Here is a 57,671-nt window from a genome sequence, read left to right as displayed (position 1 = left end):
TTCATCGGGTGAGATCGTGCTGGATGACGTCGCCGAGAAGCTGCATATCAGCTCAAGGCAGCTGCAGCGCATATTTAAGGAACAGTCGGACGGACATTCGTTCAGTGAAATCCTTGAGCATGTGCGACTTGAAGCGGTCTGCCGGAAACTGCTCGAGACCACATGGTCGATCGATAAAATCGCCATGCATGAGGGATTCTCAAGCGGCAGTTATCTGCATACTGTATTTCGTAAACGATATGGATATACACCATCAACATATCGTGCAAAGAATGTGAAAGTGTAGGGGGAGTATCAGCCATGGGCAAAACCATTCGAATTGGAATCATTGGAAGTGGCGGCATTGCGGGGGAACACGCTAAATATTACAAAAAGATTGAAGATGTACAGATCGTCGCCGTGGCTGATATTTTACCTGGTAGAGCCGATCAATTTATTGAGCGTTGGGGTTTGCAGGGAGCGATCGGGTTTGATGATCATCGCCGATTGTTGGATCTCGACCTGGATGGCGTCAGTATTTGTACACCAAACGTCGCTCACTACAGAACAACCATCGATGCGCTGTCGGCAGGTAAACACGTCATGCTTGAGAAACCGATGTCGGTCACTTTGGATGAAGCGATCGAGATGGTCAGGCTCTCAAAGAAGACCGGGAATATGCTCAATGTGGGCTTCCAGCCGCGTTATGACCCCAATATGGGCATCATTAGAGATTTCGTTCAGAACGGTGAGCTTGGCAAAGTCTATTATGTTGAAACCGGTGGCGGACGTCGGCGGGGAATGCCGGGCGGCACATTTATCCGACAAGAAATTTCCGGGGCCGGGGCTATGGCGGATATCGGATGTTATTCCCTGGATATGGCACTTAGTGCCCTAGGATATCCCAAACCTCTAACGGTATCGGCCTATACTTCGAACTATTTCGGTACAAATCCCAAATATCATGCGGAGCACGCATCATTTAATGTGGAGGATTTCGGCGTAGCCATCGTTCGGTTTGAAGGTGATCTTGTCTTGAACTTCAAAACATCCTGGGCTATGCATATGGATACCTTAGGTGCGACGATGTTCCTCGGGACCGATGCAGGCTTGAAAATTACGCCGGCAGGTTCGGGCCCTTGGAGCGGCGTTTGGGATGGACAGGTAGGATCCATCTCTTTATTCCACGATATACAAGGACATCATACGGAGAGTTCTATCCCGCTGATTAACCATCAGCTTAACGTATTTGAGGAGAAAATCAAGGATTTCGTCCGCGCAGTGCGTGAAGGCAAGCCCGCTCCCATTCCGGGTGAAGAGGTGCTTCGAAATCAAGCGATTTTGGACGGAATCCTCCGTTCTTCACAAAGCAAAAGGGAAGTGGAAATCCATATTCCAGATCTATAGAATAGATACGAAAGCCGCGCATACCAGCGCGGCTTTTTTTCTGATAATATAACCTTGACCGACAAGAAAAAGATTCCATTTATTTGAGGGATATGATAGTATAAGCGCGAACAATTGTTCTTCGTGTGAAGGTGACTGGAGCCATGCCCATGGTGCATGCAATTGATGTTTGATAGATCATGTTGCTGATATGAGCACGAGTGGCTTGGGCAGTCCCTCCGTAAGAACAAATAGATATGAGGTGGCATCTTTGATTGTTGTAAGTGCTTGTTTAGCTGGTTTAAAGGTTCGTTATAATGGTACAGATTGCCTGGACAAGAATATCGAACAGCTTGTAAGAGCTCAGAAGGCAGTAACCGTATGCCCTGAGCTCCTTGGTGGATTTTCGATTCCGCGTGAGCCTGCCGAGATTGTTGGTGGAACTGGAGATGATGTTCTATCCGGGCATGCCAGAGTGGTTGAATTGTCAGGAAGAGACGTGACTGAGAGATATATAGAAGGTGCACAGCAGGCGCTCAGGACGGCACGCGATCTTGGAGCCATACTGATCGTATTGAAAGAGGACAGTCCATCTTGTGGCAGTTCAAAGATATACAACGGTGAATTCGATAATAAAAAGATGGCCGGCTCGGGCGTAACAACGGCTCTTTTGCGCAGGGAAGGTTACACGGTGATCTCTGAACATGAGCTCAGTGCCTATGCAGCCCAGCCGGAATACGCATCCCTTTTTTCTGCGTAAGTTGTAGTATCATTAATGTAATAATATGCAGTTTCGTCCTGATCCTATAAATATGATAGAATTATCATATCAACTTCTTATAGTGTTGAGATTCTTTACATTGGAGGGAATTATGGAGCTTATTAATCAAACAGAAGTACAGCAAATGATTGATAAATTGAAGGATCAGGATTTATATATTCATCTTGAGATGACGACAGGTGCCTATGCAGCACATTATGACAGCACCAAGCATCCTGCTGCTAACTTTATAACGAATGCCATTATTCGTTACAGCCATGGTTCCATATCTGGTAATGGACCTTATCGGGTGGGCTTGAAGATGAACCATGGATGGGTGTACACAGAAGGGCTTACCCATTTTGAACAGGCCGATACGGACCGTCTAATCATGGCGGGTCATGACAATCAGGGCAAGCTGGTCGTTGCATTACAGCTGAGCCGGGAGCCTTTTTAATAAGTGGGAGGAGACGAGAATATGGAGCAAAACATACTGGTTATATTGCCGCATCCGGATGACGAAGCATTTGGTTTATCCGGCACGTTGGCTAAATATATTGTTGAAGGCGCGCATGTCACTTATGCTTGTTTAACACTTGGAGAGATGGGCCGTAACATGGGTATTCCTCCATTTGCGAACCGAATTACACTGCCGACCATTCGTAAAGCGGAGCTGGAGGAATCTTGTAAATCTATCGGTATACAGGACTTAAGATTGCTTGGATTTCATGATAAAACGATTGAATTTGAGGATCAAGATAGGCTGGATAGCGTAATTGCATCGTTAATTGAGGAAGTAAAACCGTCTTTGGTGTTCACGTTCTATCCAGGATACAGCGTTCATCCGGATCATGATGCCACAGGTGCAGCTGTCGTTCGAACTATACAGAAGATGCCCGCAGCGGACAGACCGTTAGTCCAATGCTTGGCGTTCTCGAACAATTGTGAGCAGGAGCTTGGCAAACCGGATGTTTACCAAGATGTGTCCATGTTTATGGTACAGAAGCTGAACTCCATTCAAGCTCATCGCTCTCAGTTCCAAGCAGCCGAGTTGATGGGCAAGAAACAGATGAAAGCCAAGGAAGTTGAGCAGCGCTTCGGAACCGAGCGTTTCTGGACGTATACATTTTCATAAATGCCATCTTGTGATGGACAATGAAAAAGAGCCACAGGAATCTGTGGCTCTTTTTGTTTGGTCTGTTGTGTTATGGCTTGGTGGGTCCTTCTAAGCAAGCAACGTCTAAATCCAGGTTCAGGCACTATGGACTGCTGATGGATAGAGGGTAAAGAGTCCCTTTCAGACAGAAGGAAGTTTTTCCGGTCTCTTCTGAAACAACGAGTACCAAGGCATCGCACATTTCGGATAGTCCAATGGCTGCACGATGACGCGTTCCGAGCTTCCGGTCACCGTAGGTTTTAGATGTTAAGGGCAGCACGTTTGCGGCAGAAATAATCATATCTTTACGTACAAGCACGGCCCCATCGTGCAGGGGACTGCCGGGAACGAATATGGATTCAAGCAGGGGACTTGTAATTTCGGCGGATAAAGGGATACCTGGCGTCATTAACGAGTCCAGATGATCTTCCCGTTGAATGACAATGAGTGCGCCCCGCTTTTTTTGAGCGAGATGATATATGGATCTGGCGATTTCTTGATATTTGCTTGTGAAGGGGAAGAGAAAACAATTGAGATAATACGTAGATGATATGGATTCAGCTTCCATAAATTTCGTTCTTACGAGATGGAGCTCGCCCAGCAGGCAAGAGCTGTCATCGTCCAAATGAACAATCATCTTAGTTAAATGTCCTGTAATGTCCGTGAGCTGTTCCTTCAATTTGTGTTTAAGCGGTGTAAAATTGCAATTCTGATCTAGCATCCGTTATCTTCCTCCTTATCATGTTTATGATGACCATTTCCCCATATCGATATTCTATATTGCGGGCCATTTTCCACATCTAGTCAAACATGATTCGTCAATTTATCAATAAAACTGATAAATGCTATAAGAAGATTGGAATTGACCCTTCCATCAAGCTGTGATAGGTTCAGAGGAGAAATAAATTAATTGTATCGTAATAGTAGGAATTAATAATGGGCGCTTTTGAGAGGTGGATATAGTTTGGAACTCCAAGTAACGAACAGTCCTTTTAATCAGGAACAAGTGGAATTGCTAAACCGCTTGCTGCCGACTTTGACGGAATCGCAAGCGACCTGGCTCAGCGGTTTTATCGCTGCGCTGCAGACAACGGCTTCGAGTGCAGCCATTGCAGCCGCACCACAGCCTAACGCGGTGGGAACGGTGACAGCACAAGTGACAGCCGAACCTAAAGAAGTTACGATCTTATACGGATCGCAGACAGGAAATGGGCACGGATTATCAAAGAAATTGTCTAAGAAGCTTGAAGAGACAGGACTTACGGTCACTTTGTCTTCAATGAGCGATTTTAAGCCGAATAATCTGAAGAAGCTGCAGAATCTTCTTATCATTGTGAGTACGCATGGAGAGGGCGAGCCGCCAGATAATGCGATTCCGTTCTACGAATTTCTCCATAGCAAGCGTGCACCTCAAGTAGAACAGCTGCAATATTCGGTATTGGCACTGGGGGATACCTCTTATGAATTCTTCTGTCAGACAGGTAAGGATTTTGACAAGCGACTAGAGGAATTAGGCGGCAAACGTCTGACGGCGAGAGTGGATTGTGACGTGGATTTCGATGAGTCTGCCGCAGAATGGATGAACCAAGTATTGTCGTCGTTGAATGAGGCTGGTGCCGGGTCTAACCAAACATTCAATGTGAGTGCTATAGCCTTGAGCGAGGATACGGAGTCGGAATATTCGAGAAGCAATCCGTTTCAAGCCGAGATCCTGGAGAATTTGAATCTGAACGGAAGAGGATCTGACCGGGAAACACGCCATCTTGAAATTTCTCTTGAAGGATCGAATTTACAATATGAACCGGGCGACAGCATTGGAATCTACCCGGAGAATCATCCTCAGCTGGTAGATGACCTTATCTCAGTCATGAACTGGAATGCAGATGAAGTGGTCGTTGTTCATAAGAATGGGGAAGCACGAAAGCTTCGGGATGCCTTGCTGCGCCATTATGAAATTACGGTTCTTACGAAACCCCTAATCGAGCAAGCGGCCAAACTCTCAGGGAATGAGGGGCTGAGCAAACTGCTTGAGCCTGGTCATGAACAGGAATTACGGACTTACATCAATGAGCGGGATTTGCTTGATCTGGTTCAGGATTATGGTCTTCAGCAATTACCTGCAAGTGATTTTGTATCCATATTACGAAAAATTCCTGCTCGCCTGTATTCCATTTCCAGCAGCTCGAAAGCATTCCCGGATGAAGTCCACATTACCGTTCGGAGTGTTCGTTATGAGGCTCATGGCCGACAACGATACGGAGTATGTTCGGTTCAAATGGCAGAACGACTGGAAGCTGGAGACTCGCTTCCTGTGTATATTCAGCACAATCCGAATTTTAAGCTGCCTGAGAATCCGGACACGCCGATTATTATGATCGGACCTGGTACAGGCGTTGCTCCATTCCGAGCGTTTCTTGGGGAGCGGGAAGAAACGGGTGCAGAAGGAAAGTCATGGCTGTTCTACGGAGATCAGCATTTCGCGACCGACTTCTTATACCAGATTGAGTGGCAGCGCTGGTTAAAGGATGGGGTACTGACACGCATGGATGTGGCCTTCTCACGGGATACGGATAAGAAAGTATATGTTCAGCACCGGATGCTGGAGAAGAGCAAGGAGCTGTATCAGTGGTTGCAAGAAGGAGCATGCGTATATGTCTGCGGCGATGAGAAGAAGATGGCTCATGATGTGCATTCCGCCCTGGGCACTATACTTGAACAAGAAGGCAGTATGAGCCCTGAAGAAGCTGCGGAATATCTGGCGCTGATGCAGCAGCAGAAACGTTATCAACGGGATGTATATTGAGGTGCATACCGTGATTGCGAGAGGAGATAAGAAACATGTCTGATAATAATCTGGTATCACCGAATAGTGCACCCCATAGTGATGTGGAAGATATAAAGCGTCGCAGTAACTATTTGCGCGGCAGCCTCGTAGAAACTTTAGAGGATCGTATCACGGGATCCATTCCGGAAGATGATAACCGGCTGATGAAGTTTCACGGAAGTTACATGCAGGATGACCGGGATTTGCGTAACGAACGACATAAGCAGAAGCTGGAGCCCGCTTATCAGTTCATGCTGCGGGTTCGCGCTGCCGGCGGGGTTGTAACACCTGAGCAGTGGCTGATGATGGATCGCGTTGCCCAGAAATATGCGAACGGGACGATTCGGTTAACAACGCGCCAATCTTTCCAGCTGCACGGTGTGCTGAAGTGGAATATGAAGAGCACGATCCAAGAAGTCAATGAATCGATGCTTAGTACACTGGCTGCTTGCGGTGACGTCAATCGTAACGTGATGTGTAATCCAAACCCTTATCAATCTGAAATTCACTCCGAGGTGTATGAGTGGGCCCGCAAAGTCAGCAGTCATCTTGACCCTCGCTCACGTGCATATCATGAGATTTGGCTTGATGGGGAGAAGGTTGTAGACAGCCTTGAGGATGGAGCAGAACAGGAACCGATCTACGGTCCGGTATATCTGCCGCGGAAATTCAAGATTGGAATGGCTGTTCCACCTTCCAATGATGTTGATGTGTACTCGCAAGACCTTGGCTTCATTGCAATCGTGGAAGACGGGAAATTGATTGGCTTCAACGTTTCGGTTGGTGGCGGTATGGGAATGACGCACGGTGACCCATTAACCTACCCTCAAGTGGCAAAAGTCATCGGTTTCTGCAAACCGGAACAGATCATTGATTTGGCTGAGAAGACGGTCATGATCCAGCGAGATTATGGAGACCGCGCGGTGCGTAAGCATGCTCGTTTCAAATATACGATTGATGACCGTGGGATCGACTGGTTTGTCAACGAGCTCAGCAATCGTCTGGGATGGAAGCTGGAGGAGGCAAAGCCGTTCCATTTCGACCATAACGGAGATCGTTACGGCTGGGTAAAAGGCAGCAACGGCAAATGGCATTTCACGCTGTTCATCCAGAACGGACGTGTGAAAGACGATGCCGATTACCTTCTGATGACGGGGCTTCGCGAAATTGCCCAAATCCATAACGGAGACTTCCGTTTAACGGCAAATCAGAATTTGATTATTGCCAACGTCAGCAGTCATAAGAAGAAAAAGATTGAAGAACTCATTCAACGTTTTGGGCTCACGGATGGTCATCATTACTCTGCACTTAGAAGAAATGCTATGGCGTGCGTATCATTGCCAACCTGTGGTTTGGCAATGGCCGAATCCGAGCGCTATCTCCCGACGCTATTGGACAAAATTGATCCGATACTGGAAGAGAACGGACTGAGCGAAGAGGATATCGTCATCCGAATGACAGGATGCCCGAATGGCTGTGCCAGACCGATGCTGGCCGAAATCGCGTTTATCGGTAAGGCGCCGGGCAAATACAATATGTACCTGGGCGGCGGATTTTCCGGACACCGGCTGAACAAGCTATATAAAGAGAACATCGGGGAGACTGAGATTCTGGACTCCCTTCGCCAGATCATGAAGCAGTATGCACAAGAACGCGAGATCGGCGAGCGCTTCGGCGATTATGTCATTCGTGCCGGTTACGTCAAGGAAGTATTGGACGGTCAACAATTTCACGCGTAATTATACTAAGTTATTAACAACCCGGAGCTCTTCTTCAAGAAGAGCTCCGGGTTGTTATGTTCATCTCACCTCTTTGTCCGTCTCGCCCCATATTTCAAACCAAAGAGCCGCCTCTTGAAATGGGAGGCGGCTCTTGTTTGCTAGTCATTGCTCCAATACGGAGGCGGTGCTCGTTTTCTTTTTAAACAATGGGATCAGCAGTGCTGAACCTATGAGGAGCAAGAGTGCGCTTGCTGCGTAGACGAAGAACAGGGACAGCTGGTTTTTGAGCAATCCGCCCAGCGACATGCCCAGCACCATCATGCCCATAAAGATCGGGGTGAGGGCGCCGCCTACCCGACCAATATATGGCCCTTCCGTATTGTTTAGGATCAGGGTGTTGATTCCAATGTGGATGGTGGGGTAAAAGAATCCGTTAAGCACTAGAAGCAGCAGCGTAAACATGATGCTTGTTGACCAGCCGATACCGAGGTTTCCGACAGCACTAACGGTCAGGCCAAGAGCTAACAAGGTTTGAGGGGGGATTTTCTTGGCAAATGCCATGACGAAGCCACCTCCAACTAGCATCGCCACCCCATTGACCATTAACAGCCATTGCAAGAATGACTTATCCTGACCGAGATTCTCCATCGTCACAAATATCGCGAGCGGCTGAATAAGTCCCGATGCCAAGCCAGCGGCGGCAAAGGCAGCACCTAGTGTTCGGAGCGTTTGATTACTCCATACATAACGAAGGCCTTCGATAAGTTCTTGCTGCAGGTTCTGTCGCTTGGATGATGTCTCTTCCAGCATATCACGAGGCAGCAAAGCCAGAATCAAGCCAGAGCCCAGGAATAGCGTGCCTGTGGCGATCAGCGATATTTCAATGCCGTACTTTTGGTATACAAATGCGCCTGCAATCGGGCCGATAACCATAAAGAAGGCAACCATGGATTGAAACATAGCCATTACGGACTGCAGCTGTTCAGCGGGCACATGCTGTTTGAACAGCTTCATCGCCGAGGGCTGGGAGAATTGTGACACGGTGGCAGAGAAGAACGTGAGTACCAGCAATGCCAGCCACGACCCATTATGAACGGCGATCAGCACGACAAATACCGATAACGCCGACAAAACATCCGAACAGACCATGGTACGTTTAGGACGCCAGCGGTCCGCGAAAGTACCGCCGATGAAGGCAAACAAGAAAATGGGGGCGAATTCGGCTACAGATATGAGAGATACATACACTGGATTATTGTCTGTCATGTCCGTAACGTATAACAGAATGGCGAAGTTGCGAACCCAAATGCCGAGGTTCAAGAGTACGCGTGAGAATACAACCGTTCGGACATACGGGTTGTTAAGCATAATGAATGACACTCCTTTCGTGGCCTGCATATTGCAGGCCGGACATTATGAAAAACAAGCGAATGCGCATTTCGTTTGTTTATACATAGACATAATAATATTTTGTCTATAATTAATCAATATTAATTTTGTGTTGCCTATATATCGCTCGCCAAAAAGGCACTTCCCGCATCGGTTCATGCGCTTGAAGTACCTTCGAATTTGATTGATTATTACGGGCATGTGTCTATTTTCCGGATCTGCGCTCTTAATCTTGTTCATAGGACTTAATAGAGATATAATGGACAAGGGTATTTATCGAATACCAGTTACAGATTCAACAATGAAAGTGAGCGAAATATATGGGTCGTAAATGGAATAATATTAAAGAAAAGAAAGCATCCAAGGATGCTAATACAAGTCGCGTCTATGCGAAATTCGGTGTGGAAATTTATGTTGCCGCCAAAAAAGGCGAGCCGGATCCTGAATCCAACCGCGCCCTAAAGGTCGTTCTTGAGCGTGCTAAAACGTATAATGTGCCAAAAGCTATTATTGACCGCGCCTTGGATAAAGCCAAAGGCAGCGGTGATGAGAATTATGAAGAGCTGCGATATGAAGGGTTCGGTCCGAATGGTTCCATGATCATTGTGGACGCATTAACCAACAATGTGAATCGTACGGCGCCAGCTGTTCGTTCTGCTTTTAACAAGAACGGCGGTAATATGGGTGTTAGTGGATCGGTATCTTATATGTTTGATCAAACGGCAGTCATTGGCGTGGAAGGCAAGACAGCCGAGGAAGTTATGGATCTCTTGCTTGAAGCCGATTTGGATGTTCGTGATATTCTTGAAGAGGATGAAGCAGTGATCGTTTACGCTGAACCAGATCAGTTCCATGCGGTTCAAGAGGCGTTCAAAGCTGCTGGCATTTCTGACTTCACCGTAGCCGAGCTTACGATGCTGGCACAGAATTTTGTCTCCCTTCCTGAAGATGGACAGGCACAGTTTGAGAAGCTGATTGATGCACTTGAAGATCTTGAGGATGTTCAGCAGGTTTATCACAACGTGGAGTTCGAGGAGTAATAGGAACAAATCCTTTGATTCGTATTTCACCTAATCTCTCGCTCAGAGATGGTAGTGAGTTCGAAGAGTGGCTGACCAAGTAGAATCTGTGCAAGAAATAGGGCACCACTTTTTTAGGATAGACCGTTTCTCGATACTCAATCGAGGAACGGTTATTTATTTTGTTTTCGTTCCGAAGATTTGACCGTTAGGGTTGACCTTTTCTTATCCCATTTAATTTCAGCTCCGAACAATGAAGATATATCGCGCGCCTTAATGTAAGTGATACCTGAAAAATTATAAAAATGAGTCACAGGTTTACCATCTATTATTGGAGCTTTTTGGGCCGCGTCATAGCCTAAGTTGGCTTCCAATAATTCACTGACAGACCGCAAAGGAACGTACACGGTACCATCAAAAAGTCGTCCTTGTTTCGCAGTTTTGCCATTCACACTTACTTGAACGACCGTAGCGGCAGCGAAACTTTTCTCATTTGGGATTCTTCTTACGATGACATAGGCGATTTGTTCTTCGATTAATTCAGGGGCGTTCGCCGGGTAAACCGTCACTTCGTGTTTTCCAGTCACTGAACCGAAAGTAGCTATGACAGATGCGCTTCCTAATCCGACGGCTTGGATATTTCCCTGTGCTGGAGTCGTTATAACTCCTGAGTCGGTAGTCTTCCAGGAAGACAGCTCGGTTACATAGGCCGTGTCTCCATTATCGAAAACAGCCAGGGCATTTAATTCCAGTCCGCTGTTTAAGCTTAGTTTATATGGTTCGGAAGTGGGAGGGAGAATCCCGCGAACAATTTCAATTTTTTTGGGAACACCAACAAATAAGTGCGCAGAGGTTGTATCATAATCAAGAATTGCGGTTCCTGAGACCCCCTCCAGTCTAGTTTCATCAGACAGAATATTGATTGAAGTACCCTGTGTCTTGATCTCTCCCTTTACGGTAAGATAAAAGGATACGAATGCTTCATTGGCCGTGGAGCCGATCGTTTTATTATTTTGGTTGAGTATAGACAACACTACTTCACGTCTGCCATCATCAGGGTTGAGATCTAATGGATACGGATTTTCGATCTTATAATCAGAAGTCTCATAGGCTTTGGAAGGAATGAAAAAGGTATCGTCTCTCCATATGTACTTTCCAAGATCATCGTCAAAGCGAATGTTGCCCTCTGTCGTAAACACATTTTCATCATAGCTCAAAACAATCTTGGCGGAACGAGGCCCTTTGCTTTCGGAAGGCACATCGGATATTTTTACGCTCACCAAGACGCTCTTTCCGGGAACCAGGGTCGTATAATTACTTGTAACTTCAACAGATATCTTCTTTGCTTCTGCTGCCCAAGATAAGTCTGAAAAGCACGAAATCAATAGGAGCAAAGAAAGCAGCGCCATTGTTGTTTTTCTTAAGAGATGCATATGAATAACAACCTCCAATCATAAAATAGCAGTCTATGTTTATATCGGCTACTTGAGGAGGACCATACAATTAATTTGATTCATTTAAAAAAACCATCGTACTCAGTAATGCTGAATACGATGGTTTTTGCTGTTACACGATGGGTTCTCATTCCGCCAACAGGGATACTAGTCTATTCGTCAGCTTTAACCAGAATCACTTCGGCTGAGGTTATGGCTGGAATAGATTTTGTCATCATCGGGGAGTGGTATGCCACGATTTTCGTACCTGGTTTAAGGTCTGATTCTATACCAAGAGCCGTAATCACTTGTGTATCTTCCGTAATGTTGAGGATGATGTCATTGTCTGTAGATTGGTCAGAACCTACATTAATGTAGAGCTGGTCTTTCGACGTACGATCTGAAGCTGCAATGGTGCCTTCGATTTTGGGAGCCGAAATTTCCGAAACCACGATCTTGTCTGCATGCGTGCGGGCCGGATAAATCGCCAGCATGACTTGGCTGTAATAGGCTTCTACCCGGAGATCCGCCTTCAAAGCTTCAGCCGTCAACGGAGCACCATTCGCGTCCACAATTTCAGTCTCTTTATCGACGGTTAGAATTACATAATTAACACCGCCTGTTTCCCTTGCCTGACCGATCACGGTGATACTGTTATCGGCCGTGGCTGTAATGATACCATTCGTTCCAGCTGGCTCTTCTTGTACAGGTGCTTCCGCGTCAGCTTGAACTTGAATATAGTTGGTGGTTGATTGAGGCGGCAAGCTTAATGCAACCGCAGGTCCATAGAAGGAACGGATGCTCATACCTGTTTTAAGGTCGCTGGCTTGCAGCGTGCTGCCATCAGGAGCGATGATCTTTGCTTTTGGATCCAGATGAAGCAGAATGGTCTCTTCGCCATCGCGATACAAATTCGTACCCTCAACAAGAATTGCTTTGTCGTTTACCTCGGTGATCGTTCCATCAATAGCAGAAAAGTCTTGCTCCTGAACGATGATGGTCAGTGCCGACCCTTGAGCCGGGAGGCTCTTCGTCAATTTTGGACTATAGAACGCTTTAACCGCTTTGTTCTGATCCACGATGGATTGCAATTGGACTTTCTTGCCTTTAGCATCTACGATCTTCGTATTTTTGGATATGGAAAGTTTGATTTCTGATTGATTGGCTGTTCCCAAGCCGCGGCCCGTTACAGTAATCCATTTGCCTGTTTCGTCATTAACGTAGTCTGTTATGTATCCCATAGTTCCAGGTACCATTTTCTTCTCCTGGTTTACGATGTTCCCTTGTCCTGCATGTATAGAAGCGGGAGGGACGGCCTGTGCATTTGCTGCTGCCGGCAGAGCCGCCATAGCGAGAATTGCAGTGGTTGCCAGTACTTTGTAGATGTTGTTCATGATAGATTCCTCCAATTATCGATGATCTGTAAGTTAGGATACAGCCAAGTCAAGTCGTGCTGGAAAAATGTACTGGCTGTTATATAACCATAGACGGAGAAAGTTTACGAATGTTGCACAGACGATCGAAATTGTTCAACAGAAGAATTTATAGATAGGGTTCTCTACGCATGGTCGTCCTGCAAATTTTGTAAAACAAAGTCGAATTATGAGGTATACTTATCGATGTAATTGACATAGAGGGGACAGAAGATACCTTGAGAACACGAATTGTTCATTGGTTTCGAAACCAGCGTATCCAAACAAAAATTATTGCGATATACCTCCCGCTGGTCTTTATACCATTACTGACCTTGGGGATATTCTCTTATCAGATCAATACGGCGTCATCCATAAATAAAACGAAGAAGAATGTTCAGGATGAATCCAGGTTGATCACCACCAGGATTGATACGATATTGTCCAATGCGGAAAGCTTTGCGAATGTCTCGATGCTGGAGCTGAACAAGGAAGAGAAGCTGAAGCTGAAGCAAAAGGGGGATCAGCTGAATAGTGATTCTGTCGACTATGAGCTTCTCAGAGCGATCGAGAATAGACTGGATTTTGCGAAGATGATCTTTCCGGAGGTAGAATCGGCTCTTTTCATTGACAGAGCTGAAAACGTATACAGTACGAACTCCGACATGCAGTACGGTACCGAGAAGGGTCTGCGGAGTGAGATATACCGAGATGTGAACAAGAGTAACGGTAAACCTATATGGTTTCCGATGGAAAATCGGGATTACTGGGTGACGCATACCGAAGAACCTATTCTTACGATCGGTAAAAAAATACTGGACACCGAGACGCTTGAACCGCTCGGCATTTTATTGGTCAATATCAAAGAAGAGACATTAGCCTCCGTATACCGGAGCATCGGGCCTCTGCAGCCGAACGGTTACTATATCATCGATGAGAAAGGAACCATTATATCATCCCAGGACAAAAGCGAAATGCTGCAGCCGATGGAAGAAATCAGCAGGGTAGATGTGATGAGCCAGGAGGCCATGATGGAAGAAATACCGGGATCAGATGGCCATAACATCTTATTGTCCTCCGTGGGCTTTAGCAAGATGAACTGGAAGCTTATCAATGAGATTTCGGTCCGGGAACTGACTCGGGACACGAGGCAGGTATCTCAGGTTATCCTCATGATCGGAGGCATCTGTTTAATACTGGCTGTTCTTGGAGCCATCATGCTGTCGCGATCTATCGGCAATCCCATCATGCAGTTGAGTAAACAAATGAAGCGAATCCGGGAGGAGAATATTGATCAGCCGATTGATGTGCGGACGAATGATGAGATTGGCATCCTGGGCTCAGGCCTAAACGTTATGTTGGGCCGGATTAATGATCTGCTAGTCAAAGTAAAGGACGAGCAGAAGAAGAAGCGGGAGTATGAGCTGGCACTCATTCAGAATCAGATTAAACCCCATTTTTTCTACAATACCTTGGACTTGATTTATGTGTTATGTAAATCCGGTGAGAGCGAAACGGCAGGCAAGGCAACGAAATCTCTGGCCGATTTCTACCGGGTTGCGCTTAGCAACGGCCAGGAGATCATCACCATTCGCGAAGAGATCAGAAATGTGAACAGCTATTTATCGATACAGCGTACACGCTATTCCGATTTATTCGATTTTCAGATTAAGATCCAGGATGACATGATGGATTATGCCATACCCAAGTTGACACTTCAGCCGCTTGTGGAGAACTCAATTTACCACGGACTCAAAGAGAAGGGAAGCTTCGGACATATACAGATAGAAGGTGTGAAAAAAGACGATGTTCTGGAGCTGATCGTCAGAGATGACGGTATCGGCTTCTCACCGAATATGCTGAAGCAGATGGATCACAAGCGAAGCGAGGAACGCGGTTCTTTTGGACTTAGCAGTGTGGATGAACGAATAAAGCTGTATTACGGGGAACGTTATGGAACCCGCATTCACAGCGAACCGGGTGAAGGCAGCGAGGTCATTGTTGTCATCCCTTTTACAACGAGAGGAGATTCGCAAGATGTATAAAGTTGTGATCGCAGACGATGAAGCAGTATTTCGCAAGTATCTTCGTGGAGTGGTGGATTGGGAAGCGGAGGGCTTTGAATACTGCGGGGAAGCGAAGAATGGCATGGAAGCCTGGGAGCTTGTACAGAGAGAGAAGCCGCATCTGGCGCTGATCGACATTAATATGCCCTACATGAACGGGATGGATTTAGCACAGAAGCTGAAAGAGTTCAACCCGGATATGGTTGTCATACTAGTCACGGGTCACAGTGAGTTTGAGTACGCACGTAAAGCGATCAAAATCGGGATTGAGGATTACATATTGAAGCCTTTTGATGAGGAGGAGCTGCTATCGGCTCTTCATCAGGTGAAGAACAATCTGCAAAAGACCATAATCGGACAACACCAGGAACAGGAGGAACGTCAATTATGGCGGGAAAGCTTCCTGAATCTCCTAATCAGCGGTGAATACCGGGATGACGACGAATATATCCTGCACCAGATGACCAAGTTTGATTTTGCTGAGTATCCCGCCGTGTTCCAGGTGATATCGGTCGAAATTGATGATTTATTGCATGAATGGGAGCAGTTAAACGATATCCGCTTCAAGAAATATATTATTTCCAACTTGCTGATGGATTTGGTGAAGCCAGAGGGCCGGCAGTTTATTTTCAATGGACCGGAGAACCGAATCGTATCATTGCTCCAGTTTGCCGCTGACGAAGACCATGAACAGTTCAGCTTAAAGGGATACAATCAATTATTTATGCTGATTCGCGATCGTTTCGGGTTTAGTATATCGATCGGGATCGGAAATGCAGGACAAGGAATTTCATCGATTCGAAAGTCTTACATGGAGTCTGTCATCGCACTCAAAAACCGAATTTCGACGGAAGAAACAAACATCGTTCATTATCGGGATACGGCAACACGCACATCGAATGTTGGATTCTATCCAAGTGAGATGAATGAGAATCTGCTGATTTCACTCCGCCTTCATGATGAAGAAGAAATCCGTAAACAACTTGCGGCCATCGAGCATTATATACGTGATCGGCAGCTGTCCGGAGATTATATCCATATGATCCTTGCCGGGCTTGTTTCGTTATGTCTTACCTACATCTACGAGATTGGCAAAACCGTTGAGGAAATATTCACACCAGAATTTTCGCCTTTTCAGGAAATCACCAATCAACCCACGTTAAAAGAGGCTTTTGAATGGATTACGAATCTATACACGACGGCTATGAAGTATTCCAAGAGCGTGAAACACTCCAAATCAGCAAAAATACTAGCGGCCGCATGTGAATATATCCAGAACCATTACCAGGACAGCCAGTTAAAAGTCGAGGAGGTCTCCCGCAGCCTGTATATCCAGTCCAGATACTTAAGGAGGATATTCAAGCAGGAGCTAGGCATAGGTGTTAGTGACTATATTACAGATGTCCGTATGCAGAAAGCAAAGGAGCTTCTACTGGCTGGACATAATTTGAAATTATCCGAAATCTCAGAGATGGTTGGGTACGGCGACCCGTCTCATTTTAGTAAAAGCTTCAAGAAATATACAGGATTACCGCCAAGTGAGTATGAGGTACTTCATAAAAAGTAGGTCGAAATATACAAATGTGTTCCGTTTTGTCCCTCACGGCACTTGTCCGATATTAGGTAGAATGAACCCATCAAGAGAATTAAGGGGGAACAATAGGCAATGAAGAAGAGAAGAATATTTCTGCCGATTCTGTTGGCCACCGCAATGTTAGCGCTTTCCGCATGCGGCGCGAAGGATGATGGCACAAGCGGTTCCGCTGGAGAAGCATCGAGCGGAAATCAACAAGTGAAATTGAAGTTCTATGCACAATACAGCGGAGAGAACACTGCCGTATACGATGCAGCCAAAGAAGAAATGAAGAAGCTCATGCCTGAAGTAGACGTGGAATTCGAAGTCGCTGCACAGGACGACGAGCAGAAGATTAAAACGTATGCTGCTGGCGGTACCTTGCCTGATATTTTCTTCGCATCCTCGGGTTTGATCGAAGCTCTTAAAAATTCGGACAATCTTTATATGATGGACAAGGCTGTGGAAGACAATAAAATCGAGGATCAGCTAAATGAAACCTCGAAAGCGATGCTCCGTCATGATGACGGTCATATTTACGCAGTACCAAACGTTGGACAATGGTCATCCTTGATCTATTACAACAAGGAGCTGTTCGAGCAAAATGGCATCAAGGTTCCTGCTAACTATGATGAGTTCTTAGAAGCTGTAAAAGGCTTCAGTGCCAAGGGAATTACTCCGCTGGCCTTGTTCGCCAAAGAAAAATGGCCAGGCGTGCAGCTGTATGATATGGCTGTTGTTGGCTCTGAACCTGCTGGTCTAACAAAGCTTGACGGCGGTGAAGGAACCTTCTCCGATGAGGCATACCGTCAAGGCGCCGAGAAGATTGCCGAATTGTCCAAAGCAGGACTCCTGTCCAAAAATGCGTTCAACACGACTTGGGACGATGCATTGGCTCAGTTCACCTCCGGAAAAGCAGCAATGGTGCTGAATGGTGCATGGGCGATGAGTGACATTTCGAAAGCGATGGGAGACAAGGTGGACATTTTGTACACTCCACTTGCAGATGCCGACAAAGTCGATCAGGTGCAGTGGAACGTCAGCGGTGGCGGCTTCAACCAGGGCTTCTCTGTGTCGAAGAACTCCAAAAATGCTGAGGTTGCAGCTAAATATGCCGCATTGTTCTCGATTGAATTTGCGAAGCAGCGCGTTATTCATCTGGGCGACCCTAACCCGATCCTGAAGGAAAATCCGGAACCGTTAAATGGAATTTCCTCGCTCCAGGAGAAGTATAAGCAGGACTCTGCGAATTTCAAAACAATGACAACCTTCCCTTGGGGATTGGTTAACGCTAAATTCAAAACAGCGATTGAAGACAATGTTCAAAAGCTGATGCTGGATTACGACACCAATGCATTTATCGACACCATGAACAAATCTCTTGAACTGGCACGAAAATAATAGGTACGGTGACAGGGAGGTTATTCTGATAAAGAATAACCTCTTTGACTAAGGAGGTCCCATGTCAGAAAAATGGAAAAATAAAGTGGCTCTGCTGGTATTTACCGTACCCACACTGCTCTTTTTTACGATTATTGTGTTTATACCTATCTTGCAAACCTTCCAGAAAAGCTTCTTTGATTGGGACGGTTTGAGCACTCCCATATTTATCGGATTTGATAATTATCTTCGTCTTTTTGATGATCCCGATTTCTGGGTTTCTCTGAAAAATGGTCTGATCTTTGCGTTCGTACTAGTCGTTTATCAAATCGGGCTTGGAACGATTCTTGCTATTGTGCTGAGCAGCAAGGCTGTACGCGGCCGGAAATGGTTTAAGACCACCTTCTTTATTCCGGTTGTACTCTCCGGCGTCATGGTATCACAGCTGTGGATTGCTATTTATAATCCGGAGGGGGGACTGTTGAACAGTATCTTCGCAGCCCTCGGCATGGATTATCAGCAGGCCTGGCTGAGCGGGGAGCATACGTCCATTTGGGCCATTGCCTTCACAAACGCGTGGCAGAACATGGGTATCCTGCTTGTGCTGATCTATACAGCCATTAAATCGATACCTGAGCATCTGTATGAAGCTGCATTAATTGACGGCTCTTCGTTCTGGCACACTCATCGCAAAATAACGATACCCCTTTTGAGTGAAACTTATAAATTCGGCTTAATTATTGCGATTACCGGGGGTCTGAACGCCTTCCAAAACATGTTTGTCATGACGAATGGCGGACCAGGCAATATCTCGTACACCTTCACATTTATGATGTACAAAGCCGCTTTCCGGTCTAACGAATATGGATACGGTTCGGCGGCAGCAGCCATTTTGGTTATTGAATGTCTGTTGTTCACGATCCTGATTAACAAATTCGTAGCCCGGGAAAAAATCAGCTATTAGATGGGAAGGATGACACAATGATTAAACGACTTACGAACGGAACCTTAAAATACGGTTCGCTCCTGTTGTACGTATTGGTCAGTCTGTACCCGTTGGTATGGCTGCTGTTCTATTCTTTTAAAGACAATGAGGAAATTTTCTCGACGAATGTATTCGGCATTCCGAAAGAGTGGCGCGTTGAAAATTATGTTAACGCCTTCCAATCCTTCGATTTGATTATGTATTTCAAAAACAGTTTCATCGTATCCATCGGAACGGTAGCATTAACAGTCCTGCTTGGCTTGATGTTCTCCTACGCTTCAGCCCGGATGAAATGGGGACTGTCCAACGCGGCGCGAATATACATGACCGCAGGCATGTTCATTCCGATGCAAATTATTCTGATTCCGCTGTTAATGATCGTACGTTCCATGCATTTGCAAAACAGCTATCTTGCAGTCATCGTCCCTTATGCGGCATTTCAGCTTTCATTTGCTTGTATTATCTTCTATGCCTTCTTTCGTTCCTTGCCAAAAGAGATTGAAGAGTCGGCTGCGATTGACGGTGCAAACGTTTATCGGACATTCTTTAGCATTATGGTTCCGCTTGTCGTACCGGCCATCGCTTCGGTGAGCATCTTCGTATTCTTGTTCGCCTGGAATGAATTCTTGGTAGCACTTGTGATGATCAGTGATAACGCTCTGAAAACACTGCCGCTCGGTCTGCTCTATTTCCAGACCCAGTTCAGCTCCGATTGGGGGGCTATGGGCGCTGTAATGGTCTTGTCCACGGTTCCGACTATCCTCGTATATCTGTTGTTCTCTGAACAGGTCGAGAACGCGTTAACCGTAAGTTCGGCAGTAAAAGGATAACTACAGAAATCGGAACGGGGGATATAAACAATGGATTTTTCTGCAGGTGGTCGGATCATTTCCGTAACAGGTGGAGAGGAGAAATTCCAATACACGGTAGAGCATCTATATTCAGATCAAGGCGTGGATTATATAAGATTCTCTATGCATGCAAATAAAGCGTACTATCCAGATCCGGTTACTTTATCCTGGAAGCACCCAGCCGTGGATATTCATGGATACTGGGATCCTACCGCTAACCGGGATAAGGGGCTTCGTATTGATTTCAGTGAGCCTTCAGCAAGCAAAGCGACTTTCTCCGCTCCGGTCTTCAGTCTTTATAACTCGGCTGGAGCTAACCGTTTGACCGTTGCATTGTCTGACGCACTTCGTCCGATGCAGTTTCGTGCAGGCATCCACGAAGAAACCGCTCAATTTGAGGTATGGGTCAAGCTCTTTACAGAAGCAAGTCCACAAATGACAGACTATGAGGTCATCATGCGAGTTGATACACGGAATATGTTCTATGCGGAGAGTTTAAGGGAGGTTAGCAGATGGTGGGAAGGCTTGCCGGGATATACACCATCCCGTGTCCCGGAGGCAGCTTGCCAACCGATGTATTCCACATGGTACAGCTTTCACCAGCAAGTCGATCCGGATGAGATTGAGCGCCAATGCTTGCTTGCGAAAGAGCTTGGTTGTGATACGGTCATCGTAGATGACGGTTGGCAAACAGCAAACGATGAGCGGGGATATGCGTTTTGCGGTGACTGGCAGGTTAGCCCTGAACGGATTGCTGATATGAAGCAATTCGTTGACCGTGTTCATCAACTGGGCATGAGATTTATGCTGTGGTACTCGGTGCCTTTTGTAGGTGTACATTCTCAAGCGTGGAAGAGATTTGAAGGGAAGTACATCAATACATATGGCGGCAAGGATACAGCGGTTCTTGATCCTCGTTTCCCAGAGGTAAGAGAATATCTGATTCATACGTATGAGCAGGCTTTGAACGATTGGGGAATTGACGGGTTCAAATTAGATTTTGTGGACTCCTTCCTGTTATCAGAGGATATGAGATTTTCGGGCGGAGAAGGAAGAGATTATGATTCGGTACCTGAGGCAGTAGACCGCCTGCTTACTGATGTCATGGCCCGTTTACGAGCGATTAAGCCGGATGTCATGATTGAGTTCCGTCAGAACTACATCGGTCCCTTGATGCGTAAATACGGCAATATGTTCCGGGTCGCGGACTGTCCAAACCATCATAATCAAAACCGGATCGGCTCTCTGGATATCCGTTTGCTTAGCGGGAACACAGCTGTTCATTCCGACATGATGATGTGGAATAAGGGAGACCTTGATGAGAATGTAGCCCTGCAATTTATCCACTCGCTGTTCTCCGTGCCCCAAATATCGGTACGGCTGGATGAAATCCCGGAAACACATCAGCAGGTTGCTGCCTATTGGCTGGCATTTTGGAAAGAGCATCGTTCACTTTTGCTGGAGGGTACGCTTCGTCCAATGTCACCTGAGATGATGTATCCGGTTGTATATGCTTATCACGACAACGATTGGCTCGCGGCAGTGTATGGCGAGAACTTCGTGGCCTCGATGGATCGCACAGTAAGCGGAAGTTATTGGTTGGTTAACGGTACGTCTCAGGATCGTCTGATCGTAAACTGGACAGAAGCTGCCGGTGATATGCGAATGATCGTGAGGAATTGCCATGGCTTGACGGTAAAAGATGAGATCGTAACCCTGAAACAGGGTGCCCATGTTCTTGAGGTGCCGCCTTCTGGATTGATCGAATTGACCCATGTGGCAGCGCAGGGATAAAAATTCGTGACCCCTATTAAGTTAGGGAGCCCACATATAATAAAGAAGGCAAGCGACAGTCTCTATTAGAGAAATTGCTTGTCTTCTTTGCCGTTAATATAAGATGGTCACAGGTTGAAGGAGTTTCTTGATTCGGATCGAATATAAATCTCAGAACAGATCTTTTCATGAAAGAGGGTGAACCGGCGTTATCCAAACAGATACATATCTGTATACACGGCGAATCGCATTTGCCACTGTATTGAGTGTGCGGGTTGAAGAGGACACTTAATACAACAAAAAAGGAGTTAGGGCAAATGCGTATCGAAACAAAAAGATTGATCATTCGTGAGTTTGAACCTGGGGATTGGGAGGATGTTCTTCAATATACATCGGATCCTTTGGTAATGCATTACATGCCGGATCTGGTTTATACGGAAGAGACGGTGAAGCAATTTCTGCAGGAAAACCAGGGTGATCAAGCCCGCAATTATGCGGTCGTGCTGCCTAATGAACAGCATGTTATTGGTCATATCGTATTCTTCCCGTGGTTCGGCGAACATACGTATGAGATCGGTTGGATATTCAATTCCGCCTATCATAGTAAGGGGTATGCTACGGAAGCAGCGAGGGCCTTGCTTCAATATGGATTCGAGACTTTGGGGATACACCGGCTTATTGCTACATGCCAGCCTGAGAACACGCCATCGTACCGGGTGATGGAGAAGCTCGGCATGAGACGAGAAGGCTATTTTAAAGAGTGCATCCCTCATGGGAATAACTGGTGGGATGAATATTTCTACGCTATACTAGCGTCGGAATGGCGAATGGCTTAGCGCAATTGTTACAATGAGCGACCAACCATGAAGCAATTATTGGCTCGATGGCTTGATCCATCGAACTGATGTTACGCTGTAAGACGTGAGGAAGCCTGATATTCTTAGCGGAATATCAGGCTTCTTTTTACTGTCTATGACCAAGGAACCCAAGCGTGATAGAATGGTAGCAATCCCTTATGGGAGATGGATGGTGGAGGTGCAGCATGATACGGGATAACCCGGCTAGAAAAATACGAGACAACCGAAAGCGGTTCTTCATTCGAGTTGTGCTGACTCTGATTGGTATCGTGCTGATATATACATTGTATGTTGGATACACCATTTGGAATTATGCACAGCGAACGGTGAGTTTGCCGTCAGATGCAGCGATCGTGCTTGGGGCAGCCGTGTGGGACGAGAGTCCTTCACCTGTATTCCAGGGACGCATTGATCATGCCATATGGCTATATGATCAAGAGCTTGTGAGCAAGCTGATTTTCACAGGGGGACGGGGAGTGGAGGGGGAGCCTGCCGAATCTGAAGTAGCCCGCCAATATGCCATCGCCCACGGCGTTCCTGAGGGTGACATATTGATAGAGACCAAGTCGACGATCACCGAGCAGAATCTGTATTATGCTAAAGAGATCGGTGAGAAGGCAGGCTTATCTTCCTATCTTATCGTGAGTGACCCGCTGCATATGAAGAGGGCAATGATGATGGCAGAAGATATGAAGCTCTATGCGAACCCCTCCCCGGTAACCGAAAGCGCGTATCGGAGTCTAAGAAGCAAAATCCCTTTCTTGTTTAGGGAAGTCTTTTATTATATTGGTTATCAGTTTATTTCACCATTTCGCAATGATGTTTATTAATGGATCGGCTCATGCTGTTCGTGAAGGAGTTTATCGAAAGACAGCTTAAGTTCATCCGTGATGGGGCCCATCGGCAGACGAAGGGTATCTGTTGAGATGAGACCTTGCCTGGCTAGCAGCCATTTGAGCGGGGCAGGGTTTGATTCTTCGAACAGCTTATGAATATATGGTTTCAATACATCAAACAGCTTTTCGGCACGGGGGTAGTCCCCTTGAAGCGCTAATCGAAAGATCTGAATGTAAACCTCAGTATTCACATTGGCAGACGCCAATATTCCGCCGGTTGCTCCATGACAGAGCAAGTCATGAAAGTGGATATCATCACCGCAGAGAATAGGCTTTGTGTCGTAGGGTGCTAAGCTTCTTATAAGCTCGGTACCCGAAGTGCTGTCCTTCATCCCGATGACACCGGGTATGTCCATGATCCTTCTGATGGCATCGACAGGTAACCGGATTCCCGTACGTGAAGGAACTTCATACACAATAATCGGTACCCCGACCTCGGCTACTTTTTGAAAGTGCTGTACAATACCTTCAGTCGAAGGACGACTGTAATAGGGGGTGACTATCATAACTGCTTCTGCCCCAATCTGACCTGCTAGCTCCGTCCGTTTGATGCTGGAGACCGTATCGTTCGTGCCGGTACCTATTATGAGCGGCATTTGCCGTCCGTCCAGACCCTTCCTCGTTTCCTGCACAATCTGAACGACTTCTTCCCAAGCTACCGTTGGAGCTTCTGCGGTCGTCCCATTGATGACCAAACCTTGAATTTCGTGGGTCAGTAAACTTTTCAAATAACGATGATAAGACAGAAAATCCAATTCGCCGGTTTCTAAAAAGGGCGTGATCACCGGAACATAAATTCCTTGCAAATCCTGCTGATTCAACATGATCCTTCCTCCATTCTTTGAGGTGTGAGATTACTTTAGCATGGATTTGACGATCGACGTTATCTATAATAATAGATAATGAATATCAAAATTATTGATAAGGGGGAGGGCGATGGATCTCAATTACTTGCACACGTTCAGGGAAGTAGCTGCCCGCCAAAGCTTTACCAAAGCTGCGGAGGAATTGGGTTATGCACAATCCAGCGTTACCACCCAGGTTCAGAAGCTAGAGATGGACTACGGTGTCAAGCTGTTTGAACGATATGGGCGAGGCCTGCGTCTGACGAAGTCCGGAGAAGAACTGCTCAAGTATGCAATTCAAATGCTGGAGCTGTACCATCAATCGAAGGAAAAGCTGACAAAGCAAGGTGGAGGTACATTATCGATAGGCGCGATAGACTCACTGGCCGCTTATTTTCTCCCCTCTGTCATTCATCAGCTGAGAACAAAGCACGAGGATCTGATTATCCGTTTGCAACCGGATCGGGAAGATAGCATTGTAAACAAGGTGCGAGAGGGCGAGTATGATCTAGGTCTTATTCTGGAAAATAAACCACAAGACTCCTCTTTGAATTGGATTTCAATCCGTGAAGAACCCCTACTACTGATTGCCCGTCCGGATCATCCGCTGCTTGCAGAGCCCGTCATAGAGCTGGAGCAGCTCGCTGATGCTGAGTGGATTATGACTGAGGATAGCTGTAATTACCGTTTGATGCTGGAAAAGGTGCTTCGTGCCAGCGGAATTCCTCTGCGAATAGGGCTTGAATTAGGCAACCCCGAGGCAATCAAAAGATATGTGATGTCTGGAACAGGCATTTCTCTGTTGCCGAGGATGGTTGCCGAGGAGGAAATCAAGCGGGGTGAGCTGGCGATTCTTCCCTTTACCCACCCTGATATTCGATTGGACATTCAGATAGTGGTTCACCCCAAAAAGTGGTTGTCCCATTCGCTGCGGGATGCGATCGAACTATTAAAATCAGAATCTTGAATTCCGTGTGTGTAATAATATTGCATTTAAAGAAAAGATTAAGTATGATTCTTTTATAATATATTGGTTTATGTGTGACTGGCGTAACATGGGGGACCATGAGGGAGCACATGGATGACAACGGCCGTACGCCTGGGCAGAGGTAAGGGAAGATTATTTCCCTTGCCTCTTTATGATTTTCATGCTTTTTATGCGTCACTGAAACTATGAAAAGGGGTTATGAACACGATGTTGAAAGCGAAAAAAATAATGCTGCTAGGATCTGGAGAACTGGGAAAGGAAGTCGTCATTGAGGCTCAGAGACTGGGCGTTGAAACCGTAGCCGTTGATCGTTATGCCGATGCGCCTGCCATGTATGTTGCCAATCACAGCCATGTCATCGATATGCTGGATGGAGCCAAGCTGCGTGAAATTATTGAGCAGGAGAAGCCGGATCTGATCGTACCCGAGATCGAGGCGCTGGCTACATCAGAACTAGTGAAGCTGGAGGAAGAGGGATATCGGGTTATTCCTACGGCCAGGGCAGCAAAGCTGACGATGGATCGTGAAGGGATTCGCCGGCTTGCTTCAGAAAAGCTGGAGCTGCCGACTGCGGGCTATCAGTTTGCCGATACGTATGAGGAGTTTAAACAGGCTGTTCAGGAAATGGGTTATCCATGTGTAATTAAACCATTAATGAGTTCTTCCGGAAAAGGTCAGAGCGTATGCCGCTCAGCAGCGGATATCGAATCCTGCTGGAGTCTTGCGATGGAAGGCGGCCGCGTGCAGAACGGGAGAGTGATCATTGAGGAATTTATTACGTTCCAGTCAGAGATCACGCTATTAACTGTTCGCTCCGTGAATGGTACAAGCTTCTGTGCTCCAATCGGCCATATTCAGGAAGGCGGAGACTACATTGAGTCCTGGCAGCCCCACCATATGTCAGAAGAGCAAATCGAAGAAGCTAAACGGATTGCAAAGACGATCACCGACGAGCTTGGAGGGTATGGCTTGTTCGGAGTTGAACTGTTTCTGACTGAGGATAAGGTATACTTTAGTGAAGTGTCACCCCGTCCGCATGATACGGGTTTGGTAACATTGGTCACGCAAAATTTATCCGAATTCGCTCTTCATGTCCGTGCTATTCTAGGATTTCCAATTCCAGAGATCGAATTGATCACGCCAGGTGCCAGCCGACCGTTAAAAGCGGCACGAGAGCTGGAGAATTACACGATTACCGGAGCGGAACAAGCGCTGGCTGTTCCGAATACGCAGCTGCGTATTTTTGGAAAGCCGGTAACGAAGGTCGGAAGACGCGTAGCCGTTGCACTGTCCACAGCCGACAGCGTGGAAGAAGCGCGTATGCACGCGAAGCAATCGTTGGATAAGCTCGCTGTTGAAGAAGCATAAACGGGGTAGCGCAGTGCTTAGATCGAAGCCGAAAAAAAGGTCAGCCGAATGCATCGGAGGGCCTTTTTTTACTAGGGAAGGGAAAATTGTTATGATTCGCTACCATGTTACCGTGCTGAAAATAAAAGTGGGGAATTTTGCAGCAGTTCATGATAAGATACACAAGAATACAAACGATGGAGCTTCTGTATCTGTACTTAAAGACACAACTACAGGTGCCCCCCTATAGACTGGCTATGGCTACATAGAGACACGTTGACTGTATAGGAGAATTTACATGAAAGACATGACGCAAGGCAATCCGATAAAACTAATCTTGATGTTTACCATCCCGCTATTAATCGGCAATATGTTTCAACAACTTTACAATATGGCGGACACGTTGATCGTGGGCCGCACCATTGGCGTAAATGCGCTTGCGGCCGTAGGCTCGACAGGCAGCATTTTGTTTTTTGTCATCGGCTTTGCCCAAGGCTTGACGGCAGGCTTGTCCATTATTACCGCGCAGCGCTTCGGCGCGAAGGACATCGCGGGCGTTCGCAAAAGCGTGGGGACGAGTATATGGATCAGTTTAATCTTCAGCATTTTTCTCACCATCGTGAGTGTAATATTTACGAGACCTGTCCTTGTCATGATGAACACACCGGCAGAAATTTTGGAAGATGCGTATTCGTACTTAATCGTAATCAACTGGGGCGTCGGCGCAGCCGTTCTGTTCAACTTATTGGCGAATCTCCTGAGAGCACTCGGTGACAGCCGTACACCGCTTTTCTTTTTGATGCTGTCCAGCATTTTGAACATTGTACTGGACCTGTTATTCATCCTCGTGTTTAAGATGGGACTTGGCGGTGTGGGACTCGCAACCGTGGTATCGCAGCTGTTCTCCTGCCTGCTCTGCCTGATCTATATTCATAAGAAGGTTCCTCTGCTTCAATTCAAGAACGCCGATTGGTCCATCGATTGGAAGTTTATTCGCCAGCATATGTGGGTCGGATTTCCGATGGGCTTTCAGGCCTCTATCATTGCGATCGGAGCCATTATTCTTCAGATTACGCTCAATGGTCTTGGTGCAACAGCGGTAGCTGCTTACACCGCTGCCCAGAAAATCGATATGTTGGCTACGATGCCCATGAGTTCCTTTGGTATAACGATGGCAACTTTTACAGCTCAGAATTTCGGGGCAAATCGCATCGACCGGATCAGGCTCGGGGTAAAACAGTGCATTTGGCTCTCGGGATCATTCAGCATTGCCGTGGGCTTGCTAGTTATTTTCGCGGGTCCTGCCGCCGTGAGCCTCTTTGTCGGCCAAGGACAGGAGGAATTGCTGTCCCTTAGCAGGCTGTATTTCTTATCGAACGGCAGTACCTACTTGCTTCTGTCGCTGCTGTTCATTTATCGCTTTACGCTGCAGGGGCTGGGGCAGAGCTTGATCCCAACCGTTGCCGGCATTATGGAATTAATCATGAGGGTACTGGCTGCCATCTTCCTGACCGCTAGAATCGGATTTCTCGGCGCCAGCCTGGCCAATCCGCTCGCTTGGCTGGGAGCCGTGATCCCGCTGGGAATAGCCTATTATCTGAGCATTAAGAGATTGAGCACCCCAGTCAAACCCGTCTCCATACCGGTTCAGGCATAAGGGGAAGGAAGGTTTAGAAACCAGAACGAATCATGACTCCAAGAAACAGATACTTCTCTGTTTTGAAGGAGCCGTGCATTCGTTCTTTTTTGGTTGTGCCTGGTTGTGGTATATCTGAGCCAGAGACTCACAGAATCTTCACAAGTGTTAGTTACAATTAAACCTTATGTTAAAGTGGATGTATGCCAATGAAGAATGCGATAAGGAGGACCTGAATGAAGACCATACTAATCGTGGATGATGAACCGCATATTCGGGAAGTTCTTGTATCCTATCTGAACAAAGAAAATTATCTGACATTGGAGGCAACGTGTGGTTCCGAAGCGCTAGACTCCTTGCGGCAGCGTACGGTGGATTTGGTTATTCTGGATCTCATGCTGCCGGATTTGGATGGTGAACAAGTCTGCCGGGACATACGAACGTTCAGCTCGGTACCGATCATTATGCTGACAGCCAAAGTGGCACAGAGCAGCAGGATTGATGGATTGACCAGCGGTGCTGATGACTACATCGTGAAGCCGTTTGACCCTAGGGAAGTTGTGGCCAGAGTGAAAGCCGTTATGAGAAGAGGGGATGATAATCAGCTGCTGGCGGACGTGATTACATATCAGCAAGGCGCGCTTGTTATTCATTCGTTAAAACATGAAGTAACTTGCCATGGGCAAATCGTGAATTTGACGCCAAGTGAATATAAACTGCTGCTTTTGCTGGCCAAGTACCCTCAGCGGAATTTTTCTCGTGAAGAACTGGTCGAGCGGGTGCTGGGCTATGATTTTATCGGCGACAATCGCATAATTGATCAGCATATCAAGAATTTGAGGCATAAGATTGAAGCGGATCCTAGAGCGCCCAAGTTTATCATTACCGTCTACGGATTCGGATACCGTTTTGGGGGTGACGGAGCGTGAAGCATCGGCTAGACCTTAAGCTGGCTGCCATTATCGTCAGCATCACGGCAGGGATTCTGATTGTGTTTACTGTCATCAATATCATAACCAACCATTATCATATCACCATGTTTCAGCGGCAATCTGCCGGGCAGCATGGGATGGACCAGCTGAACTATCATTTGGAGCAGGCGCAGATGCAGTCCATTATTCTGACATGTCTACTTGCTATTGCGGTAGCTTGCATTATCGGAATATATATAGCCAAAAAGATATCAGCTCCTTTGGTGCAGATGAAGAAAGCAGCAGAAAGAATGACGCAAGGGGATCTGGATATCCGTGTCAACACGAGGGGATATGACGAAATTGAAGGGCTGGGGTCTTCGCTGAACGAGCTGGCTGTGCAGCTGCAGAAGCAGGAACAGCTACGGCGGAACATGACTCAGGATATCGCTCATGAACTGCGCACGCCACTTACCACATTAAAGAGTCACACTCGCGCACTTGAGGATGGGGTGTGGGAGCCAACCGCTCAGCGATTCCGAACTTGCCTTGAAGAAATCGATCGGTTGATTCAACTCGTGACCGAACTAGAGGATCTTCATGATATGGAATCCCCTGAGTTTCAGCTATCCCGAACGGATCAGGACTTGGGACATATCATAGAGAGGGCCATCAATCTGACCACAGCGATGTATCAAGAGAAACAAGTGGATCTGCAATATAGCAGCAGCGGTGTATCGATCATAGCCAACATTGATGCTGACAGGATGCTACAAGTACTTATCAATGTGCTAAGTAACGCGCTGCTTCATACGCCAGAGGGCGGGATGGTACAGACGGAGCTCTTGGACGAAGGGACAAATGCCCTTATCCGGATTAAAGACTCCGGAAGAGGTATCTCCTCTTCGGATCTGCCTTATATATTCGAGAGACTCTACCGGGGTGACAAGTCAAGGAACCGGTTAAGCGGAGGCAACGGCATGGGACTTGCCATCGTGAAACAGCTGGTATCCAAACATGACGGTCAGGTATGGGCCGAGAGTGGTGGGGGCATGAGCGGAAGCTGCTTCTATATCCGAATTCCCAAGAATGAATGATTAGAGTGATGATAATGAGGTATATCTATTAAGATGCACAAGTATGGTTTCTGATATTTTTCCAGGATGTAAATAAACCTGCATTATTCTACATATTCTAAATGAATCCATGACAGAGCATGTGATCTACATCTTTGAGAAAAGGGGCAGGCGGATTGTGGAACTATTTATTATGGTGCTTGTTTTCTTGGTCCTTATCGGAATATCGAATATTATCCATCGATTTATTCCCTTTATCCCGGTTCCGCTGATACAGATCGCGCTGGGGATTGGTGCTGCGTATGTCCGCGGATTCCATCATGTGGAGTTGAACCCTGAATTGTTCTTGGTCCTGTTTATTGCGCCACTGCTGTTTAATGACGGGAAGCTAACTCCGCGTGATGAGTTATGGAAGCTCAGATCGTACATTCTGCTGCTTGCGCTTGGTCTGGTATTTGCTACCGTCCTCATTGCCGGGCCTTTCATTCACTGGCTCATTCCGGCGATTCCCTTATCAGCGGCCTTCGCGCTGGCTGCGATACTATCACCAACCGATGCCGTGGCGGTAGGCTCTTTGTCTGGCAGGGTGAAGCTTCCGGGAAAGATTATGCGTTTGCTCGAGGGCGAAGCCCTCATGAACGATGCTTCGGGTCTAGTCGCTTTTAATTTTGCGATTGCGGCGACAGTAACGGGCTACTTCTCATTAACAAAAGCCATAGGCAGCTTTGTTGTCATTGCAGTTGGTGGCATCGTTATTGGAGCTTTATTAGGATTTCTTGTTATATGGTTCCGCATGCTCCTGCGTCGTTTTGGTATGGAAGATGTGACGCTTCATATGCTGATCATCATCTTGACGCCTTTTATCATATATCTCGTAGCGGAGGAGTTTCATGTATCCGGTATTCTGGCTGTTGTTGCAGCCGGCGTTACTCACGCCGTGGAGAGAGACCGCATGCGGTCGGCATCTATCAAATTGCGGGTCGTATCCGATAGCACATGGTCTATCATCCTGTTCACGTTAAACGGACTGGTCTTTATTTTATTAGGTCATGAAATACCCGATGTCGTGAATGAAATCTGGAGTGACCCCGCCTACAATAATGGGCAGGTCATCGGCTATGTCTTACTAATCACGGCTGTACTCATTTTACTGCGGTTTGTATGGGTATGGGCCTCGACAAATCGTCAATTTAAATCTTCTCTGCTGACTGCTCTATCAGGTGTCCGAGGTGCATTAACGCTGGCAGCGGCATTCTCAATTCCCCTTACTCTGTCGGATAACAGCCCTTTTCCGGAGCGGAACCTGATGCTCTTTATATGCGCTGGAGTGATTCTCTTAACACTGATGATCGCCAGCATCCTGCTCCCGATCTTGACGCGTGAAAGTCATGATGATGTCATAAACGCAAAGCATGATGAACGAATTGCCAGGGTTCAAATGCTGAAAGCAGGTCTTTGCGCCATACGTGAAGAAATGTCGGATGAGAACAAAGATGAAGCCATGCAGCTGATCTATACCTATTCCAAGCGAATTCAGCAAGCGCAGATCATGAATAAGAGCGATATGCGTGAATTCTGGTCATCCACAATTGCCGTCAGACAAATCGGATTGGATGCCGAACGGCATGTGGCCGAAACATGGCTTAAAGAACGCAAGGGATCTCCTAGGATGGTTGAGGGGTTCCTGGTTTCACTTAATAAAGTCGAAATGCTGCTTACCAGCCGATATAAGTTCAAGCTGTTAATACGAAGCTTATGGCGACAGTTGAAGCGCCTCACGAACAAGTCTCCTGAGATTAACGAGATGCCCATGTCTCCAGATCACCCCCAATGGGAGGAGTATAAAGTATTAAAGCAGGAAGCTATTCAGGCAGCTATCCATAAGATTCAAGCGATGGAAAGAGGAGAAAAACCAGCGATCTTGCAAGCAGTGATTGCAGACTATCGTGCGATGGAGCATGAGCTATTGAATGATCGTGTGTGGAGCCGCAGGAAACGGGAATTCACCAGTGAAAGCATGGAGCTCGAGCTCAAAGCGATTCAGGCGGAGCGAAACCAAATTCAGAGCATGTTTGAAGAAGGAGAGATTGATCGAGCACAGGCCAGCCACCTGAGAATGGACATCAACTACCGCGAAGCCCATCTGTATGAATCGCAAGCATAAGCACAAGAAAAGGAGCAGAGGACCATTTAAGCAATGGTCCTTGTTCTGCTTGATGGCGCCTTGGGTTTGGGCTACAATAATGAAAAGCATGCCGGACCATGAATGGCAACCAAGGCAAGCCGATTCTCACAAAGGGGATAGGAATATGAGCATCAACAGAGAGGCTTCCAAGAAAACGACAGTGACCTGTCCGTCCACTTATAAGACCTTCAGCTTGGCTGTGCAAGCCCTGGTGGCGCTTGAACGACACGCAGGCAAATGCTCAAGCAGTGATATCGCTTCGTACATGCATTCAGAATCAACACTCATCAGACGTATAATGAAGACGCTTGCCCAAGCGGGCATTATTGTATCGCGTGAAGGACGGGACGGCGGATACCGTCTGAACAAGAAAGCCAGCGATATCACATTGGCTGAAGTATATTCGGTTCTTCAGGTTCATGACTCGATCAGCAGCAGTATGATGGATGCGACAGGCGGACATGATTTTGCAGATGAAATCAAGGAGTCCTTTAACGAGATATTAGCCGAAATTGAGGAGAGCACGCTGCAAATTCTGGGATCCCGCACAATTGCCGACGTCGCGACTTGAGCAATTAATTTTAATGTTGACAATGAAATTAATGCTGCATTATACTGTGCATTAAACAACACAGTTAAATTACGTCTTGAACTGTGCATTTAATTGCACAATATAAATTTGGAGGGATTACCATGACTACCATAACTACACCTGATTTTCAAACCGTGATTCGAGAACGGCATTCCGTTCGACAATACGACCCGTCCGTAAAAATTCCAAGGGAAGAGATGGAAGAGATTCTCAAGGACGCCATTTTGGCACCATCTTCAAGCAATTTACAGCCTTGGCGCTTTCTTGTGATCGACGACGCTGAGCGCTTGAAGAAGCTTCACCCGATTGCTAATAATCAGGAGCATGTTCTGCAGGCATCTGCTGTCATTGCCGTATTAGGGGATATGAAGTGGTATGAGAAAGGTGAGAAAATCTATTCCATGGCCGAAGAAGCGGGATTTATGACCGAAGAAGTGAAACAGCGTTTTATCTATACAGCGGAACATATTTATGCGAATATGGACTCGTCTGTGAAGGAAAGCATCGTGGACGTGGACGCAGGGTTGATCTCCATGCAGCTGATGCTGAGCGCACGGGCCAGAGGTTATGATACCGTACCGATGGGAGGATATAATAAGGCTCAATTCATGGAGGAATTTAAAGTGCCTTCCCACTATCGCAGCGTGATGTTAATTGCGATCGGAAAGGCAGCTGCTCCAGGCCGGCCAACGGTAAGATTGCCGCTTGAGGACGTTGCATTCTGGAACGAAATATAAATCTAACGAGAAGAACGGGGACCCTATCAGGATCCCCGTTCTTTAATTGTACTATGGACTCGATTTTCAAAGCATTCAAAGCATTCAAAAGGAATCCCGATTCAGGTGTGTCATTCAAGGGTAAGGAACCCCATGTCATTTTGGAAGCTTCAATGCTCCATGCAGGAATAGATCGACGATCTCGGCTCCCATGTCACGGGCGCTGTCATAACCGCTTCGTGTATCCTCGCGATTACCCAGCATGAGCATGGCCGAGAAGGCCTGAGCCATTAACATGGCATTGCCTGTCCGTAGTTCGCCGGATTGCATAGCTTGACTGATATATTCAGCAAGGACTTCATGGATTCGCTGTTCGGCCTCGCGAATCGCGGCCATTTGTTCTTGCGATAAAAAAGGTTCCGCTTCTCGCATCATGGTTTCCATCTCGGCATGGGGACGTGCAATCTTCGCCTCCGCCACCTTGATTAATCCGGCTTCAAGGGTTTCGGCTTCTTCCAGAAACCGACGAGTGGATGCATATGCTTTATTTAAAATCGTGGTAACCGCTATTTTAAATAGCTCAGGTTTACTTGTGAAATGGTAGTATATAGAAGCCTTGGTCACTTGGCAAGCCTTCGCGATTTGTTGCAAGGACACGGATTCGTAGCCGTTCTCCATGAATAGCATGGAGGCTGTCCAAAGGATGGTTTCCTGGATCGGTGCCTGATCAGCTTCTGCCTTGGGACGTCCGGGATTTCGGGGGTTACGTATTTTTGTCATGATGACCTCCTCTCTATAGTGTAAGACATGCCGGGCTCTTTTTCAAAATAAATATTGAAAATTAACCTACCGGTATATATAATTAATTTTGCGTTGATGTATTTCGCATTTTTTCAGGAAGAATTTAGGTTGCACACAAATCATACATGGAATGGAGAGGATCTACAAATGCACGAATCAGGACCGGATTATGGCAGATGGGTTGCGGGAAAGCGAAGCAAGTGGGTTACGCTCTGTGTATGGGTGCTCCTTGCGTTGGCATTGAATTTGCTATGGCCAGCTGTTGGCGATAAAGAGGATAATAATGCAGCCAACTTGAAGGAAGATGTTCCATCCGTCATAGCAGAAGCCATGGCCGATAAGGAATTCCCAAGCAATGGTGGTGTACCGGCCCTTATCGTATGGCACAAAGAAAATGGACTTGAGGAAGGGGATTTGATCAAGCTGCAGGAATTGACAGCGAACCTCGAGTCCAATCCTCTCCCGTATCAAACATTCGTTGTTCCTTTCCATAAGCTTCCTCCGCAAGCATTAAGTGCCCAGTTGTCGGAGGACCAGAGTACGCTTGTGCTGCCGGTATTCTTTGAAGAGGATCAGGAAACGGATGAGCTTAAGGAAGGAATTGCAGAGCTTGAGCAGCGGTCCGAACAAGTACTGGGCAGCAACCCATTCCAGACGGATGTCAAAAGTGGTGACGGAATCAGTGCCCGTGTAACGGGACCTGTCGGAATATCTATCGATGCTACCGGTTTGTTTGCGGATGCGGACGTCTCGCTCATGATTGCCACCGTGCTGCTGGTATTAATATTGCTGCTCTTGATTTACCGCTCTCCAATCCTGGCGTTAATACCGCTTGTAGGAGTCGGTTTTGCCTATATGGTTACAAGTCCGATTCTCGGTTTCATGGCTGATCAAGGCATCATCACGGTGGACTCTCAATCCATCGCCATTATGACCGTGCTGCTGTTTGGAGCCGGAACGGATTATTGCTTATTCATCATTTCGAGATTCCGGCAGCTCCTATGGCATGAGCCTGATAAACGTAAAGCCTTGTTTCAAGCAATCAAGGGCTCTTCTGGCGCCATCGCGATGAGCGGCTTTACGGTCGTGTTATCATTGTTCGCCCTGCTATTGGCGCAGTACGGGGCCTATCAACGCTTTGCGGTACCATTCAGTTTATCGATTCTGATTATGTTTATCGCCAGTCTGACATTAGTGCCGGCATTGTTAGCTATATTCGGCAGAGGTTCATTCTATCCTTTCATTCCGCGTACACCGGAAATGCAAGCGGAACGCGCACGGGAAAAAGGCAAGCCGGTACCAGCCCCTCACAAAGAGAAGGAAAGCTGGATCGGACGCATCGTAACCACAAAGCCGTGGACTGTTGTATTGGTCGCGTTAGTCTTGCTGGGTGGTCTTGCAACATTCTCATCCCAAATCAAGTTTACCTATGATCTGCTCTCTTCTTTCCCTGAGGATGTGCCTTCTAGAGAAGGATTTACAATCATCGGAGAGCAGTTCACGGAAGGAGAGCTTGCACCTGTCCGGTTAATGGTGGACAGTGGGGGGAAATCCCTGGATCTTGAAGAGCGTTTGAAAGCTCTAACTTATGTGGATCAGGTATCCGATTCTCAGAATGGGGCGGAGAACAGCAATATTATCGGTTATGAGATTGAGCTCTCCATGAATCCTTATTCCATGGAAGCGATGCAGCATATTCCTGATCTTAGGGAAATTGCAGAAGCTTCCCTTCAAGAGGCGGGGATAAGCAACCCTGCTGAGGCCGTGTGGATCAGCGGGCAAACGGCTACTCAGTATGATACAGAGGTTGCTGGGGAACATGACGCCAAAATTATCATTCCTGTGGTCATCGGATTAATTGCGTTTCTGCTGTTGGTCTATTTGAGATCTATAGTAGCCACTGTCTATCTGATTGCTACCGTCATCTTGTCATACTTCTCGGCATTAGGCCTAGGCTGGATCATCATTCACTACGGCCTGGGAGCGGATGCGATTCAAGGGGCCATACCGCTGTATTCCTTCGTATTCCTGGTTGCCTTAGGCGAAGATTACAACATATTCATGATCTCAAGCATCTGGCAAAAACGGAAACAAATGCCGCTGAAGCAGGCAATACGGGAGGGCGTTGGCGAGACCAGTTCTGTCATCACATCCGCCGGGTTAATCTTGGCGGGGACATTTGCTGTACTGGCAACGCTGCCGATCCAGGTGTTAGTGCAATTTGGTATTATCACCGCAATCGGTGTTATGCTCGATACATTCATCGTGAGACCATTCCTGGTACCGGCAATTACTACGTTGCTCGGCAAGTGGGCTTTCTGGCCAGGCAAGGTGCATAACATTACGGATGAGAAATCGGCAACAAGTATTGAGCATACATCCTAACCATTTAAATTCGATATTCCCTGTGATAACCACCTCATCTTAAGGTTATTTAAAAGATGTAGGTGGTTGTTTTTCGGATTGCTTAAATGAATTTTAGATCGGTTTCATCTCTCGCTAAGGTTCCCGGCTTATACTATGTATGTCACCACAAGTGATGAAAGGAGCAGCGCAGATGAACAAGAAGAACATCATGAATATGTGGTCGGTCGGACTCGGAAGTGTGGCTCTCATGATTATGCTTGCCAACCATGGTCATATTGACGTCATTGATGGGCAGGTACGCTCCAATATTTTAGCAAGTGCGGGCCGAACTCATGAGGCCACTCAATTAGCCGAGCAAGGAGCAGCAAGCAGGCAGGAGAATTCAATCCTGACTCCTGAGATGATGAATCAATTTTTGAAAATAGTATCTGAGACATAAGCGAGTCACAAGAATCCATAACCCCAAGGTTATGAAGGCCAGCCCCTCCTGGAAGGGCTGGTCTTTGTCGTGTAAGATTAGCGATTTGACAGCAATGCCGCCAGGAAGCAGCGTCTTGGCGGCATTATCTGTTATTTATACGAATTGATAGCGCGCCAGGTGATATCCAAATTAGAGGCAATGTAGTCAAGAATTGATTGTTTGTAGAAGTAACCGCTATGGGACAGCGGATTCCAGCTGGTCAACCAGTTGCCCACATTAACAGGGATATCTTGGCGTACCGTACGGTCATATGCTTCATTAATGCTTTTTAGCGGATAAGCAAGAATATCGTCTTGATCGTAGAAATTGACCCATTCTCCCAGAAGCTGGGCATGATATCGCTTTAATTGTTCAGCAGGAACCTCTATCGGTTTATCGAAATCACGATAACGCATGCTCCACAGAGGCAAGGTCGTTCCAAGTGTGTAGAACATCGTGAGGAGTTCTCCCCGTTCTAGTGGGGAAGTCGGATCAATGACCAGGCGATGGCCACGAGAGGAGAATTGCAAATCATAGAAAAAATTACTGGCAATGACGGATCCCAAACTATGCGAGATGACGCATAGAGGAGCAGAGGGTCCGGCTGACAAGGAAAGTCTATGCAGCGCCTCGCTAATAGTCCGATGTACGGCCTCGTAGTTCTGATCTTCCGATTCAACAGGCTGATAAGCCACTGCATCTGCTAGATGATGAATCACGTATTGCCGAAGTCGCCGATAACGTAAACGGTGTGGTCGTATGCTGCCTCTGATGATCTCTTCTTCACGTGATGCGAATACATCGGCCCAATGTACGGCTTCCATGGCCAGTTCTTGATCAGAAATTCCTGAAATTTGAGAGAAGGTTTCTCTCAAATTTTTCATGAATTTATTGGCGTAGTCTTTCTTCTGTATTCCCAATCCGTGTACAATGATCACTGCAATTTTTTGCGTCTTCATAACTGCAGCTCCCTTCATCGGAAGTGGAAAAAAATGATAACTTTAACTCTATATAAGCGATATTCAATGAAGTTGTAAATAGGTTATTGCAGAAAAGACAAATAATAACATAAACTGTAGCTCTTTAGAGTCATTCCGTTAACATGAAAACTTCATTAGTATGGAGGGATCACTCATGATACTATGATGGAAGAGGAGCTTGCTGCTCATCTTCATTATAAACATTCAGGAGGCAGCGTATGTCCTATAAACAAATGAAATGGTTGATTCTGATTATTCCAACCTTAACGATTGGTCTCTGGGAATATGTCCGTCATGAATTTTTGCTTCCCTATATATCTATGGACCTCGGTAATCTGCTTGCACCTGTCATCGTTTTTCTGGTATCTATCCTGTTTCTCACTCAGTTGTTCTCGCTGATTGAACGCAACCAGGAGGAGCTGAATCAAGCCAGGGCGATGCAGGCAGCCATGCAGGAACGGGAGAGGATTGGCCGAGAGCTTCATGACGGTATTGCTCAATCCTTGTTCTTGTTGAGTGCACAAGTTGACCGGCTGGAGAGGGAGGGAGCGAGAGGCCAAGTTCCATATCAGGAAATTAAGAAAAGCGTTCACCGCACCCATGTCTACGTAAGAGAGGCGATTGCCAATCTCCGGTATCCAGCTGATCCGCAAGCTATCCCCTGGATGCAAAGCATGAACAGCTTGATTGAGGAAATCAAGCAGGAGACGAACCTCCATTTCACCATTCAATGGAATATTCCCGACACGATGCTGTCTGCCAAAGAAAAGGCGGAGCTGCTGGCTTCGATCCGGGAATCCTTACTAAATATTCACAAGCATGCCGAAGCAAAGCATGTATATATTACTGCTTCCGAAACATCGACGGGCTGGCGTTGTACTGTGAGCGATGACGGCAAAGGTTTTGACTTCGACAAGCAGCCAAGCGGTAATCGTTATGGAATCAACATCATGAAGGATCGAGCCAAGGCTATGGGATGGACATTTAAGATAGGAAGACAGCATGACAGAACGATGATCAGCATACAGAAGGAGAATGCAACATGACACATCAGCCATTTCGCGTATTAATCATTGATGACAGCGATCTTGCACGAGAAGGTATCCGCACGATATTGAGCAGTGACCCAACGTTTGAGATTGTGGCAGAAGGAAAGAGTGGAGAGGAAGCGCTAAGGCTGACTGAAATTTGGATGCCCGATATTATCTTAATGGACATTCAGATGCCTGACATGGACGGCTTGGAAGCGACAAAGCGGGTAAAAGACAAATTTCCTTACGTCAAGATTGTGATGGTTACGGTGTCCGACGACATCGCCCATCTGTTTGATGCGTTGAAACGCGGCGCTCAAGGCTATCTGTTGAAGAATCTGAATCCCGAATCGTGGCATGAGTATCTCAAAGCCATTGCAGTGGACGAGGCACCGATGAGCAGGGAGCTGGCTTTTCGCATTTTGAAGGAGTTCTCCCAGTATGAGAAGCCCGATCCTAATGATAGTCCCTTAACCTCAAGGGAAATAGAAATATTAGAACTTGTGGCCGAGGGGATGTCCAACCGCGATATTTCAGTTGATTTGTGCATATCGGAGAATACCGTGAAGAACCATCTGAAGAACATTTTGCAGAAGCTGCATTTGGAGAACCGGGTCCAACTGACTCGTTATGCCTTTGAGCAGGGCTGGATGAGGAGAAGAAGGTGAAACTAGAGTGCTGTTCGTCGAATGAAGGAAGCTATGAAAGATAATCAGGCACATTCAGGTGATGCAGCATTCACTTTTGTTTCACGAGGAAAATGCCTAGTGCAATGATACCGATTCCGACCCAGTTCTTCCATGTAGGGATTTCCTTCAGAAACAAATAGGCGACTCCTAACGATATGAGGATTTCCAGACATTTTGAGAAAATCAGAGTGTATCCTAATTGATCGGTGGCTTTAAAACCATAGCGAATTCCGTAACCGATACACATATTGGCGATCAGGAACAGCGGAAGCATAAACAACTGAAACTGGAGTGTAGGCCAGAACAGATGTTGAATGTGTTTGGCTTGGTAAGAGAAGACAAGATTGATGATCGACAATCCTCCAAAGAGTAAACCGGCACTGTATAGGTAATACATAGAAGTCCTCCTGTATAAATGTTATTGCAGTACGCCATTAATGTTTCCTCGTAACAACTTTATTATCCATGGACAATAAGCTTAAAGTTACCGTAGGAATACTGAGTAATCAGCATATCCGTTATGAACCAAATATGATCTCGACAAAAAAAGGATGACTCCCTCACTTGGGAGCCATCCTTTTATGAAGAGAATGACGGTCATTTATCCAGTTGAATATCTGTAATAACCGCCTACATGTGCTTCGTTAATGAACTTGATGAAGTCTGCTGTACGCGCCGCCGGAATGAATCAATTCCTGATGCGTGCCTTGCTCAGCAATGCCTTCGGGATGGATGACTATAATGCGGTCCGCGTTCTGGATCGTAGTCAATCGGTGAGCGATCACAAGTGTTGTTCTGCCGACCGATAGCTCAGCCAAGGACTTCTGAATCTGTGCTTCGGTCTCTGTATCCAATGCCGAAGTGGCTTCATCCAGGATAAGAATCGGCGGATTTTTAAGGAACATTCTCGCAATGGACAAACGCTGCTTCTGTCCGCCTGACAGCTTGACTCCGCGTTCTCCGATCACCGTCTCCATGCCATCAGGCAGACTGCGAATCAGATCATCCAGGGATGCGCGGCGTGCGGCTTCCCATATTTGATCGTCCGTTGCGTGCAGATCGCCATAAGCGATGTTGTCGCGGATCGTACCGGAGAACAAGAATACATCCTGCTGCACGATTCCGATATGCTTGCGAAGGTTCTGTAATTTAATATTCCGAATATCGATTCCATCCACCGTAATCCTGCCCTCATCCACATCATAGAAGCGGGGAAGAAGGCTGCAGATGGTTGTCTTGCCCGCACCGGAAGGACCGACGAATGCGACCGTTTCCCCTGCACGGATCGAGAGCTGGATGTTATTCAGTATCGTCCGAGATGGCTCATACCCGAAAGAAACGCCCTCAAAGCGAATATCTCCCCGTACCGAGGATAGGGAAACGGCATCAGGCACGTCGGCTATCTCTGGCTCGGTATCCATAATCTCCAGGTAGCGTTTGAAACCAGCAATACCTTTGGGATAGCTCTCAATAACAGCGTTGATCTTCTCAATCGGACGGAAGAAAATGTTGGAGAGCAGCAGGAAGGCCATGAATTCTCCGATCTCGATCTTGCCTTGCAGGAAGAACCAGGCACCGCTAATCATGACAAATACCGTAATTAAACGCATCAGCATGTAGCTGACGGAGATGCTTTTTGCCATCGTTTTATAAGCCATCAGCTTAGTAGCTCGAAATTGCTTATTCTCTTCCTGAAAAAGCGCCTTTTCATGCTCTTCATTAGCGAATGATTGAACCACACGGATACCACCCACATTGTCTTCGATCCGTGCGTTGAAGTTACCGACATTACGGAACAGCTGCCGATAGGTTGTGGTCATTCTGCCACCGAATTTAATGATCAGCCATGCCATTAAAGGCACGATGATGAAGGTCAGCAGTGCAAGCTCAAGGTTGATGTATGCCATTAATGAAAACGAACCAAGCAGCGTCATCACGGCGATAAATACGTCTTCGGGTCCGTGGTGGGCAACCTCTCCCACATCATTCAAATCATTCGTGATGCGGCCCATGAGATGACCGGTTTTGTTGTTATCGAAGAAGCGGAAGGATAACTTCTGAATGTGAGAGAACATGTTCTCCCGCAAGTCGGTCTCGATATTGATCCCCAGCATATGCCCCCAGTAAGTCACGACATATTGCAGCGCGGTATTCAACGCATAGATGAAGAGCAGCACAAGACAAGCAATCAGAATGAGCGGCCAATCCTGGCTTGGCAGCAGATCATCAATAAATTTACTGACGGCCAGCGGGAAAGCCAGTTCCAGAAGACCGGCAATCACCGCGCAGGTGAAATCCAGAATAAATAACCCCTTATAGGGTCGATAATACGAAAAAAATCTTCTAATCAAAAATAATCACACTCCAAGTCCTATCGTTGACAAGTTATTTGTTCGTTCCAAAGTCTAGGTCGATAACCATTATTGGTCATCCTCTGACAGCTTTGTATCATACAACTCAAAAGCTTGAATGTACTCCTGTATGATCTGATCCACCGCTTTCAGTTCCCCGCTGACCACTTCTCTTATGGCTTGATAATCCGGGTCATTGACTTGTTTCTTCAAGGTATCCCGTTTCACAATAAGTTGGTCCAAAAAAGACAGTGCGCGTCCACGGCGAAACGTCTGTGCCAGCTTAGTGCCTTCTCTGCCGCCGTGGCCCTCCTCACGGCGTTTTCCATGTCTGCCTCCACCACGACGGTGCTGATCCCGCTCGCGGTGCTCAAAACGTTCCTGGTCAGATCTATTCGAAGTTCCTCGTTCTTCACGCAATATCCTCAGCCTCCTGATCCTTCTTTTGTATACATATGTATACTTTTACTGATTATTGTATACATATGTATACATTTCGTCAATCTCTTTTTACCATGCAAGGTGTGCCAGGAGTTATGCTATGATAGAAGCGAGCCGTGCCCATAGAAGTAAAACAGAAGTGGATAGGCCACCGGGAGCGGTAAGAACAATAGGAGGGAGCTGTACATAGTGAGCGAACATCAACATGAGCAATGGATGCAGCAAGCGATCGCAGAAGCCCATCGGAACGTTCAAAACGTGGAGGGCGGGCCTTTTGGAGCTGTTGTAGTAAAGGATGGGCAGGTGATCGGAAGGGGGAGGAATCAGGTTACAGTACTAAATGACCCTTCAGCTCACGCCGAGATCCTGGCCATTAGAGAAGCATGCCAACATCTGAACGATTTCCAATTAACTGGCTGCATCATTTATACTAGCTGTGAACCTTGCCCGATGTGTTTGGGGGCCATCTACTGGTCCAGACCTGATGCGGTTTATTATGCAAGTACGAAAAAGGATGCTGCGAAAGTCGGATTTGATGATCAATTCATATACGATGAAATCGCAAAGCCGATGGATCAGCGCTCCATCTCCATGAAACAGCTTCAGATTGCTGACTATCTTCTGCCATTTCAAGCTTGGAGTGCTGCAGAGCGTAAAATAGAATATTAAGATAAAAACAAACCGGGCTCCCTGTACATGAAGCCCGGTTTTTTGAATTATATTTGGTATTACGATGTGACGTTAATCCCGAAGTAAGCAGAAAGCGCAGCGGCATATTCCTGTTCATTCCCTGGTACAAAGGTGTACACATCGTTCGTTTTGTAGATTCTGAACTCTCGATCATCCACGGTGTTTCTGCCTTCTGCCGTGCGGATGGAGATCCGTGCTGTTTTGTTGAATGGTGAATCGGGAGCATGCTCACACCAATAAGAGGTGGTAATGAAATCCTGGGGTAGGTTTGGTTCCTCCGTAAATGAGAAGACGGGATCCCAGGCCTCTTTTTTCCATTCCTCCAACATCCAGCCATACGCTTCGGTATGAGTGAATCGGTAGGTTTCATCCCCTTGTGTTTGCTCCAGACCATCAACCAGCTCCAGTGGCTGCCTGGGCCCGGCTCCACCAACTCCAACATCGGTAATAAATCGTTGACCGTCGATATCCACCTGAAGTATATGATGCCGCCGCTTAGCTGGCGTATGAGTTTCATCTCTCCAGAAGCGTCCGAAGTAGTGTGTGACCTTATACCCTAATTCCTGGAGCAGCCAGCCAAACAGCGCATTGAGCTCAAAGCAATAACCACCGCGGTGACGGTTTACAATTTTATCGTACAGATCAGAAATGTCCAGGGATAAGGGGATTTGATTAAGAATATCAAGATTCTCATACGGCACGGTATGCACATGCTGTTCTTGCAATCTGGCGAGCATATAAGCGCTGTTAACGATAGGTCCCGTGTATCCGATCCGATCAAGATACTGGTTTACATCCAGGCTGTTTGCCGGGTTACTCATTCGATCACCACATCTTTCGTCGTTGTCAGCTTGTTAGTAGTAAGACTTATGTAATATATATTTATATCATATATTAGAACGTCAAATTAGAGAAGGTAAAGGGCCATGGCTATTAAATCTTCGTATTATCATAACAAAGATTCTGGAATGATGAGCATTTCGTGAAGGAATCCTAAATCTGGATTCGTATTCCATTTTGCAGGGTAATTAATTTTCGGGTTCGCGAAAGCGGATTCTGTTGCCGTGAGAACACACTCGTCAGTTAGTTATCTACTACATACCAGGAGGTTCCCGACCATGGACAATTCCAATTCGAATGCTAACAACAGTCAGAACAAGACAAGCAAGGACCAACAGCTGGAGCAATTTACGGTAGACAATGACGGTAAGAATCTGACAACCAATCAGGGATTGAACGTCTCTGAAGATGAACATTCATTAAAGGTTGGCGAACGCGGTCCGACCTTAATGGAGGACTTTCATTTCAGAGAGAAAATGACGCATTTCGACCATGAGCGAATCCCCGAACGCATCGTACATGCCCGTGGTTTTGGCGCGCATGGCTATTTTGAGTTATATGAATCGATGAAAGCTTATACAAAAGCCAAATTCCTGGAGGACCCTTCCGTAGTAACGCCGGTGTTTGTCCGGTTCTCCACCGTGGCAGGATCGAGAGGATCTGCCGATACGGTTCGTGACGTTCGCGGTTTTGCAACCAAATTTTATACCGAGGAAGGCAACTATGATCTCGTAGGCAACAACATGCCGGTCTTTTTTATTCAGGATGCCATGAAATTTCCCGATTTCATTCATGCTGTAAAGCCCGAGCCTCATAACGAGATTCCGCAGGCCCAAACCGCTCACGACACATTATGGGATTTCGTTGTTAACAATACAGAAAGCGCACATATGATCATGTGGGCGATGTCCGACCGTTCGCTCCCGCGAAGCTTCCGAATGATGGAAGGATTCGGCGTGCATACTTTCCGTTTTGTGAATGAGGAAGGGAGGGCGCATTTCGTGAAATTCCATTGGAAGCCGGTGCTGGGTACGCATTCGCTTGTATGGGATGAAACGCAGAAGCTGGCTGGGAAGGACCCCGACTTTAACCGGCGGGATTTATGGGATGCCATCGAATCAGGGAATTATCCTGAGTTTGAGTTTGGCGTTCAGATGATCCCGGAGGAGGATGAGTTCAGTTTTGACTTTGATATTCTTGATCCGACCAAGATCTGGCCGGAAGAGATCATCCCGGTGAAAATTATCGGCAAAATGACACTCAACCGCAACACGGAGAATTTCTTCGCCGAGACTGAACAAATTGCCTTCCATCCCGGACATGTCGTACCGGGGATCGATTTTACGAATGATCCTCTGCTACAAGGACGCCTGTTCTCTTATACTGATACGCAGCTGTCCCGGCTTGGTGGACCGAACTTCCACGAAATTCCGATTAACCGCCCGGTTGCCCCCGTTCATAACAACCAGCGGGATGGGATGCACCGTATGACCATTAATAAGGGGCCTGTCAGCTACCATAAAAATGGCATTGCTGGTAATACTCCAAGGCCTGTTCCACCTGAGCAAGGCGGCTATGAGCATTATACCGAGAAGGTGGAAGGTCGTAAGATACGTGCCCGCAGTGACAGCTTCAAGGATCATTACAGCCAAGCCGCCCTGTTCTGGAACAGTATGTCCGAGGTTGAGAAGCAGCATATCGTTTCTGCGTTCCACTTTGAGCTAGGTAAAGTGCAGCGAAAGGAAATTCGCCAGCAGGTTGTCGATATGTTCGCAAATGTTGACAGTGATCTGGCGACTCGGATTTCGGATGGCCTCGGCACCATCCCTCCGCAAACACACGGTTCCGCTTCCAGTGAATCCTCTCCGGCACTTAGCATGATGAATACCGTGAAACTGCCGTTAACCCGTAAAGTGGCCGTGCTGGCAGGCAATGGATTCACGGACGAATTGCCGTTTGTGCTGAGTCAGCTGCAGCAAGCCGGGATCATCACCGAAGTAGTCAGCGTGAAGCTTGGCGTCATTCAAGGCAGAACAAGTGGAGAATTGGAAGTGCAACATTCCCTTCTTGGTGCGGACTCCGTACTTTTCGATGCGGTGCTGGTAGCAGGCGGTGCATTAAGCGTATCGGAGCTTCTGACCGAGCAGAAGGTGTTGGACTTCATTAAGGAGGCTTATCAGCATTTCAAACCGATTGCGGCCATAGCCGAAGGGGTTAACTTGCTGCCTTCCGCCAGCGGTGATGGAATCGTTATTGCAGCCGAGGGTGAGGATCTCAAACCGTTCGGACAAGCCTTCATTGAAGCGATTGCCGCCCATCGCCATTGGTCGCGTGCCATCTAAGCAGGATAGGGCCCAATAACTTTGCTATCATAGCACTTGTAAATAAATAGTGATTCCGGTATAATCCCCGTAAATCATTAGCTGAAAGTGAAGGGGATTATATCATGGTAAACATCAAACTTAATCAACTTCATCATCACAAGCAGCGTTAGCACTCCTGTAAATCTACAGGGCGGGCTAACGCTGTTCGCGTTGGCCTCCCTGCCGCATATAAAAGCGCGCGGGACCAAGAGGTCCGGCGCGTTTTTTATTTTCTCAGAAAGAAAGGATGATTAACGATGCAGAATGTTAAAGGAACGTATGATTATGTTGGACAGGAACAGGCCGTCCGGAGAAGGGTGCAGTCCACGCTCCGCGAAGTATTTGAATGTTATGATTATACGGAAATGGAGTCAACCATTCTGAATGAATCGGAGTTATTGTCTTCCAAATATGCAGGTGGCGAAGAGATTCTGAAGGAAATGTATCAGCTGACGGACCAGGGTGCACGACGTCTGGGGCTGCGATATGATCTAACGATCCCCTTTGCCAAGGTGGTTGCTCTTAATCCTGGACTTTCTCAGCCGTTTAGGCGTTATGAGATGGGGAAGGTATTCCGGGATGGCCCCGTTAAACGGGGCAGGTTGCGAGAGTTCCTCCAATGCGATGTGGATGTAGTTGGGGTGGCGGGTCCTGAAGCAGAGGTAGAACTAATGCAGCTTGCAGCAGAGGTTTTCCAAAGACTTGATATACCCATCATTCTCAGATGGAATAATCGAAGCTTTCTGGGTGAAGTCTTAGGAGCAATAGGTGTACCAGTCGATATGAAACCATCCGTAATGCTGACACTCGATAAACTGGATAAGATCGGAAGGGAAGGGGTAGGACAAGAGCTTGCAAATAAGGCACTCGCCCAGGACATTTGTCAACAAGTTCTGGACTTTGTTGATCTGAGCGAGCCAACGTACGAAGGGATTTCTAGAAAATATGGTATTGAACAGGAGCAGGGTGCACAAGAAGTTTTAGTTTTACAGGAAATGATCCGGCGTGTGGGGCTGCAGAGCGTCTGCGTGTTTGATCCGTTTCTTTCTCGAGGTTTGTCTTTCTATACGGGAACCGTCTATGAAATCTTTGATGCTACAAGCGGGTTCCGTTCAAGCTTGGGCGGAGGCGGGAGATATGATGCAATCATCGGGCAGCTCGTTAGACGTGATGATATGGTTTATCCAACAGTTGGGCTTTCGTTTGGCATGGAATCTATTATGGAAATGATCCGAAACCATCCGTTTGAGTCAAGTAAGCCGCTTGCTGTGATTATCCCGATTGGGGAGAGCATCCCTGAAGGCTTGCTGGCAGCAGCAGAGCTCAGAAACCGGGGAATACGTACAAGACTGGCGAGCAATCAGCGCAAATTGAAAAAATCACTGGCTTCCGTTTCAGCTGAAGGCATTCCATATGCCATCCTGATCGGCGAAGATGAAGCGGCAGCTGGATTGGTGCGACTGAAGAGAATGACCGACGGCACGGTGCTTACCATCACTCTGCAAGAAGCGGTCGAGCTTATTGCTCAGTCTATTGGGAGCTGAACATACAGCGCGAAGCCTTGGCATCGAGTAAGAAGTCATTATAAACTTGAGAAGTTTGGATGTAAGAGGTAAGTTAGAGGAGGTACATTAAGGCAGAGAGGGAGAGCGTTTATGACTCAAAATATATATGATAATGATGAATTCTTCCAGGGGTACAGTCAACTAAGCCGTTCCATCCATGGACTGGACGGGGCTCCCGAATGGGCGACACTGCAATCACTGCTGCCAGATCTGAGGGAAGCTGATGTCCTAGATTTAGGCTGCGGCTTCGGCTGGTTTAGCCGCTGGGCGAGAGAACGTGGCGCGAATCAGGTCATTGGGGTTGACGTGTCGGAGAATATGCTGGAACGAGCTCAGGCCGAAACGGAGGATTCGTACATCCGCTATATTCGAGCTGACATGGAGACACTGGCGTTAGAATCAGAATCTTATGACCTGGTGTACAGTTCGCTTGCATTTCATTATATTAAAAACTTGCAGGGCCTCATAAAGGAAGTGTACAGTTCTCTTAGACGGGGGGGCAGTCTGGTATGCTCGGTTGAGCATCCAATTTATACGGCGTCCAGTGCTCCTGAATGGATTAAGCATCCGGGCGGGCATCGGACCTGGCCGGTGGATCACTACCAAGAAGAGGGCGCGCGAACGACAAATTGGCTTGCTGAAGGCGTGATTAAGCAGCATCGAACGCTGGGCTCTTATCTGAACATGATGATCAAAGCTGGTTTTACCATCACTCATGTTGAGGATTGGGGCCCTTCGGATGCACAGTTGGCAGCACATCCCGAATGGGAGGAAGAATGTCATCGCCCTATGTTTTTGCTAATATCAGCGCGAAAATAAGGAGCTTGGTCTGCGTTAAGTATTATCGATCGGTAACTGTATACAAATTCTCAATCGATGAATCAATCTGATCATGATGGAGAGAGGGATTGCCATTTAAGGAGGCATGGTCAGGTAAAGTGACTTGTGAAAGGATTTACCGAGGATATGGGAAACAATTATGATGGAAGTCAATGGTGAACACAAATGGGAAATGAGTGCACACTATTCCATTACATACTATATTAGAGCGAGGTATACGAATGGATGTTACATTGAAAGTTCTGGATCAACCAGAGTATAAACGCATCTGGAAGGAAGCGTTCGAACAGCATAAGATTCCTCGGCCCGATGCGTATTATGATCGGTGCGAATTTGAGAATCAAATTGGGACACGAGTCACGCTGCTTGCTTTTGTCCAAGGGAATCTGGCAGGTGTTTCCCACTTGAAATTCGAATCGGATTATCCTTACTTCAAAGATCAGAACATCCCCGAAATCAATGATCTGAATGTGTTTCCGGAATATCAGAGGAATGGGATTGCCAATAGAATCATTGAAGAATTCGAGAATATCGTTCGTGAGCGATTACCACGCATAGGCATTGGGGTGGGATTATACCAAGACTATGGTGCAGCTCAAAGAGTATATGTACGGCGCGGTTACATTCCTGATGGCAACGGACTCATATACAACCATAAGCCTGTAGTGCCCGGCAGCATGGTATGCGCAGATGACGATTTGAATCTGTATTTGATTAAGGAATTGGCATAACAAGAACAGGGAGATTTAGCATATTACGCATCTAGTGTACTGAGAAACAGTTAAATCATTTGATTACCAAGTAGGTTGATATGAACGTAATCTTAGAGGATGAAATTACCGTAAATTTTGACTCGAATAGGAGATAGAATGATGAATAAGGGTTTTTCTCATTGCCTGCAAATATTCCCCACGTCTGACCTTAACAAAACAAGTCAATTTTATGAGCGGATCGGATTCCGTGCTGTGAACTATTTGGATGCTGCTGAACCTCATGTGTGTCTGTACAGGGATTCGATTGAGATCGTACTAACCAAGACTGACGTTGACGTCGTTCCAAATCGAATTCGTTACGGCTATGGCTACGATGCTTATTTTATAACCTATAATCAACTTGAAATCGAGCAGGAGTTAATTGATTTGGATGTGAAGATTGTGAGGCCATTATCCGTAACGGATTATAGCAATCACGAATTTGTCTTTGAGGATGTGGACGGGCGCTGGATCGCGGTTGGAAACAAACAATAATCATCTGTTCACATCGGCGTACATAACAGCTGAGCGTTCTGAAGGAATGCCAATATGAACAATCTATCCCGCTTTCGGCCATGCAGCTGTAACGGGATTAATCGTTGTTTTCCGTAGTGTTCTATATCATTGTAAATATAATTCATAGAATAGAGAAACTTTTTTACCAAAATTTACGTCTAATAGTATGACCTAAATAAATATATCAAAAAGGATTAGAAGGAGTTATGGAATGAAACTGAGAAGACTATCATTGCTAACCGTATTGGCTGTTGCCCAATTAGCTGCAGCTTATCCGGCGAGCGCGGATACAACCCCCGCAGGCAACACGCAACCGGCAGTCACGCAAGAAGTATATGAGCAGCAAGACAAGGCAACATCAACCACCCCAAAAGCCAAGGAATCGGGCGCTGTTCCCAAGACAACAGAAGTTACGACCGAAGAGTCCATCGATCCAAGTGATGCAGCAACAACCGAGGTACCTACTGAGGAAGCAACCGAAGTACCTATAGAAGAAGCAAACGAGGTTCCAGAACAAGTTACAGGTGAAGTCACGACGGATGATCAAGCTGAACAGCCTAATCAGCAAACAGGAACGGGCAAGGAACTCATCCTTTATTTTAACAGTACCAAGATGGTTCAAGACGGTGTTACCTATAATGCACCACAGCCAATGCAAGTCAAAAAAGGGGTATCTTATGTTCCTATTCGTGCCCTTGTGGATCGTGTAGGCTTCAAGGTCACTTATGATAAAAAGACAAAAGAAACCGTCATTACAAAAGGAAGCAACGAGCTTCGCTTCAAAACGGACAGCAGCAAATATACCGTGAATGGCGTAACCAAAGAAATGAAAGGGACTTCATACCAGACGAACAGCACGTTCATGGTTCCATTGACAGCGATTACCCAGGCATTGGACATCCAATATAAAGTGGATAATGTGGGTAAGCGTGTCATCATGAATCTGGAGACCAAGCCGATCGCCAAGTTTACGGTAGGACCTAAAGAGATCTTTGCAGGAGAGACGACCGTAATCTACACAGCTCAAGTGGAGAATGCACAAGGTGCCATTATCGACGAACGCTGGGAAGGCCGCGAGGAAATCTTCGAATCTCCAGGTCAATACATAGTCACGTACTCGGTACAAGATTCAACCGGTACATGGAGTGATCCTTATAGCCAAACGATCAATGTTATCCAGCCAAACCAGCCGCCTACAGCCATGTTCGAAACGGACAAGTCTGAATATAAAATGGGTGAGCTGATCACCTATACGAATCAAAGTTATGATGACCAGGACAAGCCTGAGGATTTGGTTTACAAGTGGGATAACAACAAGTATGCATTCTTCACGCCGGGCGTTCATATCATCACGCTGACCGCTACGGATAAGCAGGGTCTGAGCTCGACTTATGAAGTAACGGTCAATATATCAGAAGAGACCTTGTATGAAGAAGAAGATTTCAATATGCTCTTCATTCCTGAAGGAGAAAAATTCTCGTTCATTGGCAATGTTACATCACGTAAAAAAATCAATTATGATTTCTATGATGAGCCAAGCACATTGATTCGCAGCAATAGCCCGGAAACCGTGAATACCGAGGGTATCGTATATCGGGAAACAGCATCTGGCGACATGCGCTTCATGATCCACCATGTGAACAATCTGAACAAAAATGTAAAGATGTACGTCATTGCAACGAATAAGAACAGCACCCCAGTTACACTTAGACAAGACTACTTGGGCTTCGCAGGTCCATCGCCAATCGCAACGGCAGCGGGCAAGAAATCGGTGTTAAACTACTTCGCTTCCATGCAGGATAATTCGAAGAGAGCATCGATCACGCTTAAGCCAGGGGAACAAAAGCTGGTTATGACGGAATTGAGCGATGTGAGAATGAAGCAGGGACATGTTATTTCCCTGTACTCCGATATGTATAGCGACCTGCCGATTCAGTTCGATGTCGTGATGATTGACGAGAAATCCGATCCATTGAAAGTGCTGAACACTCTGCCAATTTTGAATCGGGATGGTGTTCATAACCGCGGAACCTATCCAAATTCAACCCGTGTTATTCAATATTCCGAGTTGGTGGGAGCTGAGTCGGAGCGTCTCATTCTAGGTGATAACCAGGATGACCCTAACCTGGAAGGCACGGATCCTATGGTTGGAGACATCACGCACAATACCGGCAACTTCGGTGTTCTGTACAAAATTACACTGGATCGAGTTGCGCCTGACACCTTGATCTCCTTCAACCCGCGGGGCGGCAAATACTCGGGATATGCCATGATGAACGGAACGATTGTGCCGATCTATTCTCTTGGACAAGTATCTCCGGGAGAACAAGCGGTTCTCTATCGCACAGGGGATTTTGAGCAGAAGGTTGAGATTATGCTTACGGCAGCACCGGGCAGTAATCTGCCGGTTAACTTGCTGTTTACCCAAATGCCTGAAAAAAACCGCTAAGTAGATAACAAGAGACTTTATCTCTCCAGCAGACGATCCGGTTGTAGCCGGGTCGCTGTCATAAGAGACGAGGTCTCTTGTTTTATGGTGTGGAACGCGATACATCAGAATGAGCTGTCATTCTTCTTAGAATAACGCCATCGCCAAACTCATCACAGTAAATTGTGGACTGTGATTATTCCTCATAAGATCTTCACAAGTTCTGGTTAATGACATATAACCTCGTCAGGAGGAAATCATAACCTTGTAAGATACTTGAAGGGAGAATGCTGAATGTCACATGAACAATTTAAACAATGTATCGAGGAATGCTTGCGCTGTATGGTAGCGTGCAATCATTGCTACACTGCATGTCTGGAAGAAGAAGACGTTGCTATGATGAAAGAATGTATCCGGCTGGATCGGCAATGTGCAGATATTTGCGGTTTTGCAGCTCAAGCTATGTCCACGAATAGCATGTATGCCCGAGAAATATGCAGAATCTGTGCGGAAGTCTGTGAAGCTTGTGGTAATGAGTGCAAGAAGCATGATATGAAGCATTGTCAGGAATGTGCAGAAGCATGTCTTCGATGTGCAAAAGTTTGTCGGGAGATGGCTGCCTAATATGAGAAACAACATGATAAGCTATCATAGAATAAAAGGCTGCCGAGTGGCAGCCTTCTGTTATGAAGAGAACCTTTTTCATGTAAGGGGAAGGGTCTGGGATCAGCATTCTTAAGAAGCTTTAGCGGATGCCAGCAGTGTGAGGTCTAGCTGCTCTTGATCCAGTTGATGGCAACGTGAAGTAACGGCAAATGCTCCGATTGCAAATGCAACTGCTGCCCAAGGCAGATATTGAAGTCCTATACGATCTACGACAACGCTGCCCAGTAGAGAACCGATAGCAATACCCAAGTTGGATGCAACGGGCATGAGTGTGGAAGCGAAATCCTTCGAACCTGGGGATGATTCATCCGCCAAATCAATAAGGTAGAGCTGAACAGCGGTGCTGAGCGCAAAAGAGAAACAGGCAACCAGCATCAAGGTTATTAAGGCGATCCAGGTGAGCGATAGAGTAAGCGCCAGGATGACCATGATCGTCGCCTGGATGATGAAGATTACTTTTAACTTCACTCTCGAGTTACCCTGCGCCACTTTGGCACCGAGCCAATTACTTAAGATGGTGAAAACACCATAGGCTAACAATACGGTGCTGATCCATTGCTGAGAAATCCCCATAACATTCTCTAACAAGGGGGTGATGTACGTATACACAATAAACACGGAGCCTACGCCCAGAACCGGTATGAAGAAAGCCAGGCGAATTCGCTTGTTCTTGAATAAGGCAAACTGATCTTTCATCGAGCTTACGCTGATGGTATTGCTCTTCGGCATGACAGCAAACATCAGGACAAGCGGGATGATGCCAACGAGTGAAGTCACGGTGAATGCCGTCTCCCATCCTGCCATTTGGCCGATTTGAGTTCCAACGGGTACGCCCAGCACATTGGCAATCGAAAAACCACCGATGATCCAGGCAACCGCTCCGGCTCTGCGTGAGGGACTCATATGCTCGCTGGTGGCGGCGATGGCTAAGGATAAGGTTAACCCACATAGCATTGCGGTTATAATGCGGATGCATAACATGACAGGATATGAGGCTGCAAAGACCGTCAAATAATTGAACACCAATACCGCGGCATAAGCACCGAGTATGGTCACATGCCGGGGTATACGGCCAAGTAATGTTACGGCGAACGGCGTGCCCACTGCATATGCAATGGCAAAGCTTGACACAAGGACGCCTGCGGCAGCCAGCGAAATGCTGAGGCTCACACTAATGTCTTTTAACAGCCCGACAATAACGTATTCCGTGGTTCCAAGTACAAAAGCTGCAAAGGTAAAAGCGATAATAAAGAGGGTTTCTCTCGTTCTAGTCATGGTTGTCTCTTCTCCTGATATCTCTATTTATGATCTGATCTTACGCTATGAAAGGCCTTTCAAGTCAAGCCTCAATTGTTAATAATCGCTAGATTGTTCAGTCTTCATGCTATAATGATGAGAAAAAGAATGGAGTAGGTGGATAGCTGGATGAACCCAACTAAGAAGTCTTCATGGCGTGCAGATAAATTAGCGAGCCTCGGATCTTCCATATTTGCCGAGGTTAACGAGTGGAAACAAGAGGCTCTTGCAGCAGGAAGGTCGATCATCGATTTGAGTATCGGCAGCCCTGACCGGGGACCTGCCCTAGATATTCGTGAGGTGCTGGGTCAGGAAGCGCTGAAGGAGGATAACTATACATATCCAGGAACAACAGGAAGCGTTGAATTTCGAGAACAATCAGCGGCTTGGATGAAATACCGATTCGGTGTTCAAATCAATCCGGATAATGAAATATTGTCCCTGATGGGTTCTCAGGATGGATTATCCCATCTGGCACAAGCCATATGCAATCCAGGTGATGTTGCTATTGTGCCAAATCCAGGATATCCAATTTATACTGGAGCACTTGCTATTGCCGGCGTTACGCCTTGGTATCTACCGCTTAGGGAAGAACACGGATTTGTACCCCAGCTTGATCTTATTCCAGACGAGATTTGGGCTAAAGCAACGTTCATTCTGCTCAGCTTCCCCGGAAACCCGATTGCCGTAAAGGCCGATGCTGCTTTTTTTGAAAAATTGATCCACTTGGCTAAAAAATGGGATGTACTCATTGTGCATGACCTTGCTTATTCCGAAATGGGATTTGACGGCTATAGGCCAATGAGTATTCTACAAATACCAGAAGCCATTGACATCGCGGTTGAGTTTCACTCTTTCTCCAAAAGCTTCAATATGGCAGGTTGCCGTATCGGTTTTCTGACCGGGAATGCAGACGTAGTGAGATCGCTGAGGGATTTCAAGAGCAACATCGATTTCGGCATCTTCAAGCCCATTCAGAAAGCAGCCGTCCATGCTTTGCGGGAAGCCATGTCATCTACGGGCGAAGAGCGGGGCGTTGCTTCACTGTATGAGCATCGCCGAGATCTACTCATAGCTTCACTTGCCGAAGCAGGATGGGTTGTCCCTAAACCGGAGGCTACAATGTTTCTATGGGCTCGGCTGCCTGAAGCCTTTCATGATGCGACATGGAGCTCGCGTCGTTTCGCTCGGGAGCTGCTGCTTGATACAGGCGTCGCGGTGATCCCCGGAGATGCTTTTGGCTCAGAGGGAGAAGGTTATGTGCGGATTGCGCTCGTTCAGGAAGAATCGGACTTAAAGGCAGCTGCAAAACGAATAGGGGATTTTATTCGGGCAAAGACGGTTGATCTTTCATAACGAATATGATAAATTAGTCAACGGTTGTTGCTTACTTGAATAATGTTTATTTTTTAAAATGTATAACCTCATTAATATGGTCTGAGGGTCTCTACCAGGAACCGTAAAATCCTGACTACAGAAAATGTTTCTCATTTTTTGTAGTCAGGATTTTATTTTTTTGGTTGGCAATAGGCTATTAAACAACGATGAAAGGGGATGCCATTCCAGATGAATTTGAAAGTAATTATTCTAGCAATCTCGACGATATGCGTCGGGCTGGTTGAACTCATTGTAGGTGGAATACTGCCGCTTATAGCAGAAGATTTGCATATTTCACTTGGTACAGCAGGACAGCTGATTACGGTCTTTGCTCTGGTCTTCGCAATATCTGGTCCGGTTCTCCTTGCGCTTACAGCGAAAGTGGAACGAAAACAACTCTATATGATATCCTTGTTTATCTTTTTCATTGGCAACGTCTTGGCGTATTTTAGCCTGAATTTCCCAATGCTGATGGCAGCCAGAATACTAACCGCGATGAGTACAGCACTTATCATTGTATTATCACTGACGATGACTGCCAAAGTGGTTGAGCCTGCCCACCGGGCGAAGGCACTTGGTGTAATCTATATGGGGATCAGCTCGTCATTGGTGCTTGGTGTGCCGCTCGGCATTTTGATCAGCGAAGCCTTCGGGTGGCGAGTATTGTTTCTTGGCATCGGTATTCTGTCGATCGGTTCCATGATCTTGATCTATATGTTCCTGGATCGCATCAAGCCTGAGAATGTTACGCCGTTATCCGTTCAAATCAAGGCGCTGGGCCAATCAAAAATTGCCGGTGCGCATCTGGCCACCTTGTTTATGCTTGCAGGGCATTATACGATTTATGCTTACTTTACGCCTTTTCTTGAATCGCAGCTCGGACTGAATCCTTATTGGATCAGCATCTGTTATTTCCTGTTCGGCTTATCCGCAGTCGGTGGAGGGGCATTCGGAGGTACGCTTGCTGACAAGATTGGATCGCATAAAAGCATCCTGATCATCATTACTTCATTCATGCTGATACTGTTCCTGCTGCCATTATCCACATTCTCCATTGGTGTATTTTTAGTCGTGATGATGTTGTGGGGAGCATTGAGCTGGAGTCTGGCTCCTCCACTACAGAACTATCTGATTCAAGTGGATCCGGGCTCGTCCGATATTCAGCAGAGCTTCAACAATTCCGCTCTGCAAATCGGAATCGCATTGGGCTCCGCCATCGGTGGTCTCGTATTAGAGCAGGGGGGCACGGTAGTAAGCACAGCTTGGGTAGGCGGCGGAATCGTCTTGGTGTCGTTACTCTGTGCTATTTATTCCTTAACGCGACCTGATCTGGCTTGGAAGGACAGCAAATCTTCCCTTTCAGCTAAATAAAAAGGCAGCTGCGTAATGAAGTGCCCCCTGTCAAGTAGACAGACTTAAAAACAAAATCATCAGTATTCCATATCCCCTCGGGTTATCAAGA

Annotated in this window: 51 protein-coding genes and 2 riboswitches (1 of these 53 only partly in view); of the genes, 39 read left to right on the top strand and 12 right to left on the bottom strand. The window is 46.7% G+C overall.

Annotated features, from left to right (window positions below):
- From AM231_RS11440 to bshB2, 5 genes are all read left to right on the top strand, one after another.
- Positions 1–286, top strand: partial view of an AraC family transcriptional regulator gene (locus AM231_RS11440; protein ID WP_054402718.1) — the 3' end only. The gene continues 662 nt to the left of window position 1, outside the view; the window shows 286 of its 948 coding nt (coding positions 663–948); the start codon falls outside the window, past its left edge; its stop codon occupies positions 284–286.
- Between the two features lie 14 nt (positions 287–300).
- Complete coding sequence (locus tag AM231_RS11435; RefSeq protein WP_054402717.1) at positions 301–1,386, top strand: Gfo/Idh/MocA family protein; 1,086 nt, start codon at positions 301–303, stop codon at positions 1,384–1,386.
- Positions 1,387–1,636: 250 nt separating this feature from the next.
- Positions 1,637–2,125: a 2-thiouracil desulfurase family protein gene (locus AM231_RS11430; protein WP_054402716.1), complete on the top strand. Its 489-nt coding sequence runs from the start codon at positions 1,637–1,639 to the stop codon at positions 2,123–2,125.
- Between the two features lie 112 nt (positions 2,126–2,237).
- Positions 2,238–2,582 (top strand): YojF family protein, encoded by a 345-nt coding sequence (locus AM231_RS11425; protein ID WP_053492979.1) that lies wholly within the window; start codon positions 2,238–2,240, stop codon positions 2,580–2,582.
- 21 nt (positions 2,583–2,603) lie between these two features.
- The gene (gene bshB2, locus AM231_RS11420; protein ID WP_053492980.1) at positions 2,604–3,260 is read left to right on the top strand and encodes a bacillithiol biosynthesis deacetylase BshB2; all 657 of its coding nucleotides are present in this window, start codon (positions 2,604–2,606) and stop codon (positions 3,258–3,260) included.
- A gap of 124 nt (positions 3,261–3,384) precedes the next feature.
- Here the strand turns inward: bshB2 and cdaS are convergent, their stop codons facing one another.
- Entirely contained in the window at positions 3,385–4,002 is a 618-nt protein-coding gene (gene cdaS / locus AM231_RS11415; RefSeq protein ID WP_053492981.1) for a sporulation-specific diadenylate cyclase CdaS, read from the bottom strand.
- A gap of 243 nt (positions 4,003–4,245) precedes the next feature.
- Between cdaS and AM231_RS11410 the strand changes: the two genes are divergently transcribed.
- A complete protein-coding gene (locus AM231_RS11410; RefSeq protein ID WP_054402715.1) occupies positions 4,246–6,084 on the top strand; it encodes an assimilatory sulfite reductase (NADPH) flavoprotein subunit in 1,839 nt (612 codons plus the stop codon).
- A 35-nt stretch (positions 6,085–6,119) separates the two neighbouring features.
- Positions 6,120–7,844: an assimilatory sulfite reductase (NADPH) hemoprotein subunit gene (gene cysI / locus AM231_RS11405; RefSeq protein ID WP_054402714.1), complete on the top strand. Its 1,725-nt coding sequence runs from the start codon at positions 6,120–6,122 to the stop codon at positions 7,842–7,844.
- Between the two features lie 144 nt (positions 7,845–7,988).
- On the opposite strand, the gene AM231_RS11400 is transcribed toward cysI, so the two are convergent.
- The gene (locus AM231_RS11400) at positions 7,989–9,194 is read right to left on the bottom strand and encodes an MFS transporter (protein WP_054402713.1); all 1,206 of its coding nucleotides are present in this window, start codon (positions 9,192–9,194) and stop codon (positions 7,989–7,991) included.
- A gap of 341 nt (positions 9,195–9,535) precedes the next feature.
- Between AM231_RS11400 and AM231_RS11395 the strand changes: the two genes are divergently transcribed.
- Positions 9,536–10,255 carry a YebC/PmpR family DNA-binding transcriptional regulator gene (locus AM231_RS11395; protein ID WP_054402712.1) on the top strand — a complete coding sequence of 240 codons (720 nt, stop codon included), beginning with the start codon at positions 9,536–9,538 and terminating at the stop codon, positions 10,253–10,255.
- 152 nt (positions 10,256–10,407) lie between these two features.
- Here AM231_RS11395 and AM231_RS11390 read toward each other — a convergent pair whose 3' ends face one another.
- Positions 10,408–11,667 (bottom strand): hypothetical protein, encoded by a 1,260-nt coding sequence (locus tag AM231_RS11390; protein WP_054402711.1) that lies wholly within the window; start codon positions 11,665–11,667, stop codon positions 10,408–10,410.
- 173 nt (positions 11,668–11,840) lie between these two features.
- Positions 11,841–13,061, bottom strand: a complete 1,221-nt coding sequence (locus AM231_RS11385) for a hypothetical protein (RefSeq protein ID WP_054402710.1) — start codon at positions 13,059–13,061, stop codon at positions 11,841–11,843.
- A gap of 257 nt (positions 13,062–13,318) precedes the next feature.
- On the opposite strand from AM231_RS11385, the gene AM231_RS11380 reads away from it, so the two are divergent.
- The 9 genes from AM231_RS11380 to AM231_RS11345 all read left to right on the top strand — a co-directional run bounded on the left by AM231_RS11380 (position 13,319) and on the right by AM231_RS11345 (position 23,394).
- On the top strand, positions 13,319–15,124 hold the full coding sequence (locus tag AM231_RS11380; RefSeq protein ID WP_054402709.1) for a sensor histidine kinase: 1,806 nt from the start codon (positions 13,319–13,321) through the stop codon (positions 15,122–15,124).
- Entirely contained in the window at positions 15,117–16,712 is a 1,596-nt protein-coding gene (locus tag AM231_RS11375) for a response regulator (RefSeq protein WP_054402708.1), read from the top strand. Before AM231_RS11380 ends, AM231_RS11375 begins: the two co-directional genes overlap by 8 nt.
- Before the next feature lie 99 nt (positions 16,713–16,811).
- Complete coding sequence (locus AM231_RS11370; RefSeq protein WP_054402707.1) at positions 16,812–18,119, top strand: ABC transporter substrate-binding protein; 1,308 nt, start codon at positions 16,812–16,814, stop codon at positions 18,117–18,119.
- A gap of 61 nt (positions 18,120–18,180) precedes the next feature.
- On the top strand, positions 18,181–19,062 hold the full coding sequence (locus tag AM231_RS11365) for a carbohydrate ABC transporter permease (protein WP_054402706.1): 882 nt from the start codon (positions 18,181–18,183) through the stop codon (positions 19,060–19,062).
- A gap of 17 nt (positions 19,063–19,079) precedes the next feature.
- Entirely contained in the window at positions 19,080–19,913 is an 834-nt protein-coding gene (locus AM231_RS11360; RefSeq protein ID WP_053492993.1) for a carbohydrate ABC transporter permease, read from the top strand.
- 30 nt (positions 19,914–19,943) lie between these two features.
- A complete protein-coding gene (locus AM231_RS11355; protein WP_054402705.1) occupies positions 19,944–21,728 on the top strand; it encodes a glycoside hydrolase family 36 protein in 1,785 nt (594 codons plus the stop codon).
- A 296-nt stretch (positions 21,729–22,024) separates the two neighbouring features.
- Positions 22,025–22,543 (top strand): GNAT family N-acetyltransferase, encoded by a 519-nt coding sequence (locus AM231_RS11350; RefSeq protein WP_054402704.1) that lies wholly within the window; start codon positions 22,025–22,027, stop codon positions 22,541–22,543.
- 85 nt (positions 22,544–22,628) lie between these two features.
- Positions 22,629–22,763, top strand: a complete 135-nt coding sequence (locus tag AM231_RS30220) for a hypothetical protein (protein WP_278044622.1) — start codon at positions 22,629–22,631, stop codon at positions 22,761–22,763.
- Positions 22,750–23,394: a YdcF family protein gene (locus AM231_RS11345; protein ID WP_054402703.1), complete on the top strand. Its 645-nt coding sequence runs from the start codon at positions 22,750–22,752 to the stop codon at positions 23,392–23,394. Before AM231_RS30220 ends, AM231_RS11345 begins: the two co-directional genes overlap by 14 nt.
- Here the strand turns inward: AM231_RS11345 and dapA are convergent.
- A complete protein-coding gene (dapA, locus tag AM231_RS11340) occupies positions 23,391–24,284 on the bottom strand; it encodes a 4-hydroxy-tetrahydrodipicolinate synthase (protein ID WP_054402702.1) in 894 nt (297 codons plus the stop codon). The genes AM231_RS11345 and dapA overlap by 4 nt on opposite strands.
- Positions 24,285–24,396: 112 nt before the next feature.
- Here dapA and AM231_RS11335 point away from each other — a divergent pair, with 112 nt between their 5' ends.
- From AM231_RS11335 to AM231_RS11295, 8 genes are all read left to right on the top strand, one after another.
- Positions 24,397–25,272, top strand: a complete 876-nt coding sequence (locus tag AM231_RS11335; protein WP_054402701.1) for a LysR family transcriptional regulator — start codon at positions 24,397–24,399, stop codon at positions 25,270–25,272.
- A gap of 64 nt (positions 25,273–25,336) precedes the next feature.
- A riboswitch (ZMP/ZTP riboswitch) is annotated at positions 25,337–25,417 on the top strand.
- An 83-nt stretch (positions 25,418–25,500) separates the two neighbouring features.
- Positions 25,501–26,661 (top strand): phosphoribosylglycinamide formyltransferase 2, encoded by a 1,161-nt coding sequence (gene purT / locus AM231_RS11330; RefSeq protein WP_054402700.1) that lies wholly within the window; start codon positions 25,501–25,503, stop codon positions 26,659–26,661.
- A 277-nt stretch (positions 26,662–26,938) separates the two neighbouring features.
- A complete protein-coding gene (locus AM231_RS11320; RefSeq protein WP_054402698.1) occupies positions 26,939–28,297 on the top strand; it encodes an MATE family efflux transporter in 1,359 nt (452 codons plus the stop codon).
- Positions 28,298–28,512: 215 nt separating this feature from the next.
- Complete coding sequence (locus AM231_RS11315; RefSeq protein WP_054402697.1) at positions 28,513–29,205, top strand: response regulator transcription factor; 693 nt, start codon at positions 28,513–28,515, stop codon at positions 29,203–29,205.
- Positions 29,202–30,284: a sensor histidine kinase gene (locus AM231_RS11310; protein ID WP_054402696.1), complete on the top strand. Its 1,083-nt coding sequence runs from the start codon at positions 29,202–29,204 to the stop codon at positions 30,282–30,284. Before AM231_RS11315 ends, AM231_RS11310 begins: the two co-directional genes overlap by 4 nt.
- Positions 30,285–30,441: 157 nt before the next feature.
- Positions 30,442–32,427: a Na+/H+ antiporter gene (locus AM231_RS11305; RefSeq protein WP_054402695.1), complete on the top strand. Its 1,986-nt coding sequence runs from the start codon at positions 30,442–30,444 to the stop codon at positions 32,425–32,427.
- Positions 32,428–32,572: 145 nt separating this feature from the next.
- The gene (locus AM231_RS11300) at positions 32,573–33,019 is read left to right on the top strand and encodes an RrF2 family transcriptional regulator (RefSeq protein ID WP_054402694.1); all 447 of its coding nucleotides are present in this window, start codon (positions 32,573–32,575) and stop codon (positions 33,017–33,019) included.
- Positions 33,020–33,141: 122 nt separating this feature from the next.
- Entirely contained in the window at positions 33,142–33,777 is a 636-nt protein-coding gene (locus tag AM231_RS11295; RefSeq protein ID WP_054402693.1) for a nitroreductase family protein, read from the top strand.
- Between the two features lie 135 nt (positions 33,778–33,912).
- Here the strand turns inward: AM231_RS11295 and AM231_RS11290 are convergent, their stop codons facing one another.
- Positions 33,913–34,536 (bottom strand): TetR/AcrR family transcriptional regulator, encoded by a 624-nt coding sequence (locus tag AM231_RS11290; RefSeq protein ID WP_053493006.1) that lies wholly within the window; start codon positions 34,534–34,536, stop codon positions 33,913–33,915.
- Positions 34,537–34,704: 168 nt separating this feature from the next.
- On the opposite strand from AM231_RS11290, the gene AM231_RS11285 reads away from it, so the two are divergent.
- Both AM231_RS11285 and AM231_RS11280 read left to right on the top strand, forming a co-directional pair.
- Positions 34,705–36,942 carry an MMPL family transporter gene (locus AM231_RS11285; RefSeq protein WP_054402692.1) on the top strand — a complete coding sequence of 746 codons (2,238 nt, stop codon included), beginning with the start codon at positions 34,705–34,707 and terminating at the stop codon, positions 36,940–36,942.
- 172 nt (positions 36,943–37,114) lie between these two features.
- Positions 37,115–37,363, top strand: coding sequence for a hypothetical protein (locus tag AM231_RS11280; RefSeq protein ID WP_054402691.1), 249 nt, complete (start codon positions 37,115–37,117; stop codon positions 37,361–37,363).
- A gap of 131 nt (positions 37,364–37,494) precedes the next feature.
- Here AM231_RS11280 and AM231_RS11275 read toward each other — a convergent pair whose 3' ends face one another.
- Positions 37,495–38,343, bottom strand: coding sequence for a hypothetical protein (locus AM231_RS11275; RefSeq protein WP_054402690.1), 849 nt, complete (start codon positions 38,341–38,343; stop codon positions 37,495–37,497).
- A 239-nt stretch (positions 38,344–38,582) separates the two neighbouring features.
- Between AM231_RS11275 and AM231_RS11270 the strand changes: the two genes are divergently transcribed.
- Positions 38,583–39,410, top strand: a complete 828-nt coding sequence (locus tag AM231_RS11270; protein ID WP_053493010.1) for a sensor histidine kinase — start codon at positions 38,583–38,585, stop codon at positions 39,408–39,410.
- The gene (locus AM231_RS11265; protein WP_054402689.1) at positions 39,407–40,063 is read left to right on the top strand and encodes a response regulator; all 657 of its coding nucleotides are present in this window, start codon (positions 39,407–39,409) and stop codon (positions 40,061–40,063) included. The genes AM231_RS11270 and AM231_RS11265 overlap by 4 nt, the downstream gene beginning before the upstream one ends.
- A 70-nt stretch (positions 40,064–40,133) precedes the next feature.
- On the opposite strand, the gene AM231_RS11260 is transcribed toward AM231_RS11265, so the two are convergent.
- The 3 genes from AM231_RS11260 to AM231_RS11250 all read right to left on the bottom strand — a co-directional run bounded on the left by AM231_RS11260 (position 40,134) and on the right by AM231_RS11250 (position 42,855).
- Positions 40,134–40,481 carry a hypothetical protein gene (locus AM231_RS11260; protein WP_053493012.1) on the bottom strand — a complete coding sequence of 116 codons (348 nt, stop codon included), beginning with the start codon at positions 40,479–40,481 and terminating at the stop codon, positions 40,134–40,136.
- 247 nt (positions 40,482–40,728) lie between these two features.
- Complete coding sequence (locus tag AM231_RS11255; protein WP_054402688.1) at positions 40,729–42,435, bottom strand: ABC transporter ATP-binding protein; 1,707 nt, start codon at positions 42,433–42,435, stop codon at positions 40,729–40,731.
- Between the two features lie 69 nt (positions 42,436–42,504).
- On the bottom strand, positions 42,505–42,855 hold the full coding sequence (locus AM231_RS11250) for a hypothetical protein (protein ID WP_054402687.1): 351 nt from the start codon (positions 42,853–42,855) through the stop codon (positions 42,505–42,507).
- Positions 42,856–43,065: 210 nt separating this feature from the next.
- On the opposite strand from AM231_RS11250, the gene AM231_RS11245 reads away from it, so the two are divergent.
- The gene (locus AM231_RS11245; RefSeq protein ID WP_278044621.1) at positions 43,066–43,545 is read left to right on the top strand and encodes a nucleoside deaminase; all 480 of its coding nucleotides are present in this window, start codon (positions 43,066–43,068) and stop codon (positions 43,543–43,545) included.
- Positions 43,546–43,604: 59 nt separating this feature from the next.
- Here the strand turns inward: AM231_RS11245 and AM231_RS11240 are convergent, their stop codons facing one another.
- Entirely contained in the window at positions 43,605–44,387 is a 783-nt protein-coding gene (locus AM231_RS11240; RefSeq protein WP_054402686.1) for an arylamine N-acetyltransferase family protein, read from the bottom strand.
- 297 nt (positions 44,388–44,684) lie between these two features.
- Here AM231_RS11240 and AM231_RS11235 point away from each other — a divergent pair, with 297 nt between their 5' ends.
- The 7 genes from AM231_RS11235 (at position 44,685) to AM231_RS11205 (ending at position 53,494) form a co-directional block, all read left to right on the top strand.
- A complete protein-coding gene (locus tag AM231_RS11235; protein ID WP_054402685.1) occupies positions 44,685–46,748 on the top strand; it encodes a catalase in 2,064 nt (687 codons plus the stop codon).
- 278 nt (positions 46,749–47,026) lie between these two features.
- Positions 47,027–48,313 carry a histidine--tRNA ligase gene (locus AM231_RS11230; RefSeq protein WP_054402684.1) on the top strand — a complete coding sequence of 429 codons (1,287 nt, stop codon included), beginning with the start codon at positions 47,027–47,029 and terminating at the stop codon, positions 48,311–48,313.
- A gap of 111 nt (positions 48,314–48,424) precedes the next feature.
- Positions 48,425–49,153, top strand: a complete 729-nt coding sequence (locus AM231_RS11225) for a class I SAM-dependent methyltransferase (protein WP_054402683.1) — start codon at positions 48,425–48,427, stop codon at positions 49,151–49,153.
- A 242-nt stretch (positions 49,154–49,395) separates the two neighbouring features.
- Entirely contained in the window at positions 49,396–49,905 is a 510-nt protein-coding gene (locus AM231_RS11220) for a GNAT family N-acetyltransferase (protein WP_054402682.1), read from the top strand.
- Between the two features lie 141 nt (positions 49,906–50,046).
- A complete protein-coding gene (locus AM231_RS11215; protein WP_054402681.1) occupies positions 50,047–50,421 on the top strand; it encodes a VOC family protein in 375 nt (124 codons plus the stop codon).
- 232 nt (positions 50,422–50,653) lie between these two features.
- The gene (locus AM231_RS11210) at positions 50,654–52,891 is read left to right on the top strand and encodes a stalk domain-containing protein (RefSeq protein ID WP_054402680.1); all 2,238 of its coding nucleotides are present in this window, start codon (positions 50,654–50,656) and stop codon (positions 52,889–52,891) included.
- A 273-nt stretch (positions 52,892–53,164) separates the two neighbouring features.
- A complete protein-coding gene (locus AM231_RS11205) occupies positions 53,165–53,494 on the top strand; it encodes a four-helix bundle copper-binding protein (protein ID WP_054402679.1) in 330 nt (109 codons plus the stop codon).
- 111 nt (positions 53,495–53,605) lie between these two features.
- Here the strand turns inward: AM231_RS11205 and AM231_RS11200 are convergent, their stop codons facing one another.
- Entirely contained in the window at positions 53,606–54,811 is a 1,206-nt protein-coding gene (locus AM231_RS11200; RefSeq protein WP_054402678.1) for an MFS transporter, read from the bottom strand.
- 150 nt (positions 54,812–54,961) lie between these two features.
- Between AM231_RS11200 and AM231_RS11195 the strand changes: the two genes are divergently transcribed.
- On the top strand, positions 54,962–56,188 hold the full coding sequence (locus AM231_RS11195) for an aminotransferase class I/II-fold pyridoxal phosphate-dependent enzyme (protein WP_054402677.1): 1,227 nt from the start codon (positions 54,962–54,964) through the stop codon (positions 56,186–56,188).
- Between the two features lie 38 nt (positions 56,189–56,226).
- Positions 56,227–56,326: riboswitch (purine riboswitch) on the top strand.
- Between the two features lie 72 nt (positions 56,327–56,398).
- Positions 56,399–57,580 (top strand): MFS transporter, encoded by a 1,182-nt coding sequence (locus AM231_RS11190; RefSeq protein ID WP_054402676.1) that lies wholly within the window; start codon positions 56,399–56,401, stop codon positions 57,578–57,580.
- Positions 57,581–57,671: the final 91 nt, after the last annotated feature.

Source organism: Paenibacillus solani, assembly GCF_001277345.1.
In the GTDB taxonomy this organism is placed as follows: domain Bacteria; phylum Bacillota; class Bacilli; order Paenibacillales; family Paenibacillaceae; genus Paenibacillus_AQ; species Paenibacillus_AQ solani.
Note: the sequence above shows the minus strand (reverse complement) of the source record. Positions and strands in the feature narration are given on the sequence as shown.

Coding starts and splice junctions, on each gene's coding strand:
- AM231_RS11355 (WP_054402705.1), top strand. CDS start 19,944: ATGGATTTTTCTGCAGGTGGTCGGATCATTTCCGTAACAGGTGGAGAG.
- bshB2 (WP_053492980.1), top strand. CDS start 2,604: ATGGAGCAAAACATACTGGTTATATTGCCGCATCCGGATGACGAAGCA.
- AM231_RS11335 (WP_054402701.1), top strand. CDS start 24,397: ATGGATCTCAATTACTTGCACACGTTCAGGGAAGTAGCTGCCCGCCAA.
- AM231_RS11375 (WP_054402708.1), top strand. CDS start 15,117: ATGTATAAAGTTGTGATCGCAGACGATGAAGCAGTATTTCGCAAGTAT.
- AM231_RS11200 (WP_054402678.1), bottom strand. CDS start 54,811: ATGACTAGAACGAGAGAAACCCTCTTTATTATCGCTTTTACCTTTGCA.
- AM231_RS11275 (WP_054402690.1), bottom strand. CDS start 38,343: ATGAAGACGCAAAAAATTGCAGTGATCATTGTACACGGATTGGGAATA.
- AM231_RS11395 (WP_054402712.1), top strand. CDS start 9,536: ATGGGTCGTAAATGGAATAATATTAAAGAAAAGAAAGCATCCAAGGAT.
- AM231_RS11240 (WP_054402686.1), bottom strand. CDS start 44,387: ATGAGTAACCCGGCAAACAGCCTGGATGTAAACCAGTATCTTGATCGG.
- AM231_RS11195 (WP_054402677.1), top strand. CDS start 54,962: ATGAACCCAACTAAGAAGTCTTCATGGCGTGCAGATAAATTAGCGAGC.
- AM231_RS11270 (WP_053493010.1), top strand. CDS start 38,583: ATGTCCTATAAACAAATGAAATGGTTGATTCTGATTATTCCAACCTTA.
- AM231_RS11225 (WP_054402683.1), top strand. CDS start 48,425: ATGACTCAAAATATATATGATAATGATGAATTCTTCCAGGGGTACAGT.
- AM231_RS11385 (WP_054402710.1), bottom strand. CDS start 13,061: ATGAACAACATCTACAAAGTACTGGCAACCACTGCAATTCTCGCTATG.
- AM231_RS11235 (WP_054402685.1), top strand. CDS start 44,685: ATGGACAATTCCAATTCGAATGCTAACAACAGTCAGAACAAGACAAGC.
- AM231_RS11215 (WP_054402681.1), top strand. CDS start 50,047: ATGAATAAGGGTTTTTCTCATTGCCTGCAAATATTCCCCACGTCTGAC.
- AM231_RS11220 (WP_054402682.1), top strand. CDS start 49,396: ATGGATGTTACATTGAAAGTTCTGGATCAACCAGAGTATAAACGCATC.
- AM231_RS11230 (WP_054402684.1), top strand. CDS start 47,027: ATGCAGAATGTTAAAGGAACGTATGATTATGTTGGACAGGAACAGGCC.
- AM231_RS11260 (WP_053493012.1), bottom strand. CDS start 40,481: ATGTATTACCTATACAGTGCCGGTTTACTCTTTGGAGGATTGTCGATC.
- AM231_RS11360 (WP_053492993.1), top strand. CDS start 19,080: ATGATTAAACGACTTACGAACGGAACCTTAAAATACGGTTCGCTCCTG.
- AM231_RS11400 (WP_054402713.1), bottom strand. CDS start 9,194: ATGCTTAACAACCCGTATGTCCGAACGGTTGTATTCTCACGCGTACTC.
- AM231_RS11365 (WP_054402706.1), top strand. CDS start 18,181: ATGTCAGAAAAATGGAAAAATAAAGTGGCTCTGCTGGTATTTACCGTA.
- AM231_RS11315 (WP_054402697.1), top strand. CDS start 28,513: ATGAAGACCATACTAATCGTGGATGATGAACCGCATATTCGGGAAGTT.
- cysI (WP_054402714.1), top strand. CDS start 6,120: ATGTCTGATAATAATCTGGTATCACCGAATAGTGCACCCCATAGTGAT.
- AM231_RS11190 (WP_054402676.1), top strand. CDS start 56,399: ATGAATTTGAAAGTAATTATTCTAGCAATCTCGACGATATGCGTCGGG.
- dapA (WP_054402702.1), bottom strand. CDS start 24,284: ATGTTGAATCAGCAGGATTTGCAAGGAATTTATGTTCCGGTGATCACG.
- AM231_RS11285 (WP_054402692.1), top strand. CDS start 34,705: ATGCACGAATCAGGACCGGATTATGGCAGATGGGTTGCGGGAAAGCGA.
- AM231_RS11435 (WP_054402717.1), top strand. CDS start 301: ATGGGCAAAACCATTCGAATTGGAATCATTGGAAGTGGCGGCATTGCG.
- AM231_RS11320 (WP_054402698.1), top strand. CDS start 26,939: ATGAAAGACATGACGCAAGGCAATCCGATAAAACTAATCTTGATGTTT.
- AM231_RS11290 (WP_053493006.1), bottom strand. CDS start 34,536: ATGACAAAAATACGTAACCCCCGAAATCCCGGACGTCCCAAGGCAGAA.
- AM231_RS11210 (WP_054402680.1), top strand. CDS start 50,654: ATGAAACTGAGAAGACTATCATTGCTAACCGTATTGGCTGTTGCCCAA.
- AM231_RS11205 (WP_054402679.1), top strand. CDS start 53,165: ATGTCACATGAACAATTTAAACAATGTATCGAGGAATGCTTGCGCTGT.
- AM231_RS11390 (WP_054402711.1), bottom strand. CDS start 11,667: ATGCATCTCTTAAGAAAAACAACAATGGCGCTGCTTTCTTTGCTCCTA.
- AM231_RS11370 (WP_054402707.1), top strand. CDS start 16,812: ATGAAGAAGAGAAGAATATTTCTGCCGATTCTGTTGGCCACCGCAATG.
- purT (WP_054402700.1), top strand. CDS start 25,501: ATGTTGAAAGCGAAAAAAATAATGCTGCTAGGATCTGGAGAACTGGGA.
- AM231_RS11300 (WP_054402694.1), top strand. CDS start 32,573: ATGAGCATCAACAGAGAGGCTTCCAAGAAAACGACAGTGACCTGTCCG.
- cdaS (WP_053492981.1), bottom strand. CDS start 4,002: ATGCTAGATCAGAATTGCAATTTTACACCGCTTAAACACAAATTGAAG.
- AM231_RS11345 (WP_054402703.1), top strand. CDS start 22,750: ATGATACGGGATAACCCGGCTAGAAAAATACGAGACAACCGAAAGCGG.
- AM231_RS11350 (WP_054402704.1), top strand. CDS start 22,025: ATGCGTATCGAAACAAAAAGATTGATCATTCGTGAGTTTGAACCTGGG.
- AM231_RS11280 (WP_054402691.1), top strand. CDS start 37,115: ATGAACAAGAAGAACATCATGAATATGTGGTCGGTCGGACTCGGAAGT.
- AM231_RS11265 (WP_054402689.1), top strand. CDS start 39,407: ATGACACATCAGCCATTTCGCGTATTAATCATTGATGACAGCGATCTT.
- AM231_RS11295 (WP_054402693.1), top strand. CDS start 33,142: ATGACTACCATAACTACACCTGATTTTCAAACCGTGATTCGAGAACGG.
- AM231_RS11425 (WP_053492979.1), top strand. CDS start 2,238: ATGGAGCTTATTAATCAAACAGAAGTACAGCAAATGATTGATAAATTG.